This is a genomic window from Bavariicoccus seileri WCC 4188, assembly GCF_000421665.1.
Classification (GTDB): domain Bacteria; phylum Bacillota; class Bacilli; order Lactobacillales; family Aerococcaceae; genus Bavariicoccus; species Bavariicoccus seileri.
In genome coordinates this window covers 1-57,671 of sequence record NZ_ATXL01000008.1, presented here as the reverse complement: position 1 = coordinate 57,671, position 57,671 = coordinate 1, and the positions used below count along the sequence as shown (strand labels likewise).

The following is a 57,671-nucleotide window of genomic DNA, read 5'->3' as shown; positions in this document are numbered from 1 at the left end:
GTTCACTAGAGGATAAATTAGGATGGATTGCAGATAATAATCTTAATTTCACGTCTGAAGCCTCATATTGGGCATGTTTGAGCTACCTTTGTCGTTTTGAGATATCTAGAATGGTTCAAACCATGAAAGCATGGAAATTATCTAATCAATTGATTAGCGATGCCAGTGTCATATTGAAGAATCTCAGATGTTTATCGCAAAGAGATTTAAATGCGATGGAGTTGTTTGAAACGGGAGAACGTTTGATTGTTGAAACGGAATCCATTGCTAAGCAATTAACCTATTCAAATTGTGAGTTGCCAGATAATGGTGTCTCTCTTTTGTCTGGCGAATCTGTTTCAAAGTTACAAAAAAACTATAGCCAATTGCCAATTAAATCCAAAAAAGAGCTTGCTATAAATGGAAAGCAATTAATGGAAATAGTAGGCTTAACACCTGGTCCAAAAGTAGGGGAACTGCTCGACGCTGTTTTAAGTGCTGTTGTCTCTGGGAAAGTAACTAATGAAACATCGAAGTTAATTGACTATTGCATCAATAATGGTCGATTAAACTAGAATCTACCGTAGTATCCAAAGGTTTTGGCTATTATGGTATCGTCTACAGTTAAAGTCGTTTCAGCGTAAGAATATTATATGAGTATTTTGAGGGGTTTGACTAGAAAATGGCAATTGATGCAATAGTGGATTTAGAAACGACCGGGAGCAGTTTTCAAACTGGGGACCGAATCATCCAAATCGGATGTGTTTTAGTTGAGGACAAAGAGATTATAGGTCAATACGATTTTTTGGTGAATCCTGAAAGACCAATACCACAAGTTATCACTGATTTGACGGGGATCAGTAACATGGATGTTAGTGCATCTCCAACATTTTCTGAAATTGCTAATTCAGTGTATGCCTTGTTATCTGGCTGTCGTTTTGTGGCTCATAATGTAATGTTTGATTATTCTTTTCTAGCGGCCAGTTTTAAAGAGTTTACAGATTTGACGTTGGATATGGAGCGTATTGATACTGTTCAATTAGCTCAAATTTGTTTTCCTACTATCAGAAAATATCGCTTAAATATTATTTGTGAAGAGTTAGGGATCGACTTGGCCAAGGCCCATTCTGCAAATGAAGATGCACTAGCTACTGCTAAATTGTATCTTAAGTGCCAGGAAAAACTAACAGAGATTCCATTTCGAACTTTACGACTGCTGTCTTATTTATCTGATGCTCTAGTATATGAAACAAAAGATATCGTGGAGAAAATACATAAAAGTAGGGATAACGGACCAAAAAAACGGTGGAGTGGTACAATTGATTATGAAACAGACTACTATATTGATTCATCTTTAAGAAGCAAGTTGGTTGAGCCACGATCTTCAACTAATGGTGAAAACGAGGGTAAGCCGTTTAATCCAGCCGATTTAAAAGCTAATGCTGAAACAATTCCTGTTCGGAATCCAGACGATTTCAAAGATTTGACTGATCCAAAAAAGCTTTCAGCATTATCGACCAAACTGAGTTACATGATTAGTCAACCAACTCGAGCAACTGTTAGGTTTAATAAAACTGATACTAAACTTGGAATCATTTCTCAGATGGCTAGCCAGTCTACAGTATCGGTTACTTATGTATCAACAGATGCTTTATCTCAAAGGCATTTGCATCATATTTTGCGTGAATCCTTACCAGAAAAGCATATTGCTACATTGAAAACACCTCGTCATTATTTGGAACTTTCAAAGCTCAATCATATATTAGCAATACAAAATACGCTCAGTAAACGTGAAAAATTAGGATTAATGGCTATGTTAGTATGGCTGACTGAAACTAATTCTGGAGACCTTACGGAATGTCCCAGGCTCTGGCGTGAACAAAAATTGGTATCAGATGTAGGATGTGGCTATGAAGATTTCGGTACAAAGGCAAACACTAGAAACAAATCCTGTTTTAGTATACACTTGAACGAAAGCTTAAATGCAGATATTGTTATAGTCACAAATCACTTCCTTCTTGAAGCTAAATCTCATGATACATTGAGGCCTTTACTCGAACGTTTAGTTATTACAAACTATGAATCATTTACGGAATCTTTGAGATTTCATCTCAGCAAGCCATTTTCTATTGTTTATTATGCTCATCGTTTCAACCATTATTTGCAACAAGAAAATTTAAATCAGGACTTGCCTTATAGCATCTCCATAACTCTTGAGAGTTGTACTAATCAACTCATTTACTTGCAACAATTTTTGGCAGAAGATTCATTTATGTTACAAAAAAATTGGCTTTCATCGAAATTGTATAAGTGTCTCAAAGAATTGAAAATCATGTTGAATCATCTTTTGAAGGCTATTAAAACCTTCCAAAATAGCGGTTCAGGTCTCTCTTATTATAAAGTATTACCTCTTCGTCAAACTGTGTTAAAAGTTTTAACCTTATTGGAAGCTATTACGGGTCATTCTCTCGATGCGGTGATACAGGTGAATGAGGAGACAAAAACAATACGGTGTTTGCCTATAAATTTAAAACCCTTTATTAAGTCATATTTGAGTCAGGTAGGGGCTAAATCATTAATTATTTTTGAAACGACTCCTAGTGAAGTAGAGGGGTTCGATCATATAGATTGGTTCACAGAGAATGAAACCGAACTGATGGCCAATCAGCCAGATGTAATTCCTCAAACATCCACTCCCTTACTAATGGTTCCAGTAAAAAGTTCGACCTTAAGTAGTGATGAAAAAGTAAGTGAGATTAAAAATATTATAGTTCTCAACAATCTCAAAACAGTTATCTATGTTCAAACTAAGGAGTTGTTGAATTCCCTTTATTCGAGTCTGCTAAATGAGCGGAAAGATGTCTATGCACAAGACATCAGTGGCCCTGTAAAGGAGTTATTCGACTTTTTCGGAGAAAAGAGTAAAGGAATTCTTATCTTATTGGGTGATACGATGTGGCTCAATCCCCGCATGGAAGTGGCTGTTGAGCAGTTGATTATTAGCAAATTACCTTTTAGTGTTCCTACTTCACCATCGCAAGTTGCCGCAAAAATGTATTATGATGCGCGACATCGCTCGTCATTTTATGATTATTCGTTGCCCCTTATGTTGACTAGTCTTAATAAAATGCTAAATAGTTTTTTGATGAATGATCAAGTGCAGTTAAAAATCTGGTTACTAGACGATCGTATTTTAACTAAACGTTATGGAAGAGAAATAGCCAAAAATATTGATCCAAGACTTTCCATAAAACCATTTCATGGTTTTCAAAAGTAACAGTATATCTTAGACATATGGTTTTGATCTGTGACTACCCAAAATCTCTCTTTTGCGTTATGATATTGGGTAGTTGAATGGATAGCGAGGGAAATGATGAAAAGAAAATTAATCAATGCTGCAGCATTAATTTTGGGATTGCTATTGGTCTTTTGTATTTACATTTTCTATACGAGTCAAAGACCTCTTCAAAGAGCAGAAAAAGAGGCTATTGGGGTAGTTGGGGAAAAATACACTATTCAAAATGTAGAAAATTTCTATTGGTACAATGGCTCAGAAACCTATTTTACGCTAGCAGCAACAGATGAAAACAATGAACTTTATTATGCAATCGTTCAACAAGATGGTGGCCAGATCACGCAACTGTTTGCAAAAGATATTATTACAGAGTCAGAAGCAAAGAGTATTGCGCTTTATGATTTAGAAATTGATGATGATCAACTCAGAGAAGCTCGTTTAGGACTACTTGATGGAGATGCGGTGTGGGAAGTAAACTACCGTCAAGGGCAAAATGAGATGGGTTATTACTATTTAGATGCCACTACTGGGGAATGGGTCAAGAAAATCACAAATATATAATTTTTGGTTAAAGGGAGTTTGGACATGGATTTAACAACAATGAAGAAAGCAAAGGATCATGTTGGTGAGCTAGTAAAAATTGGTGTTTGGGTTACCAATCGACGCTCAAGCGGTAAAATAGCATTTTTACAATTAAGAGATGGCGTCTTTTATTTTCAAGGTGTCTTACTGAAATCTGAGGTTGGAGAAGATCTATTTGAAGAATTAAAGAATATTCCCCAAGAAACGGCTCTGATCGTTGAAGGTACTGTTCAAAAAAATGATCGTTCGCCAATTGGAGTGGAGTTACTCATAAAATCTGCAGAAGTTTTAGGTGGTAGTCATGATTATCCGATTACGCCGAAAGACCATGGTATTGATTTTCTGATGGATCATAGACATTTATGGCTACGTTCACATAAGCAACACGCTGTTTTACAGATTCGTAACGAGATCATCAAAGCTACTTATGATTTCTTTTATGATAATGGATTTATCAAAATTGACCCACCAATTTTAACTGGGAGTGCACCTGAAGGAACTTCTGAATTGTTCCATACTGAGTATTTTGATCAAGATGCCTACTTGTCACAATCTGGTCAGTTGTATATGGAAGCAGCTGCAATGGCTTTTGGAAAAGTTTTCTCATTTGGACCAACATTCCGTGCCGAAAAATCAAAAACGAGACGGCATTTAATAGAATTTTGGATGATTGAACCTGAAATGGCATTTACTAACCAAGACCAATCTATAAAGGTACAAGAAGAGTATATCGCCTATTTAGTTGAAGCTGTTTTAGAGCACTGCCAACCAGCATTGGCTATTTTGGAGCGCGACCAAGAGTTGCTTAAAACGTATACCCAATTACCATACCCTAGAATTTCTTACGATGATGCAATTACCTTATTGAAGGACAATGGCTTTGATGATATTGAATGGGGCGATGATTTTGGTTCACCTCATGAGACTTTCATTGCAAATCATTTTTCTAAACCTGTCTTTATTATGAATTATCCTAAAGCTATCAAGCCTTTTTACATGAAGGCAGCGCCTAATCGTGATGATGTATACTTATGTGCAGACTTAATTGCACCTGAGGGTTATGGAGAAATTATTGGGGGATCTGAAAGAGAAACAGATTTTGATCAACTGCTAGCGAATATAAAAGCTAAAGGTTTAAGTGTTGAGGAGTATGGCTGGTATCTCGATCTTAGAAAATATGGTTCAGTTCCTCACAGTGGTTTTGGCTTAGGGTTAGAAAGAATGGTAACATGGCTCAGCGGGACTGAGCATGTGAGAGAGGCAATTCCGTTTCCTCGTCTATTACACCGCCTATATCCTTAATGAATCAGTTTTTTATAGTGAGAATGAGATATTAGAGAGAGGAGATCATAATGGTGACACAAGAACCATATGAGTGGTTATCGAAGGGACAAATGACAGTTCCTAACTTGTTGCTTGATTGCTATCATGTTTTAAACATCTCCTCTGATGAAATGTTGCTTTATCTTCATCTGTGGCGTTTGAATCAGAAGGGGATTGTTTTCCCGGATACTAATCAACTCGCTCGTTATACCAATCATTCTACTAATGAAATTTATCAAACAATACAACGATTGATTGATAAGCAAATGATTGCTATTAAAACGACACAAGATAGTGATGGCAAGCAATCCGATTATTTTGATTTAACTGGAGCCTTAGAATTAGTTGATAATTACAGACGATCTCAATCCTTAAAGCAAAGGAGCAATAGTGGTAAAGAGGTTGTTGCCCAAATTGAGCAAGAATTTAATCACCCACTTAGTCCGATGGAATTGGAACTAGTGAAAGATTGGTTGAATAAATATCATTATAGTGCAGAGATGCTACAGAAGGCCTTAAGAGAAACGATACTCAATAATGCGACTAGTTTAAGGTATATGGACAAAATTCTGTTAAGTTGGGATCGTTTGGGTTTAAAAGAAGGGTATCAGATCGAAAGATATCTGTCACAACATAATACACAATCAGCTTCAACGAACGCTAGAAGTTCTAATAATGCTAATGTCGCTTATCCTGATATTCCATTGGATAATTGGTTGGATCAAGGAGAATGATGTTATGCTTTCTGACAAAGAAATTTGTTATTGTATTGAAGTAATGGGGGAGATGTACCCGGATGCAAAGTGTGAATTAGAATATGCATCAACCTTTCAGTTGTTGTGCGCTGTTATTTTGAGTGCTCAAACAACTGATAAAGCCGTCAACAAAGTAACTCCTGCACTGTTCAAAGCCTATCCTAATGCACAAAGTATGGCAGAGGGATCTATTGCCTCCATTGAAAATTTTATTAAAAAAATCGGTCTAAATCGTAATAAGGCAAAATTTCTAAAAAAATGTGCCATACATTTAGTTGAACTATATCAAGGTGAAGTGCCATCTAATGAGAAATTACTGAAGAAGCTACCTGGTGTTGGACAGAAAACAGCAAATGTAGTTTTAAGTGTAGGATTTGGAATTCCAGCTATTGCTGTAGACACACACGTCGAGCGTGTCTCTAAGCGATTAGGCTTTGTCCCTAAGGATGCGACTGTTTCTCAGGTCGAAAATAAGCTAAAAGAGGCATTGCCACGATCCTTGTGGAGCATTGCTCACCACCGCTTAATTTTCTTCGGACGATATCATTGTACGGCTCGGAGCCCATATTGTGGATCATGCCCTTTGAAACCATTGTGTCAGTATGACCGCAAAAATAGCTAGAAATTAAAAAGTACCAGACGAATTGTATTTTACAATCGGCTGGTACTTTTTGAGTTGGTCTGTCAGTTATTGACCGTTATTATTTGAATTATCAGAATCATTGTTTCCAGAACCATTGTTAGAGTCATTATTATCATTGTTGTCAGAATTGTTAGAATCATCCCCATTAGAATCATCACTATTAGAATCATCACTATTAGAGTCATCGTCATTAGAGTCGCTATCATTATTACCGCTATCACTTTCATTTTCATCTTGATCAGACTCATTCTCTGATTCAGGAGCGGTAAAGGAGGTAGTAGCAGGACTAGTAGTCTCGCCATCTGCGATAGCTACAACACTAATATTGTAGGTTGTACCAGGTGTAATGTTTGGAATCTCAAAACTTGTAGCAGCGCCAACGTCTTGCGTATTGCCATTGACAGTAATTCTGAAGGTCATGTCTTTTGGTCCACTGCTTGTCCAACTTGCAGTCAATAGGTTGCTAGATTCGTCATAGCTAGTTTGTAAATCAGTTGGTTTTGCTAACGGGTCTTCAGGTTCTTCTGTGTATCCCGTACTATTAGGTAACTGATTTTTTACAAATAACTCACTGATTGTCAGACTTCTCGGTGTATAAGGGCCAGCTAATTGTAGTGGATCAGTTCCAAAAACAGCATTTTCTCTCACAACTGTATTAGGCATCGTCCAATCTTCAGGTGATCCTTTTTGAGTGATATAAGAAATCATCTCAGCGTAGAGATCTCTAGAAATAGCTTGTTCTGTATAATCTAACGAGTGACCATCTTCAAGAGGATTGTCATAGCCGGTCCAAATACTAATTACGTTATTGGTAGTGTAACCGACAAACCAAGAGTCAGGGACATTACCGGTATTTTGAATTCCCAAACTTTTTTCTTGTTCTTCAGTATAGTTGGTTGTACCAGTTTTACCAGCTTGGATAATATTAGGATTTTTGATACTAGAGGCCGTTCCATAAGTAAATACATCTTTTAGCATATCCGTTATCATGTAGGCTGTCTCAGGTTTGATTGCTTGAGTGTCCTCGTGATCTAAGGAAATTTCTTGACCGTCTCGCGTTATAACTTTTTCAACCGTGTAAGCAGGTTTATATTTACCTAGCGTAGCAAAACTGCGGTATGCGCTTGCTAAATCAAGTGGGGTGATATTCCCGGTGATTGCGTTAGATTCAACTAAACCATTTGCACCCTCATTGTTGAGCGTTATACCTAATTTTTTGAGAAATGCAGTAATGTTATCTGTTCCGACTTCTTGGAATACTTTGAGTGCTGGAATGTTTCTTGAGTTAGCTAAGGCTTGCCTAATCGTCATAGTACCCATATATTTTCTATCCCAGTTATAGATTGGATCTCCACTAGAATAATCATACGGTTCATCAACGACTGTTTGTCCGGTTGAATAGTTGAGATATTCGATTGCTGGTCCATAACTGGTTAATGGTTTAATTGTTGAACCTACAGAGCGGTTTAGCTGAGTAGCTCGGTTAAAGCCTAATAAGACATCTTGATGACGGCCCCCTATAACTGCTCTTAACCCACCACTTTCAGTATCTAATATAGTAGCAGCATTTTGTAAATCAGAAGACTGGTAGTTGATATAAGCAGAAGTGTTCACAACATCATATAAGTGTTGTTGCAAGTCACTATCTAACGTTGTGTATACTTGTAAACCATCCTTATAGACATCAAGTCCTGTTTGTTCTTTGACTTCATCTATTACAATTTGTAAAAAGGCATCGTTAACAAGATCATTCTTGGTTTGATCATGTTCAGTTGCTAATCCGTCTGTAATATCAGTTGCGATTGCTTGATCATATTCTTCTTTAGAAATATCTTTCATTTCTAACATTTGACCTAATACAATATTTCGCCGTCTTTGCGACTGTTCTGGCTGATTGATAGGATCATAATCATTTGGGGCCTGCGGCATACCTGCCAAAGTGGCTGTTTGACTTAAAGTCAAATCACTGAGTGTTTTACCAAAATAGTATTGACTAGCTGTTTCGACCCCATAAACATTATTTCCAAAGTAGATTTTGTTGAGGTAAAGAGCGAGTATTTGATCCTTTGAATAAGCTTGTTCAACTTTCAATGCTAAAATGGCTTCTTGCGATTTACGTTTTAGCGTTTGATCAGAAGCTTTAGTCGAAAATACCGATAGCTTAACGAGCTGTTGGGTAATAGTTGAGCCCCCTTGAGCTACTGACCGGCTTCTAAAGTTTGAGAGAGCGGCTCCTACTATTCGGATGGGATCAATACCATTGTGTTTATAGAAGCGTTGATCCTCGATTGCAATGATAGCCTCTTTCATCTGGTCAGGAATCTCATCAGGAGAGATGATTTCACGATTCTCACCACCAAGCTCTGCAAACAAACTATTATCTCGGTCATAAAGTTGAGTTTCGATATTTCCTTCCAATTCAGCGTGTGTGATATTGGGAGTAGAAGAGGCGTAATACAGGAATAATCCAAGGCCAGCTAAGAAAATGAGACCTACGACTATTGCAAAATATTTTGTGATTTTCCAGAGAACACTTTTCCAGGAAAAGTCATGATTTTTTTGTTGTCTTTGTTTCCTATTAGTCATTGGTCGACTCCTTTGAGCTGTATCATCAAGTGATTGACGGCAGCGAGATAATCAACTCGTGGCCTCAACTTGAAGGGTACAGCATAACAATTCTTTTTGATATAGGTATAAGGAATTGATTTTTGACCACTAGCATTGTCACACCAAAAAGCTTTTATATCTGAAAAAGGCATCAAATAGCACTCTTTTAGGGTAGAAAAATAAATCAGCAAAAAAACGATTCCACCTTGTTTTTGACAAGAAATCATATGATCGATTTGATGTTCCTGTAAGTTATTTAGTGGAAAACGTGTTTTGAGTTTAGTTGCTTTGGCTTCAAAATCAATATAGTAGCCTTTATAGACACCGTTATAATCAGTTGTCGAGGCTTCTTTATAGTATGCTTCAGTTATTTTGACCGCACTACGCTTTGGATAATCGACAGTTACTACCTGGATTGGTGTTGGCTTTTTATGAATAACTGCAATATTTTTTGCTAAGTAATATTGGTTAGACTCATTAATCAACTTTTCAAAAGTCATCCCTCTTCTAGCGTAGTTTATGCCGTCAGGTTCATTGACACTATCATTAGATTGTATACCTTTAGGATGTTTTATGGTCATGGTTCTCCCCTTTAAAAACTGATAGTCACATTATACTAGATTATACCCTTAAATGTTAGTTTTTGAAATAAGGTCAGGCTTTTGTAACACTAAGTTAACTTTTGTCATGCCCAATAGTAATGGCGGGAGTGACTATCGTAATAAGCTTATCAAGTATTATAGCAATAAATTCCATACTTAAAGTACGGATTTATTTACATAAAGCCTGTAATAGTGTATTATAAACTAGTATGCAAACAAGAGATTTTAATTAATTCTGGAGGTAAATTTATGACAGCAAATTGGGAAATAACAGAAAACGGGTATGGAGTTTTAACATTTGAAATTTCTGAACCTCAAAAGAAAGTAGCTATCGATAAAGCTTTTAATAAAGTTAAGAAAAATTTAAATGTTCCTGGATTCCGGAAAGGCAAAGTAACAAGATCTGTTTTTAACCGGATGTTTGGCGAGACCTCTTTATATGAAGATGCACTAAACAATGTGTTACCTGTAGCTTATCCTTTAGCGGTAGAAGAAGCTGGAATCGACCCCGTAGCACAACCTGAAATTTCGGTTGAGTCTTTAAATAATGATGAACCTTGGGTAATAAAAGCAAAAGTAGCTGTTAAGCCTGTTGTAAAATTAGGTCAATTCGAAGGTCTAGAGGTTGAAAAGCAAGATCGCTCCGTCACTGATGAAGAAGTAGAGGATCGTTTAAAAGCAGAACAAGAAAAAAATGCTGAGTTGATTGTGAAAGAAGCAGATCAACCTGCAGAATATGGCGATACTGTCGTGATCGATTACAAAGGATTTGTTGATGGAGTTGCCTTTGAAGGCGGCGAAGACAAAAATCATTCATTAGAACTTGGCTCGAATCAGTTTATTCCTGGCTTTGAGGAACAACTAATCGGAACAAAAGAAGGCGATGAGGTAGAAGTAAAAGTTACTTTCCCATCAGAGTACCATAGCGAAGCATTGGCTGGAAAAGAAGCAACGTTTGAAGTAAAAGTTCACGAAGTTAAGACAAAAGAATTGCCTGAACTTGATGATGAATTTGCAAAAGATGTGTCAGAGGATGTTTCTACTCTTGGTGAATTGAAAGAAAAATATCGCAAAGAGCTTGAAGATGAAAAGAAACAATTAGCAGATGAGAAAGTACAAGATGCTGCAATCCGTAAGGCAATTGATAACGCTGAGATCATCGATCTTCCAGAAGTAATGGTAACTGAGGAAGTTGATCGCCAATTAGACCATTACTTGAATAATATGCGTCGTCAAGGTATCGAACCAGACTTGTACTATCAAATCACCGGCTCAACTGAAGATGATTTGAAGCAACAATTCACTCAAGATGCTGATGTTCGTACAAAAACGAATTTAATTTTGGAACAAATCGTTAAAGAAAAGGATATTGAAGTTTCTGAGGGAGAAATCGAAAGCGAAATCAAGTCATTAGCTGACGAATATGATATGGATGAAAAACAAGTTCGTAACACTGTCAGTACTGATATGTTAGCTGAAGATATCAAACTTAAAAAAGCATTAGGTTTGATTACTGAAAGTGTTAAAGAGGTCTAATCGGACTAAATAGATTGTGGTGGTTTACCTTTCAAAGACTTCGGTTATGTTATTGAGAGGTCGAATGAATGGATGACTTTATGTTTATGTCGCAGGCGGGGAATAATCATTCCACGCCTGTTTTATCCATTAGGACGAAAGTTTTAAAAAGTTTGGTAAACCAAAAAATCGGATAAATGTACTCTATTATGTTGTCATAGTGAAGTGATTAGAGTTGTAAATGAAACTTTTATAGAGGTACATCATGTTCGACTTATTATCATCAAACGAGAAAGAGGTGCTTGTATCAAAATGAATGACAATAAAGACGAGACTGTTTACTGCTCTTTTTGTGGTAAATCACAAGATCAGGTCAAGAAAATAATTGCTGGTCCTGACGTCTATATCTGTAATGAATGTGTGGCACTATGCCAACAGATCATTGAAGAAGAGCTAGCAAAAGACCATAACCTTGAACCAATTGTGGTTCCTAAACCAAAAGAGATACTAGAAATCTTAAATGAGTACATTATCGGACAGGATGCAGCAAAGAAAACCTTATCAGTAGCAGTTTATAACCACTTTAAACGTGTTAATAATGTAGATGATGATTCTGATGAAGTGTTACTACAAAAAAGTAATATTTGTTTAGTAGGGCCAACAGGATCTGGGAAAACCTTCTTGGCTCAGACTTTGGCCAATATTTTAGATGTCCCATTTGCAATAGCAGATGCCACAAGCCTAACTGAAGCAGGATATGTTGGGGAAGATGTTGAAAATATTTTGTTGAAGCTCCTTCAAGCGACAAATTTTGATGTGGAAGAAGCTCAAAGAGGTATTATTTATATTGATGAAATTGATAAAATTGCTCGAAAAAGTGAGAATGTTAGTATCACTAGAGATGTCAGTGGCGAGGGTGTCCAACAAGCGTTATTGAAAATTTTAGAAGGTACAACTGCGAGTGTTCCGCCACAAGGTGGTCGTAAACATCCGCAACAAGAAATGATTGAGATAGATACAACTAATATTCTTTTCATTGTTGGTGGCGCGTTTGACGGCATCGAAACCATCATCAAGGAGCGTTTAGGCGAAAAGGTTATAGGTTTTGGCAAATCAGCGACTCAAAAGAATGAAAAAGATAGTTTAATTCAAGAACTAATACCGGAAGACCTATTGAAATTTGGATTGATTCCAGAGTTTATTGGGCGTTTACCAGTTATGGCTGCTCTTGAAAAATTGAGTGAGGAAGATTTAGTTCAAATTTTGACAGAACCTAAAAATGCTCTTGTAAAACAGTACAAGAAATTACTGGCTTTTGAAGGTGTAGAGTTGGACTTTGAACCAGATGCGCTTACAGCTATTGCAAAACTAGCCATCAAACGTAATACAGGTGCAAGAGGCCTTAGATCTATTATAGAGTCAGTGATGCTTGATATCATGTTCGATATACCTAGTCGTAATGATGTCAAGAAAGTTATTATCACAAAAGACTGTGTTGAACCTGAAGTGCTAGCAAAACCCCAAATCTATAACCGTTCGGGAAAACGATTATCTTCTTAAGTGGTAGATTTGATACAGTATTATATTGAAATGAATGAGGGAGGTGTGAGTCTTGAAAGTTAATTTTGCAGAGATTGTTATTTCAGCTGTCACACCTAAACAATATCCCAAAAATTTCTTGCCAGAGATTGCTTTAGCTGGCAGGTCAAATGTTGGTAAATCATCTTTTATCAATCGATTGTTAAAACGTAAAAATTTGGCACGAACGTCTAGCAAACCAGGAAAAACTCAAACGTTAAATTTTTATTTGGTCAATGAGTTATTCTTTTTTGTTGATGTACCCGGTTACGGATATGCAAAGGTATCTAAAACCGAAAGAGAAAAATGGGGCAAAATGATCGAGGATTACTTAACAACTCGTAAGATGGTAAAAGCTGTGGTTCTATTAGTTGACTTTAGACATTTGCCGACTAGCGATGATATTCAAATGGCAAATTTCTTAATCTATTATAACATCCCTTTTCATGTTGTATTCACTAAGGTGGATAAAGTGAGCAAGTCAAAAAGGCAAGGACAGTTACAGCAAGCAATCAACGCCTTAGAAATAAGAGATAATACGGAGTATACCTTATTTTCTGCTACTACAGGTGAAGGCTTTGATAAGGCGTGGCAAGTCATTGAAGAAGCGATAAAGAAGTGAAGGTAGTAACATGGCTAAGCTAATACCGCAGGAAAAAATCGATGAGGTTTTAGAACAGACTGACATTGTTCAAATAATAGAGAATTATGTAGAATTAAAAAAGACTGGTAACAATTATTTTGGCTATTGTCCTTTCCATGATGAAAAAACACCTTCTTTTTCAGTCTCTCCAGATAAACAGATTTATCACTGTTTTAGTTGTGGAAGAGGCGGAAATGTGTTTGGATTTTTGATGGAACGTGACAATTTGTCATTCCCTGAAGCTGTTATTAAAACGGCAGAGCTTGGACATTTAGAGTTATCAAATGAATTACAAAAAGACGGTTATGATTCTTCCAAATCTGATCGTAGAAAAGTAGGAACTGCTGCACTTGCAAAAGCTGGTCAGTTTTATCAACACACACTAAAATATACACCAATAGGAGAAGTTGCTAGGGACTATCTGAACCAACGAAAGTTATCTTCTAAAGCTGTCGATGAGTTTCAAATTGGGTTTGCTCCTGCTGATCGGACACTGGTTGGACAGATTATGTCTCAAAATAATTTTGATACTGAAGAACTAATTCAATCTGGATTATTTCAAGATCCTGATAATCAGAAAGAATTAATTGGACGTTTTCAAAACAGATTGATGATTCCATTAAGAGATGAACAAGGAGAAATTATTGCATTCTCTGGTCGTATCATACCTGCCTTAACTGATGAAGAAGAAGATTCACAGTTCGATCAGGCAAAGTATATAAATTCCCCACAAACTAAATTGTTCAACAAAGGGCACTTTCTATTTAATCTCGATTTGGCTAAAAGAGAAATACGCAAAGTCAATGAAGTGTTTTTGTTAGAAGGATATATGGATGTTATCAGTGTTTACGATGCTGGTATCAAGCAAGTTGTTGCTTCATTAGGAACGAGTTTAACTGAATCACAGATTAATCGTTTAAGATCCCTAACACATCGTATTGTTCTAGGGTATGATGGTGACACTCCGGGTATGAAAGCTACTAAACGTGCCATTGATCTATTACGTCAAACCAACCACTTTGAGATATCGGTAATTCCTTGGCCTAAGGGTTGTGATCCAGATGACTATATCAAAAAACATGGGGCTAAACAGTTCTTGAATTTTTACCAACACAATAGGGAAACACCTTTTGAATTCTCAAAAAGATTTTTGGAAGACCAGTTTAGAAAGACAAATAGCCATGATTTGATGAGTATGATTCCGTTACTCTTGGGCGAACTAAAACATGCAAATCCGATAGAACGTGACCGATACTTTAGTGTTTTATCCGAAGAATTTGATATTTCAGTTGATAGTCTAAAAGAGGAATTTGTCGCTCTTATAAGTCAAGAAAAAAGAGACAACCACAACAAGCGCATATATCAAAACGTTCGTATCGAGCCAATGAAAAGAGATCAGATTGGCAAAGTTGAACGTGCTGAGAGACAGATTCTCTACCGTTTAATGACAAAAGAGATTGCATGGTCTTACTTACCTGATGATCCCATTCCGTTTCCATCTGATAACTATCAAAATTTATTTTGGGCATTAGTAGAATTTCACCAGGACAAACAAGCACCATTTGATGTGAAGTCTGTCCTGTCAAAGCTTAATAGTGAAACTGAAAGAGGATTGTTAACAGAGATTTCATTAGTTGATTTTGATCTTGCTTTTACACGAGAAGAGTTTGATGACTTAATTCGAACCGTGGTTGATTCGGTTACGGTTGCTCAGCAAATTGAAAAACTCAAAAAAGAATTAAATGAGGCCTCTAGGAGTGGGGATAAAGACAAAAGTAAGCAAATTGCTCTAAAAATTATGACCTTAATGAATCAAAAGCAAAAAGGAGACTTTTAAATGGCTCAAAAAGAAAAGCAAATGCCGCAAGTAACTTATGAAAAACGCACAAAACAAATAATTGCGGAAAAAAAATTACTTGGGCAAATTTATTATGATGACCTGATCAAAGAATTAGCAAGCCCTTATCACTTAGATGCTGATAAAACAGAAAAACTCATTCAACGTTTTGAAGATGCAGGTGTAGCTGTCGTTGATGAGGACGGTGGACCAACAAATTTTCAATTAAAACAAACTGATAAAAAGCAAACTGAAGAAACTGAAAATGACTTAGGCAAAACGACAGCAGAGGATGCTGGAGCACCTACCGGGGTCAAAATCAATGATTCCGTTAGAATGTACCTGAAAGAGATTGGACGGGTACCCTTGTTAACTGCTGATGAGGAAGTAGCGCTTGCATTAAGAATCAAGGATGGGGATACAGAAGCTAAGCAAGAATTAGCAGAAGCCAATCTGAGATTAGTGGTGTCGATTGCCAAGAGATATGTCGGTAGGGGCATGCAGTTTCTTGACTTGATTCAAGAAGGAAATATGGGCTTGATGAAGGCGGTTGAAAAATTTGACCATACGAAAGGATTCAAATTCTCTACTTATGCAACTTGGTGGATCAGACAAGCAATTACAAGGGCAATTGCTGACCAAGCACGGACAATCAGAATTCCTGTGCATATGGTTGAAACCATCAATAAACTCGTGAGAATTCAAAGACAATTATTACAAGATCTAGGAAGAGAACCTACACCTGAAGAAATTGGGGCTGAAATGGATCTTCCAACTGAAAAAGTTCGTGATATATTAAAAATTGCTCAAGATCCTGTATCATTAGAAACTCCAATTGGAGAGGAAGATGATTCTCACTTGGGTGATTTCATCGAGGACGAGGGTGTGACTAGTCCATCGGATCATACGACCTATGCTTTATTAAGAGAACAATTGAATGAAGTACTGGAGCAATTAACTGATCGTGAAGAGAATGTTTTGCGCTTACGTTTTGGATTAGATCGTGGTGGCGAAATTAGAACTCTTGAAGAAGTTGGTAAAGTATTCGGAGTGACACGTGAACGCATACGGCAAATTGAAGCTAAGGCATTACGGAAGTTAAAGCATCCTAGTCGTTCAAAACAATTACGTGATTTTTTAGAGTAAGCTTATGACAGAAACTATTCACCTGAAGAAAAGATTACAAGCTGTTGCGGATACTCTCGATAATTGTAAAGGTGTCATAGATATTGGTACTGATCATGCTTTTTTGCCTATTTACTTGATACAACAAGAGCTTGTCTCTTTCGCCATTGCGTGTGATGTTGTAGAAGGACCTTTAGCTAATGCACTTACGAGTGTCAAAGCCTATGGGGTTGAAGAGTTAATAGCCATTAGGTTAGGTAGCGGGTTCGACCCCCTATTGGAGAATGATCCTATCGATTGTGCTACTATTTGTGGTATGGGTGGCGAATTGATCGTCACAATTTTAAACGAAGGATTAAAGAAACACCAATTACAAGGTATTACTCAACTCGTTCTTCAACCTAATGTTGGAGATGAAGGAGTAAGGCGTTGGTTAATGGCTAACAATTATGTGATCACTGATGAAACTATTGTAGAGGAGAGAAGTCATTTTTATCCGATAATAAAGGCCAAAAGGTCTGGAGAAATGTATGACTATTCTTCTTTTGATTGTTTTATTGGCCCAGTTTTAAAAGGCAAAGCAAAAGAGCCTAGTGTTATAGCCAAATGGAAGCATGATTTAAAGCATTATGAGAAGATACTTGATCAAATCCCCATATCTGATAAAGCAGCTTCTCAACGTGAGAGCTTTAAATTACGAATCAGATGGTTAAAGGAAGTGATTCAGAACAATGAATATTAAACAATTTATATCAATTTTCGAAACTGCTTGCCCCGAGATTCTTGCGATGCCTAAGGACCCCATTGGACTCCAAATAGGTGATTTAAATCGTCCAGTGGCGTCAGTATTAGTAACATTAGATGTTCGACCAGAAGTTGTTAAAGAAGCGATTGAAAAAAAAGTAGATGTCATTTTTTCCCATCATCCTTTGATTTTTCATCCAATTAAGCAGTTAGATTTTAGTAATCCAAATGATAAAATGATTGCTGATTTAATTAAACATAATATTACAGTCTATTCTGCTCATACGAACTTGGATATTGTACCTGGTGGGATGAATGATTGGTTTTGCGAAAAATTAGAGTTATCCAATGTAGAAATCCTTCATCCAACAAAGCAACTTAATCGCTATGATATTAGCTTAAAAGTTGCTCCTGCCAGTGTTGAAAGAGTCTACGAAGAGTTGGAAGAGCTAGACTTTCCAGTTCGTTGCTCCTTAAATGAAGAGGCTTTTGAATGGACTAGTTGGGTTGATGAACAGGAGATTCAATGGTTACAAACAACAATTAGTGAAGCCTACTTAGAAGACATGAGCCATTGGGTCCATAAGTTACAACACCATGCTGATCTAGTGTTTAATGTGACCAAAGATTACTTTTCGTCACAGAATTTTGGCTTAGGTCGAGTTGGAGAGTTGCCATTTGATATGGCTATTGATCAGTTTTTGGCATACATGACTGATAAGATGGGGTGGCAGGATTTCAGATTAGTTGAAGGTCAAACTGTACCTAATACCATCAAAAAAATTGCTATTTTAGCTGGTGATGGCGGCAACTTTTATAACGATGTATACAATAAATCGGCCGATCTGTTTATAACTGGGGATCTCTATTATCATACAAGCCATGATATCATGGAATTACCGTTTTATGCGGTAGATCCTGGCCATTATATGGAACATATTATTACAGAAAAATTGGTCGATTGGTTCAAACAACAAACAGAATTACTTGAAATTAACTTTATACCATCACAAATTAATACTGATCCGTTTAAATTTAGAAAGTGAGGTTTGTCATATGAAGCAAGAACTTTTAAACCGTTTTTTATCCTACGTTAAAGAAGATACTCGTTCAGATGAATCGAGTCACTCTATACCATCCACGCCGTCGCAAGTAGAATTTGCTAAAAAGTTAGTTGGTGAATTGCAAAATCTACACTTTTCAGATGTGTCATATAATGCTGATAATGGCTTTGTGACTGCTACTGTTTTGCCTACGACAAAGAAGAAAGTCCCGACTATTGGCTTTATTTCGCATATGGATACAGCAGATTTTGAAAGCCGTAATATCAAACCACAGATTCATAAAAATTATGATGGGAAGACAATCATTCTGAATGAAGAAGACAATATCGTATTAGATCCTTCAGAATTTGTGAACTTATCAAATTATGTGGGAGATACACTAATTACGACTGATGGTAAGACCTTGTTGGGCGCTGATGATAAGGCGGGCATTGCTGAGATAATCACGGCTATGAGTTATTTAATTGACCATCCTGAAATTGAACATGGCCTGATACGAATTGCTTTTGGTCCAGATGAGGAAATTGGTAGAGGGGCAGACCATTTTGATGTTGAATCGTTTGCAAGTGACTATGCCTATACAGTAGATGGTGGACCTGTTGGTGAATTACAGTATGAGTGTTTCAATGCTTGTTCGGCCGTCATCAAGATAAAAGGGAAAAACGTTCATCCCGGTACTGCAAAAGGGAAAATGGTGAACGCTTTAGAGATTGCACGTCAATTTCAAAACGCATTGCCATCCTTAGATGTACCAGAGAAAACGTCTGATCGTGAAGGTTTTTACCATCTAGTATCTGTAGAAGGTACTGTAGAAGAAGCTAAACTTGTTTATATTGTACGAGACCATAGTGCGTCATTATTCGAGTATCGTAAGGACTATTTAATTAAAGTAGCAGAGGACCTTAATTCAGTGTTCGGAGATCGTGTTACTTTGGAATTAGCTGATCAATACTACAATATGATAGATAAAATAAAAGAGGATATGTTGCCCGTAGAAATAGCTCGAAAAGCAATGGAAAAATTATCTATTGAACCAATCATCGAACCAATACGTGGTGGCACTGATGGTTCAAAGATTTCTTTCATGGGTCTTTTAACTCCTAATCTTTTTGCTGGTGGAGAGAATTTTCATGGACGCTATGAATTTGTGTCTTTAGAAGCAATGGAAAAAGCAACAAAACTATTGATACAGATTGCTCAAGAAGCAGTAGTTTCTGACTAAATAGCTAGCTGAAGAACCATGCGATTTCACTCTAAGTGATCGAAAAATATCCGAACTTTTGTATAGATCCTAAATCTATAACGATGGTTCGGTTTTTTTTTGTATAATGGAAGGTGTCAGACAGTTTATGTTATCCAATCCTTTTAACATGCAAAGATAAGCAGTGGTAATATCAGATAACAGTTTCCTAAAGTCCAATGCGAGCCGACTTTCTATAAGGAGTGAAGCTATGAGTTTGATTTTTAGTTTTTATGAAATAGATGATAACCCCCAAAGGTTGATTAAACCGCTAATCAAAAAGGGAAGTGAAACGGCGGAAAAACAATTGATTTTAGTGCCTGAACACATTAAATTTGAGGCTGAGCGCGATTATATTGGTTCTCTAAGTGAACAGGGGTCAGCAAGCTTTAATACCAAAGTATTCTCTATTTCCCGATTTTTGTGGTACTTATTAAGATATGACGATATTTACAATTTTGAAATTCCTTCAGGTATTACCGAGACACTTCTATTGAGCCAAGCTATTAATTCTGTTTCAGAAGAATTGACCATTTATAAAAATGCGAGCCAGTATCCGGATTTTATCACTAAAATATCTGAAGTCATGTCAGAACTAACGAGTGGTAATTTAACGATTGATGAATTGATCAGTTTGGATCAGGACAGTAAAGCATCTCATGAAAATATTTTATTACAGCAAAAACTACAAGATATAAGCAAGATTATAAAGAGCTATAACGCCTTATTACCTAAAAACTATTGTTTACGACAAAGATATCAAGAACGTGCTATAACTTTGATTAAAGAAGTGATGCGAAATACTGATGTTTATATCAGTCACTTTTACCGTTTCAATCCTGAAGAAATAAAATTGATTATGGCAATGGCAAGTCATAATGATGTTACTATTTATTTAACTGGTGATCAAAAAATGGTTAATGATTCAAATGTGTCCTTGTTTGATCCATATGATATTCCTAAACGAACATATCAAACCTTACTAGTTGAAGCTCGAAAGGAAAATATTCCGCTATACCATCACTTTTCTTCTAGAACTAATCGGGAAGAGCTTCAATTAGCGGAAACTTGGCTTAAAATATTTGAAACAACCAAAGAACAAAAGAAACGAGTCAATGTGAGTCAAGATATTCACCTAGTCAATTATTTGAATTTAGAGGAAGAGGCTATTCAAGTACTGAAAGAGATCAAGGGGTTAGTCGAGGAGCAGGGGTATCGTTATAAGGATATACTGATTGCTACACGACAATTATCACGGTATAAACTTGTCCTACCAAAACTATTAAAAGAGGGACAGATACCATTCTTGTGGGATGAACCAGAAAAAATGGCTGATCATCCGTTAGTTACTTTAATTGAAAGTTTAAAAAAAATCACTACCACCAGTTGGACCAGATCAGATTTACTAGTTCTTTTACGGAATCAGTTTTTCTCTATCCCTTGTGATTATCCGGAAATTTCCAGTGAAGTGACACACACGGGTTCGAGTACTTTAAATCAGAGTGAGAATCTAGCACTTAAAACAGACATCATTAAAGCTTTTGAATCCCAGGTAGATTATCTCGATATCCTTTTAGAAGGGTTTGGAGTTGATGAAAGGCATCCATTAATCGTAGAGGATTGGGTATCAGAGCAGGAAATCAGGAAAATGCTTATTGATCTTGATGATGAAGCTATAAAAAGGCTCGAGAATTTTTATAAACAAGTCATGAACCTGATCTCAGACATTCGACAAAGATTCAGTAAACTGATGGATATGTCTCAGTTTGCAACTGTTCTAAAGAAATTCTTGATAGACTATGGTGTTGTAGACCAATTAAACTATTGGCGCGATGTCGCAATAGAGATGAATGAGATAGAACTGTCTAAACACCATGAACAGGTTTTTAAGGTATTGCAGGATTTTATGGTTGAAATGGTGCAATATCACACTACTGAAAAAGAGTTAACTGTTTCTTATTTTGACATTCTCTTAGATCTTTTTTCGCGAACCAATTATAAGTTACCACCTACAAGATTAGACCAATTAGTAGTCACAACTATTGATGCAGTTCAATACCAACCTAGAAAAGCAATATTTATAATTGGATTGACGCAAGATGTGTTACCATTGTCGCCACCAGTGTCAAGTCTGTTCAATGAATCTGAACGTGATGCACTAGCATCTGTTATGCCTAATGATAAGGATTTGAAACCACCTTTTAAACAAAAAATAGCTGCTGAGCCCTATATTCTAGCACTAGTCCTTAAACTAGCAAGTGAGCGGTTACACTTGAGTAGTTTTCAGTTTGGAGAAGAAGGCGAAGAAATCAAAGACTCACCTTATTTAACACAGATTGCCACTGCTTTTGAAGTGGTACCTGTTAAGGCAAGAGCTAATTACGTATCAACTAGTGAGGTAGTAAACCGTTATTTGGGGGATATGCAATTTAGACAAGTCTTTTTAACTTATCTCAATAGAATTGGTGGTTATGACCACTTGATTAGTAGAATTATGTCAGCTTTCTCTTGGTCGAATATTCCCCAAAAGTTGCCAGAACGGATTGCACAAGACTTGTATGGCACAAATTTGCATCTATCTGTTTCACAATTAGAATCTTTTTATAAGGATCCTTATAATTATTTTCTAAAATATGGCTTAAAGCTACAGGAGCGTCCTACTTATGAGCCTACAGTACTAGAAAAGGGCACACTTGCTCATTTCATGCTTGACGAATTCTGGAAAGAAATTATTAGTGGTGACCTTCAACTTGAAACACGAGAACCAAAAGACCTGAAGGCTGCCTTAAGTGATGTCATAAGTCGGTCAATTGACAATAAAGCAGTAAATCCAGCGATTATTCGTCGCTTTAATTATAATAACTATACTGCCTTTATGTTAGAACGATTGAAAGAAACGATTTCTCAGGTCTTATTTGCCCAATTGGAGCTACAACAAGATTTGATCCCCCATGATGTGATGACTGAAACAGTTTTTGGCGACCAACATGATAAGTCCTTTATAGCGCCAAAATACTCCTTGTCAAACGGAGGAGTCGCTACTTTGAGAGGGCGTATTGACCGTTTAGAGCGATTTTTCTTCCAAGATAAGTCCTACATCTATGTGTCGGATTATAAATCTTCTGGTAAAAAAATTGATTTAACTCGTATCTATGATGGCGTAGACTTACAACTACTGATCTACTTAGATGTGGCCTTAAAAAAATTTAATCAGAGTCAAACGTTAGGGATGTCTTATGTGTCTTTAAAGAGTCGCTATATTGAGCATACCTATAGTACTTTAAGCGCTGAGGATCAAGCAAAAGAATTTTTGAAGAAGCGGCTTAATGACTTTAGAGCTGAGAGTATGGTCTTAAACGAGACAGACGTCTTGTGTTCCATTGATCACCGTTTAAATATAGATAACTCTTCTAGAGTTTTCAAGACGAAACTTAAGAAAAATGGAGAACTCACCAAAAACAGCGCTGTTCAATCCAAAGAATCCTTTGACACACTCTTAGCTTATGCTAATAGATTGGTGGTAGAGGCTGCAGAAAGAATTTTAAAAGGAGATATCAGTTTAGCACCTCTGGAGGATACCCTTGTCGACACAGTGAAAGAGGGAATCTATTACCCAATTAGTCTATTTGATCCAAGTCTACCGAAAAATTACTATCGTCCAAAGTCAAAGGATATTACTATTGATCATTTTAAAAAGCTATAACCAATTAGTTAGTAGTTACTAACTAATTACTAACTACTAACTAATTACTATCTTTTAACTTCAGCTCATTAAGGATGTGTTTAAATGGCAAACCAAAATTTTGATATTCCCATAAAGGAGAAAAACTCCCAATACACAGACCATCAATGGCAGGCAATTCATGAATCTGGTAGCAATATTCTCGTTTCTGCATCTGCCGGATCTGGAAAAACCACTGTACTGGCTGAAAGAGTCTTAACAAAAGTTCTATCGGGTGTTCCGATTGATTCACTGTTGATTGTCACATTTACTGAAGCTGCAGCTAGTGAAATGAAAGAAAGGATAGAAAAGAAAATTAAAGAAAGGATCAGTCTAACCGTTGATGAACAGGAGAGACTCCAACTTCAGCAACAATTGCTTTATCTGCCACAAGCTTATATTTCGACATTACATGCTTTTTGTAAGCGAATGATTGACGAGTTTGGTTACTTGTTAACGATCAATCAACAAACCAAAGTCTTGTCAAATGAGGCAGAAAAGAATCTAATATTCCAAAGTATTTGGGCGGAGATTGAAGAAGAATTGTATACGGAAGACGCTTTTACACAACTTGCCCGCCAATATGGAAATGATTCTGGTGACCAAGCATTGTTTGAACTGATCAAAAAAATCTACTATTTTTCAACAGCCAAACCAGATCCAACAGAATGGTTGGACTCGTTAAACCAATGGTATGATGTTGCTAATTCTACAACCTTTACGAATACTCCCATATATCAGCAAATGATCAAACCTGATGCTCGGCAAAAAATTCAATGGATTCTTGAGCGTTTTGATAACATAATGTGCGACCTTAATTCTGCCGGTGAAGACTATCAAAAATGGGTGGATAATGTCGAATTTTCTTATGACACTATAAAAGCAGTAGAAGATAGTTTGGAGCAAGATGATTATAATCATTGCGTTTCTTTGCTGATGAATCAATCGAAAAAGAGTTGGCCAAGAATTCCAAAAAGTAAAAAAGATGACCTTGATAGTGAATTTTTGTCATCTATTTATAGCCTAAGAGAAAACATTACAGCTGATATTAAACAGCTAACAGAGTCCTATTTTTTTGAAGAAGCAAACTATCATCTTGAAATCATGAGAATTAGTCGGCCAATCATTTCAGAACTTGTTAGAGTTACAAAATTATTCAAAATCAAATATGAGGATTATAAAAACCAACGAGCGCTGATAGACTTTAACGATCTCGAGCATAATGCGTTGGAGTTATTAAAAGTCGACCAAGTTGCTCACCATTTTAAGCATAAGTTATCTGAAGTCATGGTCGATGAATATCAAGATATTAACTCTTTGCAAGAAAGCATTTTAGAAGGGGTTAGTCGAACGGGCGATAGTAAAAATAGATTTATGGTTGGCGATATGAAGCAGTCTATATATGGCTTCAGGCTAGCCGAGCCACTTCTATTTTTAAAGAAGTACCAAGAGTATGATAAAGCACCCGTTTCTTCAGAGAAATTGAACAAAAGTAATCAGAAATCTGAGGGAAAAAGCATCATTCTAGCTGAAAACTTTCGATCTCGTTTTGAAGTATTAAATTCTGTCAACCGGGTCTTTTCGCAATTGATGGATGATGACATTGGAGAAATGTCCTATGATGAAAAAGCGCATTTAATTGAAGGCAATCGTTATTATGTGCCTGATGACTCTTACAAAACAGAGCTATCATTAATTGTTTCACCGACATCTTCAAGTAATCAAACGACAAATGACGATCACCCAGAAGATAATTCAGAAGATAATAGTAACGAAGTTTTAGATGCAGATTCTAGAGGGTTGCTGACTAATTTGGAAAAACAACCCGATATTACTTATATGGCCACAAAAATAAAGGAACTCATTGTCACAGAATTTAAGGTTTTAGACAAGAGGGGGGAAAAGAAGGCAATTTCTTATAGAGATATTGCGGTTCTTGTACCTACTCGATCACAAAATGAAGCAATTGAGTCAATATTTGCTAGTTTCGGCATTCCAGTCGACATTGAGCATGGAGACTCGTATTTTAAACGTAGTGAAGTGACGATAATTGTCTCTTTGTTAGAAGTCATCGATAATCCTTATCAAGATATTCCGTTAGTTGCAGTACTAAAGTCTCCCTTATATGGTATAAGTGATCAATTGTTGGCAGAGATTAGAATAAAGAATCCCGATTCGTCTTTCTTTGAGGCCGTTAAAACCTATCAGAGAATTGAGGGTAATCCATTAATTACACAATTTCTTGATGACATATCAAGATGGCGCCTATTAGCGAAACAAGTTTCACTGGTAACCTTTATTGAAAGTATTTACAGGGAAACCTACTTTCCAGAAGTTGTTAGAAACTTTCAAAACGGTGATGAAAGATACCATAATGTTCAAGCTCTAATTAAGCGAGCTGCAAGTTTTGAAGAGCACGGGTTTAAAGGCTTACGTGCCTTTATTACTGTGATATCTTATTTAAGAAAGTTTGACAATGACATGAAGCCAGTTGAAAAGCCCGAACAAGATATCAACTCGGTGAAAGTAATGACGATTCATGGTAGTAAGGGTTTGGAGTTTCCAATCGTATTCTTAGCCGCTATACATAAAAGGTTCAATTTTGAAGACTTCCGTAAACCAATCATTCTAACAAATCATAACGGATTGGGAATAGATTATTTCGATGAGAAAGACTACATAAAGTACCCTTCGATTGTCAAAAAGACCTTAATTAACCAACAGAAAAGAAAAGAATTGTCAGAGGAATTGAGAAAGCTATATGTTTCAATGACAAGAGCACGAGAAAAACTGTTTATGGTTGGAAAAGTCAGTGAAAATGCATTGAACAATTTTGAGGCTTTTCACCAAACTCGGGACTTGTTGCCAACGGCTTTACGTGAATCAGCTCATTCGTTTCTAGATTGGCTTGGTTATATTGTCCCAAATGATGACATCACCTTAACTGTGATTGAAGAAGATGACGTCGTTTCTAACGCCATAAACCAAGCACTAAACTTAATGCATGATGGTGAAGAGCCAGATAGTAGGGAAGAGGCAGAAAACAGGGATACCGAAGAAATGAAGACTGTTGATAATAGGTCTATTCCTAACGATTTCACGATAGAAAAATTCAAAGATCAATTAGATAACTTATATGGGGTCGAATATCCGAATGATGAAGCTACAAAATTAGCGGCATACCAATCTGTCTCAGAAATAAAGCAAATCAATGTTGACCCAGATTATCCTGATCTTGAGATTGCTCCGTTCTTGGAATCAAAAAAACCAAGGGCAATCCAATTTGATAAGCAGTCTGATCTAAATCTTGGCAGTAAGAAATTATCAAGCATTGAGCGAGGGTTGCTGTATCATGAGATTTATCGTCTTTGGGTCGAGGAAACAAAGCAAATGAAAACGATGGATTTCGCCTTAGCTTTTGATAGTTTACGAGACGGTTATCAATCTGTATTTGAGTCACTGACGGAGCCGGAAGTTGGAACGCTATATCGTTTCTTTATTACTAAAATTGTGCCATTAATATCGAATGATTTTAGTGACATAGCAGTGGAGAAGTCATTTTCTATGGTTCTTCCAGTGGAAGCGGCAAGTGAACGGTTAAAAAGTAATCAGACAATTGACACTAGCGATGATAAAATCATGGTGCATGGTACTATAGACTGTTTCATTGAATTTAAAAATCAGATTGTTTTGATAGATTATAAGACAGATCATATCAAGTCGGAAATTCAACTGAAAGAAAGAGTTGACATGTATACTGTTCAACTTAAAAACTATAAAACCGCTCTAGAACTAGCCTATAAAAAGCCAGTGACTGCATCCTATTTAGCCTTTATTAGGGCGAATAAAGTAATTTCAGTTGAATGATTCTATAAAGATTAATGTCGGTAGAGTGATATAGATAGAATGATATAGTTAGAGTGATAAATAGAGGGATATAGATAGAAAAAGCGATATGACAGTTTAAATTGTCATATCGCTTTTTACTGTTGTTTTTAAAAGTAAATTACCATATATCTATTTATTGGGACTATGGTTTAAAAATTGACACCCGTTCTAGTGTAATCATTCGTAGCATTCCACAATAGATATTCGTTGACTCCAGCATCTCGTAGGGCATCTAACTGATCATTTACCTCATCAGCGCCGTATTCCAAGTAGTTACCATATCCTAAATAGGAAGCGGTAAAATCCTGCAACCAAGGTCTTGAGACAGGTTTCTCATCATGTTGACCCAATAGAGCATTTTCGACTTCCATGTAGGCAGAAACTAACTCATACGGGTGCAAGTCTGGTTTGTCAATACCAAAATAAGACGTTCCCCAATGGCTGGGATAGATCATTGACGAAATAATGTCAACATTTGAAGAAATGCTACTAAAATTTTGTCCAATCCCAGAAGCTTCATCGATTGTAGCGGCGTACCCAAATATATCGACACTAACTTTTACACCGTATGGTTTCAATTTTTCATGGGCGTAGGCGACAAAGTCAGTGACTGCATCAACTCTCTGATTAAGATCTTCACTCTCATTCGAGTAGTTTTCTGCATCATAGTTTAAGTTGTGAGAAAATGTTTCAAAGCCTTCAGGGAAGCGAACATAATCAAATTGTATCTCTTTAAATCCTGCTTTTGCAGCTGCTTCTGCTACTTGAACATTATAATCCCAGACTTCTTTTTTAAATGGATTAACGAATTTATCTCCAGCACCACTACTCCAAAGCGATCCATCAGCCTGGGTAAACGACAGGTCTGGTCGTTCTCCAGCTAATATACTATCTTTAAATACAACGATACGAGCTATAGGGTATATCTCGTGATCTTCTAATGTTTTCAGCATATCGTTTGTATCTGGTATGATATTCTCAAAATTATTTTTTCCTTGTTCATGTGTGACACCCTTTAATGGCATAGTGATAAACCCTGTGTCATCTTTAACATCTATGACGATGCTATTTAATTTTGTGTCATCTAAAAATTGAATGAGATCATCACGAGACTCTCCATTGAAATTGTATGCGGAAGCATAAATGCCTCTCACACCATCTTTTGGATAGGGAATATCAATGCCACTATCGTAGAACAATCGTTGTGGTAGATTTTTGGGCGTTTCAAGTAGTTTACCGATCCTATATGGTACATTTTCACCATCATTAGAACTGTCATCAGCCAAAACTGTTTTGCTTTGGAAGATGATGCAAATAAATGCCAGCATTATGACTATTGCTTTGAAAAAAAAGCTAACAGATTTATTTAATATCATAGATATGAGCCCTTTCTGAATTATTTGAATGACAAGAAGCTTATTCTGCGACAACTAGTTTATCATGGACTGATCTGATAACAGTAGATAAGCCATCTAGTTGGGTTGAGAGAGCATCGACTTCTTTCATGTTTTGATCAGCAAGTTTGTTGATATCAGAAAGACCAGCTTGAAACTTTTTATAGTCCATATCCTCGTCCCCAAGAGAGCTATAAAATTTTCTTTCGGCATCAAGCATCAATTGGTAATCCTTGGTGAACTTACCTTTTACTTTTTTGAATGAGTCTAAACTGGACATCAATGACGTAATATCCTCTTTAGTAACTCCTTTTGTTTGAGATGATTCAATAGCCGCTAAACGTTCTCTAGCTTTATCTAATGATTTGTTGAGTTGGATAAGTATTTCAATACTTTCTTGTCTTTTATTGAGGTTATCAAATATCGGTCCTTGTTCGTCACTAAAGGTTTCTAGACTTTCATCCTCACCAATGGTTGCCTCAAAATCATCCTGCAAATTTACTTCACTTTTTTTAATAACATCCAATTCACTAATGCTATCATGTGATTCAGCTTCAAATTCATTTAAAGCTCGGATGGCCTGTTGCTCACGATTAGAACATCCCGTGAGAAGAAAAAGCGAGACTAGTATAAACAAGATGTATCTATATCTAAGCATAGATAACTCCTTCAATCGTAATAGTGAATCTCTACTCATTATAGTGTTTTTTAAACTTTCTGGCAAGAAAGGGTTATTTTTACTGTGTTTACTTCTTTAAGATGATATAATAAAACTAAATTCTACTTTAAGGGGTATATAAATGATAGGTTATATTGTCTTGATAGCAATAGGAGTTCTACTTGATCAATGGACAAAGATGCTAGTTGTTAACCACCTTGCATTAGGTGAGACTAAGCCAGTCTTAGACAAAATATTTTCCTTGTTTTATTTGCAAAATAAAGGTGCTGCATGGGGAATTCTAGAAGGTCAACGGTTGTTTTTTTTGGTCATCACAATCGCGGTTGTTATCGTGCTAGTTTATTTGATTTATCAAAACAGGAATAATGGCATCTTAGTCAACTTATCCTACGCTTTGATCGCTATGGGAGCTATTGGTAATGGGATTGACCGTTATAGGTTGGGGTATGTTGTTGATATGATACAACTGGAATTTATTGATTTTCCAATATTTAACGTTGCTGATATGTGTTTGACTGTTGGGGTCATACTATTAATCAGTTATTTTATTTTAGATGAAGTGAGGGCTCACCTTGGATGAAGGGCAAAAAGAAACATTAGATACTAATGCTTATAATACCCAGCCATTAGACCAAGTCACTTTTGAATTAACAACAGATGAAGAACGATTGGACACTTGGCTTGCTGACACCTTAAAAGAGACTAGTCGGTCTCAGATTCAAAAATGGATTGAAAAAGGATTAGTAACTGTTAATGGGAACAAAGTAGTCAATAAAACTTCACTTAAGAAAGGCGACTTGGTACTAGTTGTTTTTCCGAAGAAAGAGGAACCGTTAAACGCCAATCCTGAAAAGATGGATTTAGATATTATTTATGAGGATCGCGATATCATTGTTCTTAATAAACCGTCTGGGATGGTAGTTCACCCTTCTATCGGCCATAAGTCTCATACTCTCGTCAATGGACTATTAGCTTATTGTGAAAGCTTAAAGGATGTTGGTGAATCCTTTAGACCAGGAATTGTGCATCGTATCGATAAAGACACATCAGGTCTACTTGTAGTTGCAAAGAATAGCAAGAGTCATTCTGTACTGGCTAAAGAGATTGCAAAGCATAATGTTATAAGAGAGTATACGGCTATTGTTGCAGGAATCATCACAGAGTCGAGCGGCACTATCAATGCCCCTATAGGTAGAGATCAGAAAAATAGATTGAAGAGGGCAGTAGTGAAGGGCGGTAAAGAGGCGATCACTCATTTTAAGGTGGTTGAACGCTTTAACACTGCTACAGAAGTGGTGTGTCATCTAGAAACAGGCAGAACACATCAGATACGTGTTCATTTTGATTATATTAAACACCCAATCTTAAATGATCCAATGTACAATAATGATGGGAAACCTAAGACAGAATTTGGGCAATATCTACATGCTGGGAAGTTATCGTTCAATCACCCGATTACTAAAGAAAAGATGACTTTCACAGCACCCTTACCCAAAGAGTTTGCGGTATTGTTAAATAGTTTAAATAAGAGGTGAAAATATGGATTCAGTTTTACTAATGGACGAAGCAGCCATTAAACGCGCATTGACACGTATCAGTTATGAGATATTAGAGAAAAATCGTGGTGTTAAAGATATCGTTTTAGTAGGAATCAAAACAAGAGGTGAGTTTTTAGCAGATCGGATTGCTAAACGCATTGAAAGCATCGAAGATACTACTATAACCAGTTTTGCGATAGATATCACTAATTATCGAGACGATCAAGAAAAAAATGGTGGTATGATACCAGTAAAATCGAATTTAGGGATTGCTAGAGAAGAAAATTACCCGATTGATAACAAGTATGTCGTTCTCGTTGACGATGTATTGTACACAGGAAGAACAATTAGAAGTGCAATGGATGCTTTGATTGATTTGGGTCGCCCAAAAAGAATCGGATTAGCAGTATTAATCGATCGTGGTCATCGTGAACTTCCTATTAGGGCAGATTTTGTTGGGAAAAACATTCCGACTTCTCGTAGTGAAACAGTTGATGTTTCAATCACTGAAATCGACGACAATGATCAAGTGACTCTTATAAAAGAGGACTAATTATATAAGAGGACTAATTCCTAATTATGATTGTTTTAACAAGGAAAGTCTTGATACACAAAAAGAAACACCACTATTTTTTATAGTGGTGTTTTTCGATAAGACTTTCTTTAGGTGTGACATAAACTGTTTTTTGTCCCTCATAGACAACGAAACCAGGTTTTGATCCATTTGGTTTTCGAAGTTTACTGACAGGTACAATGTCAACCGGCACATTAGCTGAATCCTTGAATTTTGAGTAATAAGCAGCTAATTCTGCAGCAAGTGTAATCGTTTCATCAGTAGGGGCTGTACTTTCGATGACAACATGAGATCCGGGTATGTTCTTGGCATGGAGCCACAGATAAGCTTTATTAGCATCTCTAAGAGATAGGCGTTCATTTTGTAGGTTATTTTTCCCAACTTTGATTAAAGTGCCGTCATCTGAAATAAAGCTAAATGGTTTACTTTTTTGAGCATTTCTTCCTTTAGATTTGTGAGAATTGCGCTTTAAATAGTTTCCTTTGACCAGTTCATCTTTTATAGCCTCGATGTTTGAAATATCTGATTGGGCTAATTGTATGTTCAGTATTTCAAAATAATTGATTTCTTGTTTAGCATGCTCGATTTCATGACGTAGATAATGAACAGAACTTTTTAGCTTTTGGTACTGTTTGAAATAGTATTGTGCATTTTGATTCGGCGTTTTCTCGGGGTTTAGACGAATAGTAATGGGTTCCTCATTAGCATAAAAATTTTTTAGGGTGATACTTTCTTGTCCCTTTGTAATCTCATACAGGTAAGCAGTGAGTAACTCTCCTTTAATTCGATAATCATCTGCAGTTTCTGTTTTTTGCAATTGTTTCGAAATCTTTTTAATTTTTTGCTTATTACGGGCAATCTCTCTACGGATTAATTGCTTGATATCACCAGCCATCTGTTTGATACGATTTTTTTGAATACTGCTAGTTACAGAAAAATCAATTGCTTCAGAAAAGCTTTCTGTTCGTTTTATAATATCTTTCGAAGACAGACTAGAGTAGGGAAAAGGAGTTGCTATAAAAGTGCCATTATTTTTATAAACTAATGGCTCAAGATCATGGTGACAAAAATCGTAAAATGCTTGCCCTAAGGAACAATCTCGCTGAATGCTTGATGAAACGATTTCAAAGGCTGTTTTCTTCGCAATTCCTTCAAAATTTGCCGTTATTAAAGTCGCTAAACGATTTGCAAGATCTGATGGGTTTTCGTTTTTTTGGTGTACTAACTCTTTAGTTTGTGAATTAATAGAATTAGAAAGGTTACTTGTGTTATCGGCTGGTTCAGCTAATGATGTTAAGATCGTTTCTAACTCTAAAACATCATATATAAAAGGATTTCTTTTGCCACTTTTTGGTGGTGCAATATAAGAAACACCTGGAAGGATTTCTCTAAAACTATTGAGGTGTTCATCGACGTGCTTAATGGCATCAATGATTTTACCATTATGTTCCACTAATACGAGATTACTATGTCTTCCCATTATTTCTAAGATTAATTGCAACCGTTCGTGATCACCGACCTCATTCAAGTGTGTAAAATTGAGGGTTAAAAAACGATCATTGCCGTGTTGTTCAAAGCTTTCGATTCTTGCACCTTCGAGGTATTTGCGACAGATAAGGCAAAAATTGGGAGCTTTTAAAGGATTATCGTTTGAAGTATTACTTGTATGGATTCTTCCGTTGATTGCATCAACAGATAAAATCAATCGATAGTTTTTCCGATTTGAACGAATCATGAGGTGTAGTTCTTGGGATAGAGGCTGGTAAATTTTTCCTATGCGACCTCCAGAGAGTAAAGGACTGATTTCTGTTAAAATATAATGGAGCGATAAACCATCAAATACCATTGTGGACCTCCTAGTGATTTTCTAATTTATACTCTATCACAAAAGCCAATAGTGTGGAAATGTATGCTTTAGTTGCATGAAATAATGGCTTGGGGGTTCTTTTGGAATCACTCCTTAATAGGAAACTACTTTATAGTGAACTAAAAGTAATGTGGCATTGTATTTAAGCATGTCGATAAGGTCTTTTTAATAGGGTTCCCATACTGCCACAACTGCCTTGTCTAGATGTGGAGGCATACAACATATTGATATAAAATAGGCTATTTCTTCAAATTACCACAATATATGGGTTTACCATTTCCTAAGAATGAGGTAAGATAATAAGCGTAATCATAAATTAAGAGGTGGATTAAATGAGCAAATCAGTAGTCGTCTATTCAAAACCAAATTGTATGCAATGTTTATTTACTAAGAAATTTTTAGATGAGCATCATATTGCGTACACTGAAAAAGATGTAACAGCTTCAAACGAAGCACTTAACGAAGTGAAGGAAATGGGTTTTCAGTCATTACCCGTTATTTCTGTCGAAGGAGAGACCCCTTTTTACGGATTTAACCCCGATCTCCTAGAGTCCATTACTCAGTAAGAAATGGCTTCTTTAGTAGTTAGCAACTCTTTAAAGATGATGGTATTGTTTTTTTTAAGGAGCTAGTCTTAGTTCTATAGGTCCTGTTAGTTCTATAAGTCCTGATAATTCTATAGGAAATTTGTCTAGTGTAAGTTAGCCTTATAATGTGAAGGTAAAGTCTTTGATTTTTTCAAAGGCTTTTTTTGCGAAAGAAAAGTGAAGAGTCTATAGTATGGATTGAGGCAAGTATGGATTAAGGCACTATGATTTAGGCGATAGTCAGTTTAGATGATTGATAGTGACAGCAGAATACCATAAAATAGGTAATGAAACGTTTTGATACAGTCTTTTGATTTTCTGTCATTGATACCACGATAGGTCAACTTATTAGGACATCGCGCAACACTACGAGACGACTCAAGTAATGACGCAGTTAATCAAGTGGTCTTTTGGGAAATGAGTTTTTAGTGAAGGTATGTCGTCATAGTAAAATTTCAGAGGAGAAATTTATGTTAGCAAACCAAAATATTCTGGTCGTTGTGACTGGTGGAATCGCAGCTTATAAAATACCAAATGTCGTGAGACAATTGATAAAAAAAGGGGCAAGTGTTCGTGTTGCAATGACTAAAACAGCTGAGAAATTTATCACAGCAGAAACCTTTCGTGTGTTAACGAAAGAACCGGTCTTGACAGATGATAATTACCAGATTTCTCCAGTAGCGCATATCAACTTAGCAGACTGGAGTGATCTCGTCGTAGTCACTCCAGCGACTGCAAATACAATCGCTAAACTTGATGAGGGAATTGCTGATAATGAAGCACTTAGTACATTGTTAGCAACCACTGCTCCAGTAGTGGTGTTTCCAGCAATGAATCACAATATGTGGCAAAACAAGCGTACTCAGCGTCATATCAAAAATTTGAAGGATGATGGTGTTTGGGTCGTCGAACCAGAAACGGGCTTTTTGGCAGAGGGTTATGAAGGTAAGGGAAGATTGCCAGATATCGATCAGCAAGTCAAAGCAATCGAGTTAGTAACTGAAGCAATTGCCCAATTTCCACCTCTATCTTCTAGTGGGTTGAAGGGATTCAGTTTCTTGATTTCTGCTGGAGGCACGCACGAAGCAATTGATCCAGTGAGATTTCTAACGAATAAATCGTCAGGAAAAATGGGTGTAGCACTTAGCAATGCGGCTCGTTTATTGGGAGCTACTGTAAAGTTGATTGCCACTCCAGAGGCAGCCGTGCTCCCCAAGTTACCAGAGGTGAAGACGACTGTTATCGAGTCGGCCATACAATTAAACGATGCCATACAGAATGAATATAAAAATTATGATGTTGTTATTATGGCTGCTGCAGTTAGTGATTATCGCGTCGCACATTATAGTAACCAAAAAATAAAAAAGCAACACCAAGAGAAAAGTGGTTTTCAGTTAGACCTAATGACTAATCCTGATATTTTAGCCTCGATTGACAATCGTCAGTGTTATAAGGTTGGCTTTGCTGCTGAATCTATTGATATTATAAAATACGCAAAGGACAAGTTGAACAAAAAAAGTGCAGATATGATTGTTGCTAATGATATTAGCAAGAAAGAGAGTGGTTTTAATAGTGATGACAATGAGGTAATCATCATTACTGAGAACGGCGAACACTTTATTGATCGCAACAAAAAAGAAGCCATAGCTATTTCTGTCCTAAAGGTGATTATGGAAGAATACCACAAGAAAGCTAAGTAGATATAATACAATTTGAGGGGGATATAAGAAAGATGAGTAAATGGTTTGAAAAAGTCAAAAATGTATTTGCTGAGCTCTCGCTTACCTCTATCATTCTAGTTATTTTGGGTAGCGCACTGATGTCTATCGTGACAAACACGTTTATTGCGGTCAATGGCTTGGGTGAAGGCGGTGTGACAGGTGTTAATTTGATTTTGTTCTATACATTAAATATTCCGCTATATATTAGTAACCTCGTAATCAATGGGTTTTTGATTGTCATTGGCTACCAGTTTCTTGATCGACGCACAATGATTTACACGATTCTTTCGGTTATCAGTTACTCCTCATTTTTAAAATATATTCCTACCTTTGACATTTTAGTGACTGAGAAACTCTTATTACCCCTTATTGTCGGTGTTTTGAATGGTATTGCAATTGGAACCGTGATATTAGCAGGTGGTACTACGGCAGGGACCGATATTGTTGCAAGAATCATTAATAAATATTTCGGATTCAACACAGGATCTGCTTTGTTGGTGTTAGATTTTTTTGTTGTTTTACCCTTTTTCTTTATTACTGGTTTTGAATTAACCATCATGACTTTGATATCGATTTATATCAGTGGAAAGGTAATTGACTATATCCTGTATGGGTTGAATCCTAGAAAATCTGTCATTATCATCAGTAAAAAAAGTGACGAAATCGCTAAGGAAATCAGTTCAAGCATTGAACGAGGGATTACGATCATAGAAGGAAAGGGATACTATACACAACAGACAAAAGAAATATTATATGTTATAGTAAGTCGCCAGCAGTTGAGACGTGTCACTAAAATTGTTAATTTGATTGATTCTAAGGCATTCTTTATCAGTAGCAATGTTCAATCAGTCATTGGAGAAGGATTTACCTATCGCTTGAATGAGGAACTCCAAAAGGAAAGTGGATTGAGCTTAACGGATACAAAGAAAGAAACCCATCAAATCGTCTCTTAAAGGCTTGGTGATTATTAGAAACACTGCTAGTAACCAGTAAATTGAGTAATATAGAAAGGAATTTTTCAATTGGCAACAGATGAAGAAGAAGTTAAACAACTTGCCAAAGCTATAAAAAGTGCACAATCAATAGTATTTTTTGGAGGTGCTGGCGTTTCCACCGCAAGTGGGATTCCTGATTTTAGATCTTCAAATGGTATCTACCAAAAGGAAACAAAGCAACGAGTTCCCGCTGAAGAAATTTTAAGTCATCATTTCTTTTTAGCTCATCCCAAAGCCTTTTTTGAATTTGAACGCGATAATTTGCTTTTTCCAGCTGCCAAGCCCAACGCTATGCATCTCTTTCTAGCAGCTCTTGAGCGTCTTAAAAAAGTTACAGTTGTAACTCAAAATATTGATGATTTACACCAAAAGGCGGGCAGCAAGAATGTGGTCGAATTACATGGAAGTTTGTATAGAATGTATTGTACAGAATGCGGAACTACATATGATCGATCTGAACTTTCATATGACGCTGATGGCATTCCGAGATGTCCAAAATGTGGTGGCATTGTTCGTGCTGATGTTGTTTTATATGAAGAAATGCTAGACCCAGATACAATTAAAGGAGCAATATCTGCTATTTCTACCGCGGATCTGTTGATTGTTGGTGGGACATCCTTGGTGGTGTATCCGGCTAATTCGTTCATCAATTATTTCAGAGGTAAAACACTTGCCATCATAAATAAAAGTAGAGTTGCTGAAGAGCAAAGAGCCCAAATAGTTATACATCAACCCATTGAAGAGGTTGCAAAAGAATTAGGAAAGCAACTAAATATGGAGTTTTGATAGCTTATAACAACTGATTGAGTGGGTACTAGTAGTGACTATATAATGAATAGACTATATGAGGAAAATTGAAAGGAAGACTATAATATGACCACAGAAACGGAACAATTTGATAAAGATACGCAACAATTTGATGAAATTACAGTCGGAAAAGCTCAAGAAATGATTGATACCTTGGACAGGGTCATCATTTTCGTTGGAAGAAAGACATGTCCATTTTGTCGCTTGTTTGCCAGTAAATTAAGTCCAATAGCTAAAGAATCAGAAGAACCGATTTACTATTTGAATAGTGAAGCCAAAAATGATTTAGAAGCTATAAAAGTATTTCGGGATAAGTATGATATTCCAACAGTTCCAGGCTTTTTAGTAAAGAAAAATGACGAGATAACTGTTAAATGTGATTCTTCATTACCAGTGGCAAAAATCAAAGAATTGATTGCTTGATTTTAATCTGACCTCTCTTGAGGGGTAAAAATGTGCAGCTATCTTTTCTAATGGCTCGAAGCTAACCGCTGATTGGACAACCTCTTTTGTTTGTACTATAGCCATGTCTCCAGTATAATAAAGATATATGTAAGGGCTTTTATCTCTTGTTACCTAGGTTTCAGTTAATGACTTAACTGAGAAAAAAGTAGGAGGCTAATCGAATGGATAATGCTGTGGTTTATGGGATTTATGATTCGATCAATGATGCTTTAAAGGCTGTCAGTGAGTTATCAGATAAGGTGTACACCAAGAATCAAATTAACTTAGTAGCATCTGAGGAAATGATCAAAAAATTTCCTACCGAGACAGAGGTGGGCGTAAAACCATATGATGAGGATGAAACTAATGGACTATGGCATAAGGTGTTAGGAAGTATGCTGATTGTCCCATTTGATGGTCAAACGACGACTGGTGGCTTGGTAGAACCAGCACAAGGGACGTATGTAATTGGTGATCTTGGTACAAAGGATTTGGATCATGAAGACGATAAGGGCTCTACTTTAGAGCATTATAGTGATGATATCGCTGCAGGTAAAATAGTGGTAGTAACTGATGGGGATTATGGTACAACGCTTGCTTGAGCTTTGATGAGCTAAATGAGTTTTCATTTTTAATGGGTTATCGCTAAATGTCCGCGTTTAAATAAATAATGGTTGATTTGTAAATGAAAGTAGCGGTGTTTTAAGAAAATTTAAAAACAATTCAGCTTGATTTTCTTGTAAATGTCCGCTTTATTTAATATAGTTATGTAGGATACATAAATCCCGCCCTTGTGGCGGGTTATTTTATGCCTAAATAAACTTATTAAAGGATGAATCATCTATGGATTTTAATCGTGTATTCGACTACGAAGACATTCAACTTATACCTAATAAATGTATTGTAGAAAGTCGTTCAGAATGTGATACAAGTGTCACATTAGGAGGCCGAACATTTAAAATACCTGTAGTGCCTGCAAATATGCAAACGGTCATTAATCAAGAATTAGCTATTTGGTTAGCTGAAAATGGTTATTTTTATATTATGCATCGTTTTGCAAATGGATCTAGAATCCCATTTATCAAAACGATGGATTCACTTAACTTGTTTAGCTCAATCAGTATCGGAGTGAAAGCAGAAGAGTATGATTTTGTTGACGATTTAGTTAAAGAAGGCTTAACACCTGAGTACATTACTATTGATGTTGCTCATGGTCATTCTGATAGTGTGATAAAGATGATCAAGTATTTAAAAGAAAAGCTTCCTACTACATTTGTTATAGCTGGAAATGTGGGAACTCCTGAAGGGGTCAGAGAATTAGAAAACGCTGGTGCTGATGCTACCAAGGTAGGTATCGGTCCAGGAAAAGTTTGTATTACTAAGCTAAAAACTGGGTTTGGTACTGGTGGATGGCAGTTAGCTGCCGTCAATTGGTGTTCAAAAGCGGCTAGAAAGCCTATTATTGCTGATGGTGGTGTCAGACATAATGGTGATATCGCTAAATCAATCCGTTTTGGGGCTACGATGGTTATGATAGGGTCATTATTTGCTGGTCACGAAGAATCTCCTGGTAATGTTTATGAAGTCAATGGTCAATTATATAAGGAATACTTTGGTTCTGCTTCAGAATTTCAAAAAGGCGAACGAAAAAATGTCGAAGGAAAAAAAGAAATGGTTCCCCAACGTGGTAAGATTAGTGATACACTGGTAGAAATGCAACAGGATTTGCAGTCATCTATCTCATATGCTGGTGGAAAAGATTTAGAGTCCATTCGTACAGTTAACTATGTGATTGTTAAAAATTCAATTCTCAATGGTGATTAGGGTTAGAAATTTACAGGCATATTACTGTATGACAGAGAACTCCTGTCCAATAGTAGTTGTTATTGTTGACACTATTTCCTGGTGTAATGAAAGAACAAACGAAGTGTGGTGCTACAATGAAAATTGAAAAATTATTTATCATCTTAAATGTCCTTTCAGTTGTTATTCTAACAGTCATATTTTTCCCATTTATTAAATCATTGAATATAGCAATGATGTTATTATATGGCATCGTATTATGTGGCCTAGGAGCCAATACCTATTTTTTTGTACGTAAATTAAAGCAAAGCGAGCGTGATAGCAATGAAGAAAATCGATGGTAGACTAGTAGCCAAAGAGCGAAAGCAGAATATGCTATCTCGAATCAAAATTTTGATGGATAGGGGAATCGAACCAAAGGGTCTTATTATTGAGATTGGTGACGATGAGGCAAGCAAAATCTATTTAAGACAAAAAGAAAAGCAAGCACAGTCCCTCGGCATTCTCGTCGAAAGACTATGGTTGCCTTCTAGTGTTAGTCAAAAGGATTTGTCCGATATTATCCAAAAAGCAAATGAAGATGATGGTATTCATGGTATAATTGTGCAGTTTCCAATCCCTAAGCACCTTGATGAAGCTGTGGTTAGTCAAATGATAGATCCTAAAAAAGATATTGATGGTTTTCATCCAGAAGTATTAGGAAGAAGCGTTAAACGGGATGATTCCATGTTAGCTTGCACTCCTAGAGCAGTACTAGACTTATTAGATTATTACCATATTTCTCTTGAGGGAAAAAACGTGGTTGTAATTGGTCAAAGTGAGATTGTGGGTAGACCAATGGCAATTGCGGCTTTAAACAGAAGTGCTACGATTACTATCTGCCATAGATTGACCAAAAACATTAAATATTATACTGAAAATGCAGATGTTATTATTGCGGCAGCAGGGTCACCAGGGTTAGTAAATGCATCAATGGTCAAAGACAACGCCGTTTTAATAGATGTTGGCATCACGCGGCTTGCTAATGGAAAAATTTCAGGGGATATAACGGACGAAGCAAAGGAAAAAGCCAGTTATGCCACTCCCGTTCCTGGAGGCGTTGGACCTATGACTGTTAGTGTTTTGATGGAACACATTATCTTTTCAGCAGAAAATAGCAGTAGCCTAAACTCATAGAATTATAGTACAAAACGGCTTGTTGAGCTTTTTAAAGCGCCAACAAACCGTTTATTTTTTTGATAAATTCTGTTTACTACACCCTAAATGACAGCTTGATTTGTATCGATGGCATCTTTTTGTTTAGGATCATCGGGAGAAAAATAATTTTCGGTGATAAGTTGTATTTTTGCGATTAAGAAACAGCAAACCCAGTAAACAGCGGCAACTGTAATGTACATCGTAATATAATCATGTTCTCTGCCACCGATTATCTTTGCTCGTTGAAAGATATCTTTCAACGTGATCATCGCTACGAGAGAGCTCCCCTTGAATAAGTCAATATAAACGTTAAACAAAGAAGGTGTCACAATTTTAAAAGCCTGTGGTAAGATAACTTTGAGATAGACTTGCCAGTGATTTAACCCAAGAGAATAACCAGCATCCCATTGGTCCACAGGCACCGCTGAAATAGCTGCTCTAAAATACTCAGCTAAAAAAGCTGCGGACATGGTTGAGAATGCTATAATACTGGCACTAAATGGTGAGAGTTGAATCCCCATAAAGGGTAAACCAAAATAGAGTAGAAAAAGCCAAACTAATGATGGAATACCCCTTAATATGGAAATATAAGACCTAGCTAAAAAGGACAGAGTTTTAGACTGAGTAGCCTGCATTTCAGTCAATATTAGACCCAAAAAAGAACCAAAGAAGAAGCTGATTGTAGGCACTAAGAAAGTGATTCCCAACCCTTTTAAAATAAAGGGCAGACTAGTAAATGCTAATTGCCAATCAACAATCATGACTCATCACTCTACTTTCGAAGTGTCAACAGTTGGATAATCCTCAGTAAGTGGTTGAGAAACGTCTGATCCATCGTAAAATTGTTCTGATAGTTTTGTTAAAGTACCATCTTCTATCATTTTATCTAAAGCTTGGTTCACTTTCTCTATGAGCTCACTATTTCCTTTGTCCAATACAAATGAGGTTTGATCTGGGTTATAATAAATATCAAGTTGTTTGACATCAAATTGAGGGTAAAATCCTACTACCTCTCTTTGAATATAGTAGTCATTCATGATGACATCAATATTTTTGTTAACTAGTTCACTGAAATATTCCTCAACAGATGCGTTATCATAAATCACTGGCTCGGCGCCTAATGCTTCAGCTGTTTTTGTATAGCTAGTACTTGCAGCACCACCTGCTTTTTTGCCTTTTACATCCGTAACAGAATGATAGTTGTCTGCATCTTCGGACCTAACGACCATACTCGAGAAAGAGTATTTATACGGCTCAGTGAATGAAAAGTCCTTTTCTGCTTCTTCTGTTTGATCAATTCCGGTCGAGGCAATATCTAATTGACCACTTTTTAAAGAAGTCAACATTCCATCAACACCCATTTCAACGAATTTGATCTCAACATCTAGTCTTTTAGCAACTTCTTTCATGATTTCGACCTCATAACCGGTCAACTCGTCATCATCATTGTAAAAAGAAGTAGGATACAATGTTCCAGAAGTGCCATATGTAATCGTTTTGGCATTTTCCTTATCATCTTCTTTAGTGGCAGGAGATGTGCAAGCAGTAAGAACTAAAAACATCAACAACACTAAGCAAAACCTTAAGGATTTAATTATTTTTTTCAATTATTACACCGCTTTCTTTTATTTTGACATTATCTAATATAACAAATGATGGAAAGCAAGGCAATTATTTTTTGTATGCTGTAACTAATCTAGTTTTTTTTAAAAGAAGTCTTGTAAACTATAATTGATATTATTATTCTAAAGTAGAGTAGCAAGTAACACTAGTAGTGAGTAACTAGAAGTGGGTAACTTGTAGTGGAAACTTGTAGTGAGTAATTTTAAGTAAATCAAAAGGGGGAGACAGAATGAAAGATGCAACCTGGTATGCTGAACGCGTTAAAGAAAGGAAAATCAGTCCTTTTGAATTAGTAGATCAAGCCATAAAAAAAATTGAGCGTGTTAATCCATCCTTAAATGCGGTAATTCATCCACGGTTTGAAAAGGCCTACGCGGAAGCAAGAACATTCCAAAATTTTGATGCCCCTTTTTCGGGGATACCTATCTTGTTGAAGGATATGGGGCAAACATTAGCAGGTGAGCCGTCAACTAGTGGCGCAAAGCTGTTAAAAGATAATATTTCTTCAACAACCAATAATTACGTTAAGAGGTTGATTGATCTCGGATTCATTATAGTGGGTCAAACAAATGTCCCAGAGTTTGGTTTTAAAAATGTGAGTGATAGTAAACTATATGGTCCGGTTCATAATCCTAAAGATCTATCACGGCAGGCGGGCGGATCAAGTGGTGGTGCAGCAGCCTTAGTAGCTAGTGGTGTTGTGCATTTGTCACCAGCGAGTGACGGTGGTGGCTCTATTCGTATTCCAGCGTCTTTTAATGGTTTGATTGGTTTAAAACCTAGTCGTGGGCGAATCGTTACTGGGCCGAATGGTTGGCGTGGTTGGCAGGGGGCTTCTGTCAATTTTGCGCTTACCAAATCAGTGCGTGATACAAAAAAATTATTGATGGGATTGCAAGACTATCAAATGGCATCACCCTTTAATTTGACACCTATCACAAAAGAAGACATGGATAAGCCACTAGATTTGTTCCTCAAAGAGGACTTGAAACGGCCACTCAAAGTCGCCATGTGTACAGATTCTCCTATTGGAATAGTTAGCCAAACAGCAATTAATGGAGTCGAGCAGGTTGCTCACCAGTTGGAAAGCTTTGGCCATGATATTATTAACCTACCAGAATTACCGTTCAACGGTATTGAAGCAATGAACGATTACTATTTAATGAACGGTGCCGAAACAGCGGCCATGATGTCTCAAATTGAACAGGGCATTGGCAGATCTCTAACAAAAGATGATATGGAACCAGTCAGTTGGGCTATTTATCAATATGGTAAGACAATCACAGCAGCACAATATAGCAACTCGTTAGCTAGGTGGGATCAATTAGCAGCTCAATATGATTTATTTTTTGATAATTATGATCTATTATTACAACCAACGACCAATGATGTTGCACCCTTGATCGACTTTCCATTTCAATCTAAACCAATTTTAGAGCGGTGCCAGAATGCTGAAAAACTACACGAAAAACAGTTAGCCAGGTTGGTTTGGAATCTATTTGCTAAATCTCTTGAGTACACCCCTTTTACACAACAGGCAAATATTGCCGGAATACCTTCAATCAGTTTGCCTATCTACAATGATTTTCAAACAAACTTACCGTTAGGGATTCAGTTTTCAACACGTAAGGGTCAAGACCAGTTACTCCTTCAAGTCGCTGAACGATTGATGTTACAAAAATAACTTATCGGAGTGTGTAGTAGTCATGTATAACTCTGTCAGCCATGTACTAACAGACGAAAAATATCACTGTATTTTTTATTGATGAGAGACTTAGTTGCCTCTTTTATAATAAGATTGCTAACAATTAATTCGTGTTTAAATAAAGGGGACAAAAAGATGACTAAAAGACTCAAGTTACTACAACAAACTTTAAAACAAGAAAAAACAGATGCTTTATTGGTGACTAATTTGTTTAATTTAAGGTATTTATCAGGTTTTACAGGGACAACAGCGGTTGGCTTAGTTACACCAAACACTGCTTTTTTGATTACCGATTCAAGGTACACGATTCAAGCAACCAATGAAGCAAAACACTTTGAAGTGATTACACATGGTTCTATTTGGGAAGATGCAGTAAAAGAGCTTATTGATAGATTGGAGATCACTAAGCTGGCAATTGATGGCAACAACATTAGCTACAATCAATATTTGAAAATGTCTAAGATGTTTGATGCCTCGTTAGTTGTTTCGTCACCACTAATTGAAAAACAACGAGAAGTGAAGGATAAAGAAGAAATTGAAACAATTCAAAAAGCTTGTAAAATCGCAGACATAGCTTTTGATTATATTCTGACATATGTCAAACCAGGGATGACTGAGATAGAGGTTGCAAATGAGTTGGATTTCGTGATGCGCCGCTATAAAGCTACTGGTGTTTCATTTGATACCATCGTGGCTAGTGGATTAAGATCCGCATTACCTCATGGTGTTGCAACTCATAAGATAATAGAAGAAAATGATATTATCACGATTGATTTTGGCTGTTACTATAATGGTTATGTTTCAGATATTACCCGAACCATATCTATTGGTTCAGTAATGCCTACTCTGAAAAAAATGCATGCTGCAGTTTTAGAATCAAACCAAAAAACAATCAAAGCTATAAAACCTGGTATAACTTCAAAAGAATTAATTGAAATCTCTAGAAAAGTACTACGAAAATATGATTTAGAGCAGTACTTTACACATGGACTTGGACATGGTATTGGCTTAGAGATACATGAAGGACCTATGTTATCCCTATCAAATGATAAACCATTAGTTCCAGGGAATATTATTACGATTGAACCTGGGTGCTATATTGATGGTATTGGAGGAGTTCGCATCGAAGATGATGTCTTAGTAACGGATCAGGGCTTTAAAGTATTAACCCATAGTAGTCATGACTTACTGGAGTTATAAAAACGCTCTAGTTGATGGCTAAATTTGGCTATTAATGATAAAATGAGAGATATAATTGTATAAAAGGAGCAAAATAATGATTTCAGTAAACAACTTTAAAACTGGCTTGACAATCGAATCAAATGGAGAACTATGGCGCGTAATCGATTTCCAACATGTAAAACCTGGAAAAGGTGGTGCATTTGTACGTTCAAAATTAAAGAATTTAAGAACAGGTGCAGTGCAAGATAAGACTTTCCGTGGTGGGGAAAAAGTGGAACAAGCCCATATTTCTACCAAAAAAATGCAATATCTTTATGAAAGTGATGGCGTCTATTATTTCATGGATCAAGAAACATTTGATCAATTAGAATTACGTGGTGACCAAATAAAAGACGAATTGAACTATTTATTGGAGAATATGGTTGTCAATATCGTAATGTATGGTAATGAAACATTAGGGGTTGAACTACCTAATACTGTCGATTTAGTAGTAGCCGAAACTGAACCAGGTATCAAAGGAGATACAGCCTCTGGTGGCTCAAAGCCTGCAACAATGGAAACAGGTTTAGTTGTTCAAGTACCATTTTTCGTCAATCAAGGTGATAAGTTAACGATAAACACAACTGATGGATCTTACGTCTCAAGAGCTTAAGGGGTGACAATAATGACAAACAAGAATGTAGCAACAGGTAATTTAGAACAACTTAACGGCAATATTATAATGGCTCCTGAAACCATTGAAACTATTGCAGCAATAGCGGTAAAAGACGTGAGTGGTGTTAGACATTTAAACGGAGCAATTATGGATGGTGTAACGGAGTTCTTTTCAAGAAATCAAGCCAAAAGTAATGGCGTTTACTTGTCGGGAACAAGCGATCATTTGGTGATTGATTTATATTGTACTGTGGTTTATGGCTATCCAATTCCTCAAGTAGCACTAGAGATACAAGAAAAAATCAAAGAACAAGTTTTATATAGTTGTGATCTTGTTATTTCGGAAGTCAATGTCCATATCGTTAAGATTGTTTCTGAGGATCAAAAAGAAGAGAATATTTTGAATGAGATAGGGGTAAATTAGTGGAAAGAGCACGTTTATCTAGAAAGAGTATTCGCCAATTAGCTTTTCAAACACTGTTCATGCAGACTTTTTCTCCTGATGTCCCAATTGATGTTTTGTTGTCTGAGGTTCTGACTGAGCATTATCAAGAAGAATTATCACCCCAATTATCATTTGATGACACTGATCTGCGCTACTTAAAAACTTTAGTCGAGACTACTTTAACCAATGAGACTCAAATTGATGCCTTGATCGAAAAATATAGCAAAAATTGGGCGTTCAATCGGATATTAAGGTCTGACTTGACGATTCTTAGACAGGCAATTGGAGAAATGAAATTTATGCCGACTGATGATGATCTCGAAATTGCACCGCCAATCGTCGTTGTAAATGAGGCTGTTGATCTAGCTAAAGAATTTTCAGAAGATAAATCCCCAAGTTTTATTAACGGGATTCTCTCTAACATATTGGATTGATCTTTACCTACCCTACCAGACTGTGCAATTGTGTTGATTGCGTATTCTGGTGTTTTTTTTAGGAGGAATGATATGTCTCAAAACTTTTTGACTGTTACTGCTATAACAAAGTATTTAAAGTATAAATTGGATCAAGATCCCTATCTTCGTACGGTTACCATAAAGGGAGAAGTATCGAATTTTCGATTACGAAAGAACAGTCATCAATATTTCAATCTGAAAGATGATCACGCAAAAATCAATGCTGTCATTTATCGGAGAGATTTTGACCGAATCGGATTTTCCTTAGAAGAAGGGATGAGCGTATTTGCTACTGGTCAAATATCACTCTACCCTCCAAGTGGAAGTTATCAAATTACAATTACTCATATAGAGCCAGATGGCACCGGAGCCTTATATTTAGCATTTGAGCAACTGAAGAAAAAGTTAGATAAAGAAGGACTTTTTTCACGGAAACGTAAGGAAATACCTGCATTTCCTAAGAAAATTGCGGTCGTGACGAGCCCAAGTGGGGCGGTTATTCATGATATTATGACAACTGTTTCAAGAAGGTTCCCAATTTGTGAAATCACCTTATATCCGGCTGTTGTCCAAGGAACAGAAGCAGCGTTAAGTATTATTTCACAATTAGAACGCATCAAAAATAGTAGTGATCATTATGACACACTGATTATTGGAAGAGGCGGCGGGTCTATCGAAGATTTATGGCCGTTCAACGAGGAAGCAGTCGTGCGGGCATTGGTAGATTACCCCATTCCAGTTATCTCATGTGTTGGGCATGAGACTGACACTACTTTGGTTGATTTTGTGTCAGATGTTAGGGCAGCAACTCCCACAGCAGCTGCAGAAGTGGCAACGCCTCGATTATCAGATATTCTGCTAACAATTAAAGATTACGAGCAGAGAACTATTACTGCAATTGATCGTCAACTGACTAATAAAGCAGAAAAACTTGATAGCCTTTTGAATCGTCCAGTTCTGACACGACCAATGCAAATCATCGATGTGAAATCGCAGTTCTTTGATGCGATAGCTGATAAATTGGCCCACTATTTTGATAAAGTAATGAAAGAAAAAATAACTAATTATCGCCTCATACATAATAAAATTCGTGTGGACTATGTTACACAACAAATTCGCTTAGGACGACAAGAATTAAAGTACCTTGAGAATAATCTTAGTCGAGAAGTCATTTCTTTGAATGACAAGAAGTCTGAAAGTATCAATCGAATCATTGATCAATTGATGCTACTTAACCCTCTCAGCATTTTAAAAAAAGGCTATTCGGTTGTCGAAAATCAGCAGGGAGACGTTGTACGGTCTATAAATGATATCCGTAAGGATGACATCATGAGAATCCGGATGACGGATGGAATCGTTAAAACACAAGTATTGCAAATGAATAAAATGGAGGACATTGATAATGACAGAAACTAAGAAACCACAGTCTTTTGAAGATGCTATGGCACAGTTGGAAATCATCGTTAAGAAACTGGAAAACGGCGATATACCTCTTGAGGAAAGCATTAAAACGTATGAAAGAGGCATGTCTCTGAGCCAGTATTGCAAAAAGCAATTAGATGATGCGGAAACGAAAGTCGCAAAGTTAATGAAACAAGATGGCACAACAGAGACACTAGAACCATAGAGGAGGGTCATGAATGGCGGAAGTATCATATAATGATTTATTGATTGAGTTTAATGGTTATTTAGATGAGCTATATCCTAAAACTTCTTTACTAAATGAAGCAGCATATTATGCTCTCTCTAGTGGCGGGAAAAGAGTGAGACCTTTATTGGTATTTGCTACAGCCGGATGGTTAAAACAAGATGTATATGATACTTTTCCGATTGCAGCTGCAGTGGAAAGTATCCATTCCTATTCATTGATACATGATGATCTACCAGAGATGGACAACGATGAATTAAGACGCGGAAAACCAACCGTCCACAAAAAGTATGGTCACGGTTTGGCCTTATTAGTGGGAGACATGTTGTTAAGCGATTGTTATGAAGAGTTACTAAAGAGTGATCTTTTTGATAAAGCAAAACTATTTGCCATTCAAAAAATTTCTTCACACATCGGTGGTAAAGGAATGGTGAAAGGTCAGTACTTAGATTCTTTGTATTCTGGGGAAAATTGTGACATCATTCGTTTAGAAAAGATTCATCAATTAAAGACGGGAGCTTTGATTTCAGCTAGTGGGGAAAGTCCGTTTGGTATGGTTGAAGATGAAATATACATTAAACAATTAATCAGTCGCTTTTGTCGTTTTTTTGGACTTGCTTTCCAAGTTCATAATGATTTAAAGGACGTATTACTTACAAAAGAAGAAACTGGAAAAGAAGTCCATCATGATGCTGATTTGGATAAAGCTACCTATCCAAAAATACTTGGTGTGACTGGTGCCATCGATCGCCTATCACAATTAAATGAAAAGTTAACTGAAATCACTAACGAACTAGCAGAACTTGTTCCTAATGCTCAGATAAGCCGTTCAATATATCAGAAGTGCAATCAGGTGGTTTCCGCAGAAAAATTGAGGGAATATCATGACTAAAGAAAGAGTAGATGTCCTTGTCTTAAAACAAGGTTTATCAAAAAGTAGAGAAGAAGCCAAAAGGATGGTTATGGCAGGTCAGATTTTAAATGAAGCAAATGGCCTCAGATATGATAAACCAGGTGAAAAAATTGATGATGATACCTCTTTGATTATAAAAGGTCAACCACTAAAGTATGTGTCTCGAGGTGGCTTGAAGTTAGAAAAAGCTATTGAGGATTTCCATATTGACTGTACTGGGAAGATCCTATTGGATGTTGGAGCTTCTACCGGTGGCTTTACTGATGCTGCTTTGCAGCATGGAGCATCAATGTCCTATGCACTCGACGTTGGCTATAACCAACTGGCTTGGTCATTAAGACAAGATAAACGTGTTTGCGTCATGGAAAAAGTCAACTTTAGGTATGCCAAACCAGAAATGTTTACACTTGGTCAACCAAATTTAGTATCCATAGATGTATCCTTTATTTCTTTAAAGCTAATGCTTCCACCTCTAAGCCATATTGCAATAAAAGATGCTGATATTTTAGCATTGATCAAGCCTCAATTTGAAGCCGGAAGAGAATTTATTGGAAAAAAAGGCATTGTGAAGGATAAACAAGTCCATAAAGATGTCATCCATAATACGATAACAACCGCTATAGACTTAGGTTTTTGTCCAATTGATCTGACTTACTCTCCTATTACTGGTGGAGAAGGTAATATCGAGTTTCTTGTTCATTTAAAGAATAAGGCTACCAATTCTGAAATCGAGTGGTCGGGTTCGTCTTGGTCAGAAAAAATTGAAAAAGTCGTAACTGAAGCACATACTGTTTTTCTTGATCATTAAAGACAGTCATCAAGTGAGGGATCTTATGTTACAGGAAATCCAAATCAAAAATTTTGCAATAATTGAGACTGTTGCGATTCATTTTCAAAATGGTCTCAATGTTCTTTCTGGTGAAACTGGTGCCGGTAAGTCAATATTGATAGATGCGGTTGGCTTAATTCTTGGAGACCGAGCAACAAGTGAAGCGATCCGTTACGGATGCGAACAAGCAGAAATTGAGGGGTTATTTTATTTTCCTAACCAAGATGATACATTACAAAAAAAGTTGAGTAATGAGCAAATTGAGTTCAGTGATAATCAGTTAATTGTTAGACGTATCATCTCAAAAAGAAAGGGTAGCAATACAATCAGAATTAATGGGACATTAGTCACACTTACTCAACTACGATATATAATGTCCAGTATAATCGATATCCATGGTCAGTCAGAACATCAATTGCTATTAGCAGAACCAAACCAACTTCGCTTATTAGATCAATTTGGTGGTAAAGATCTTAGCGACGCCAAAGAACACTACAGCGCTCTTTATGGACAGTACAAATCACTAAAAAAAGAAATTGAAGAGATTGAACAGTCTTCTCGTGAAAAAGAGCAAAGAATGGACACGTTGAACTTTCAAATTAATGACATTGAAGAGTTACAGTATTCAGCTGGTGAGGAAGAAGAAATCAGTCAAGAATTAGACGTTTTAAGGCATTATGAACAAATTGCTGAAGGACTGACTAGTGCCTCTGAATTAATTGCGCAAGGAGATTTTGATCTATCAGTGAATCTGAAAGAGGCAATCAATCACTTGAAAGAAATAGAAGATTATCAACAAGGATTGTCTGAAATAAATCAAGAACTTAGCGATGCGTATTATAACATAGTTGACGCAACCGAACGCATTCATGATCTTGTAGGGAATCTGGAATTTGATGATAAGCGTCTCAATTTTTTAGAGGAAAGAGCTCATGGGATAGAAGCTTTAAAAAGAAAGTATAGTGACGATCTCCTTGGATATTTGTCAAATTTAAAGAAAGAGCTTGAGAATCTAAGTGACAGCGATAGAAGTATTCCTGAACTATCAGATGCTTTAACCAACGTGAAAAATAATCTTCAAAAATCAGCTCGACAACTGCATGATCTAAGACTTAATACTGCCCATAAATTAAAAGAAAAAATAGAAGAAGAATTGCAAAGTCTCTATATGGATGAGGCTAGATTTCGGGTTGCTTTTGAGCCTTTAGGTCGCTTTGCTTCTCAGGGTAATGAACGTGTTTTCTTTGAGGTAGCTACAAATAGAGGCGAAGTATTTAATCCTTTATCAAAAGTTGCTAGTGGTGGAGAGTTATCACGTTTGATTCTTGCCATCAAAGCTATATTGTCCCACCATCATCAGTTTGATTGTATGATTTTTGATGAGATTGATACTGGAGTATCAGGAAGAGTAGCGCAAGCAATCGCAAACAAAATGGCTGTCATATCAAAAGAAAATCAAGTGTTAGCGATTTCCCACCATCCACAGGTTGCGGCTATGGCTGATCATAATTATCTCATCCAAAAGAAAACAGAACACGGTCGAACAGTGACAACTGTTTCTCAATTAAGTAAAGAGAACAAAGTGACAGAGGTAGCTAGAATGTTAGCTGGAAGTAAAATTACAACACTCTCCCTTGAACACTCAAAAGAGATGATCAAAGAAGCATCTACTAACAAAAAAATAATAAGCACTGAGAATAAGACTGATTAGGAAGTGAACTTGTGGGACCTAAGGTAATTGTGATTGCAGGTCCAACTGCTATCGGAAAAACAGGGCTAGGAATAGAATTAGCACAACAATTCAATGGAGAAATCATTAACGGAGACTCGATGCAAGTGTATCGCGAACTTGCTATCGGGACGGCTAAACCAACTAAATTGGAGCAAGACATAGTGCCCCATAACTTAATCAACACACATTCAGTAGATGAAAATTATGATGCCTCTCAATTTAAAAAACTTGCCCTCAAAGCCATTGACCAAATATGGAGTAAAGGTAAAATACCAATAATTGTTGGAGGGTCTGGTCTTTATTTACAAGGTTTAGTTGAAGATATGACTTTTGGATTTCAGAAACACCAAAAGGGAAAATTCGATGGGTTATCGAATGACGAGCTCTTACAAAAGCTAACTTTAATTGATCCAGAATCGGCCAAAAGTATTCATTTAAACCAAAGAAGGCGTTTAGAAAGAGCTCTTGAGGTTTCACAAAGTAATCAATTATTTTCAAAACAAAAGACTGACCAACCTTCCGAAATTACGTCAGATGAATCGCCATCCTATTTATGTATTGCTCTTTCAACTGAAAGATTAAGATTGTACGAACGGATCAATCGAAGAGTCGATATAATGGTGGAGAACGGTTTGATTGAAGAAACAAAATGGTTGTATGCTCATTTTCGACAGACTAATCAAACTGAAGACAAAACAGCCATTAAAGCTATTGGCTATAAGGAACTGTTTCCTTATATAGAAGGTGAAAAATCATTAGAAGAATGTTTAATGGTATTAAAACAGTCAAGCCGAAGATACGCTAAGAGGCAATTGACTTGGTTCAAAAATCGGATGCCGTATTGTCATTGGTTCGATTTGTTAGATGTAGACAAGAAAGATAATGATCGAGAAAAAATAAATCGACTTGTAACAGATTTTTTAAGGAGGTGAAAATGATAAATGGAGAAAGTTATTCTTATTGCTGTCAATCACGATATGCCAGTCGAAGCGTTTGAGGCAAATGTGGCTGAAATGACAGAACTAGTCAAAACTGCTGGTGGTGAAGTTCAAACTATTTTGACGCAAAACTTATCGCATCAGAAGTTTAAAACATTTATTGGGACTGGAAAGATTGAAGAAGCAAAAAGAGCGGTAGAACAATACGATTGTGATTTAGCCATTACGAATCAAGACCTCTCTCCAAGTCAGTTATTTGAACTGCAAAAGGAAATCGATTTGCCAGTCATAGATCGCTCGCAACTGATTCTTGATATTTTTGCTGGAAAAGCAAATTCCAAAGCTGGTAAGATACAAGTTGCATTAGCGCAAATGGAATACTTATTGCCTAGGCTTTCTGGTCAAGGAGTGTCGCTCTCAAGGCAAGCAGGTGGAATTGGATCAAAAGGTCCAGGAGAAACAAAATTAGAAACTGACAGACGGGTTATCAGAAGAAAAATAACACAACTTAAAAAAGAGATAACTGAACTTGATCTTCATAGAGAAAGGTCAAGGGATAAGAGAAAAAATAGCTTAACTATTGATTTGGGTTTGATTGGATATACAAATGCTGGTAAATCGACACTTATGAATCAATTAACCGATGCAAAAACTTATGAGAAAGATGAGCTATTTGCGACATTAGACCCTTTGACAAGAAAGTGTCACCTCCCAAATGGCTTAGTGGTCACACTAACGGATACGGTTGGGTTCTTACACGATTTACCACATAACTTGATTGCAGCTTTTCAATCTACTTTAAAAGAGAGTAGTGACGTTGATTTATTGCTTCACGTTGTCGACGCATCAAGCCCTTTTCAACAATTGCAAGAGGATACGGTAATCAATCTCATCAAAGAATTAGATATGGACCGCATTGAGAGATTAACTATTTATAATAAAAAAGATTTAATATCTACTACTTTTATGCCTTCACTTTACCCAAATATAGTGATTTCAGCTAAAAGTGACGAAGATATCAAAGCCTTAAAAAAAGTGATTTCAGATAAGGTGAAAGGTCTTTTGACCCCTTTCAGTTTACATCTTGATCCTGAGGAATATGCTAAATTAAGAGGATATGATTCTGTCTTTATCCAACAGTCGTTGGAATTTGACGAGGATACTGAGACCTATATATTAACTGGCTTTGCACCAGCCAGATTTATTGAACAGTTTGGTTTAGGGAGGAAGAAATAGTGACTAGTTGGCAAGCAGATTATCCACAGGAATACCAAGAAATTATCGCAAAAACGGATGACAAGGTAAGACCAATATTTTCTAAATTAGACAGTATTGCATTGAATAATCAAAGCAAGGTGCTAAAATCATTCCAAAAACACCACGTCAGTGATTTTCATTTTCAAGCTTCAACAGGATATGGCTATCATGATGAAGGAAGAGAAACACTAGAATCCATTTACGCAGATGTTTTTAATACCGAAGATGCATTAGTACGGCCGCAAATCATTAGCGGAACACATGCGATAACGGTTGCTCTATTTGGTAATTTACTACCTGGAGATGAATTACTTTATGTGTCTGGCGAACCCTACGATACCTTGCAAGAAGTCATTGGATTTGCTGGGGATCATGTAGGGTCTATGATGTCCTATGGTATAACCGTTAATTATGTGCCGTTAACAGAAGACGGAAAATTCGACGGACCCGCAATCAAAGACGCTCTAAAACGTCACCCTAAAATTGTGGCCATTCAACGTTCAAAGGGATATGCTAGTCGAGATTCCTTCACAATAAGGGAAATTAAAGATCTAGTGACTATCATCAAGGAAGGCAGTCCTTCCTCAATCGTTTTTGTCGACAACTGTTATGGTGAATTTATAGAAGAAAAAGAACCAACTGATATTGGAGTTGATCTGATAGCAGGGTCATTGATTAAAAATGCGGGTGGAGGTTTAGCTAAAATTGGTGGCTATATCGCAGGTAAAAGTGAGTATATTAAAGCGAGTGCTACCCGATTATATGCACCAGGAATCGGAAAAAATGCTGGAGCAACTGTGATTGGTCTCAGGGATTTTTATCAAGGTTTTTTTATGGCACCACATGTTGCTATCCAGGCCCTTAAGTCAAGTATTTTTGCAGCGGCATTGTTAGATCATTTCGACATCGAGACTCATCCAAAGTGGGATGCACCTCGAACTGATATCATTCAAACGGTTTATTTATCGTCCCGTGAAGCCATGATCACATTTGCAAAGACCATTCAAAAATATTCACCCGTTGATTCCAATGTTATTCCTGAACCTGCTGATATGGCTGGATATGAGAATCAAATTATTATGGCTGGAGGTTCATTTGTTGAAGGAGCTACAATAGAATTGTCGACTGATGGGCCAATACGTCCACCGTTTTCAATGTACTTACAAGGCGGATTAACGTTTGAACATGCTAAACTAGCATATACAGCTGCTGTTTATGATTTGTTTTACAACAAATAAGAAAAAGTAGGTTTAAATCATTTAAATCTAGCAATTTTTCATTGTTTGTTGTTTTGTTGTTTGTTGTTTTATTATTTGTTTTACTGACATATTAAATTCAGATGACTTCCAGCTGTTTTAAAATTTACTCCGGTAATTTAAGAATCGCGTCCGTGATGAGATGAAATAAAAAGCTAAAATACATTGACAATTTATGTAATTCTATACTATAATATGTCTTGTTGTTCCAGTAGCTCAGCCGGATAGAGCATTCGCCTTCTAAGCGAACGGTCGGGGGTTCGAATCCCTCCTGGAACGTTTTAGTGACTTTCTTAGGCGCTCAATTAGTTTTTGAATTTAAGGAATCTAGTGCAGACTAGATTCCTTTTTTAGGTTAAACTTAAATCCACCAAGGTTAAACTTAAACCCAGGAAAAAAGGGTTAACGAATAGCATGAAGGTAAGCGGGAAGTAAACGGGTATATGGCAAATAGGCAATCGTTGAGCTACACTTGATGTAGCCGACGGTTGCCTTTTTTATTTGCAGATAAGTTGAACATGATCTGACCAAGGTAAATAACCCTCAAGTACTACAGAATCTGACAGGTTGTCGAGATTCGGAAGTTTCTCAAAGAGAAATTCAAAATATTTGGTTGGATTTATGCCGTTTGCCTTGGCTGTCTCGACCAAACTATACACAATGCCATTCGCAATCGCACCGCGCTGACTTACCGAAAAGTGCCAGTTCTTTCTGCCGATGGTTGTGGGACGAATACTGCGTTCGGCAAGATTATTCGAAATGGCACAACGACCATCGAGTAAGAAGATCATGAAACCGGTCCGATGGTTGAGAGCATAGCCGATGGCTTCTCCTAACTTAGAGCCACTAAGAACATGAAAAGAACTGATCCATTGCCTAAAACTATCTAAAATTGGTTTTGATTTCTCATTTCTCACCTGATACTTCTTTTCTGGTGGAAGATCCTGAATTTCTCGTTCAATTCTAAACAGAGCATCGCAGAATTCTATTCCTTCTTCTGCCTTAGCGGACTTACTAAGGGTGCCTTTTGCCTCAATGAACTTTCTTCTCAGATGTGCCCAACAGTTCACCAAAGTTACCTTCTCTAATGTTCCATAAGCACTATAGGCGTCACAATGAAGAAAACCCTCATAATCGCCCAGAAATGTTTCTGGGACAGTACTACTACGGGTTAAATTGTGTTGAAAAAGGACAATCAGTTGTTTGGCTTGTTGAATGGTTCTAAATAACCAATAATAGGTTTTTTGTTTATCGCTTGATAGAAGTCTGTAGTAGGTTTCATCTGCATGAAGAATTTTTTCTTTTAAAAGATGCTCTCTTAGTTGTTGCCAAATGGGCATCAACCATTTTTCAGTGCCTGTAATAAACCAATTGGCTAGTGTTCTCCTTGGAACCTTTAAACCATAAGTTAACCATTCTTTTTCCTGACGATAAAAAGGAAGACTCATCTCAATTTTTTGATGAAGCAATTGTGCCAGCACCGATGGTGATGCCGGACTATGTGTGATGGGCTGTTTCGGAACTGGTGCTTTCTTAATAACATCTTCGCCATCCCGTTTACAAGATGGACACTCACAAGCGTGTTGATAATAGACTTTTTTATACATAGTCGCAGGAACGAAAACAACTTCTTCGTGTTTATAGGATTTTCCAATAGGACGTCATTTTTGGTTACACCTATCACAGGTACAATCATCTCCCTTTAATTCACAGTGAATTTCTTTTATGGGTAACTGTTCTGTGAGTTCGGCTTTGTATCCCACACGTTTCTTTCGTTTATAGTTAATTTCCTCGATTACGGTTTTTTCTTCAGTTGTCTCTGCTGCCCTAAAAGAATCATCATCATCGAATAAATCTAATTGACCATCAGTATTAACACTCTTTTCTGAGGAACGACCAAAAAACTTCTTTTTAAAAAAATCAACTTGTTCACGAAGTAGGCGAAGTTCATTGGTATAGGCTTCGGCTTGTTTGTTAAGTGCGTCAATTTGAGCTAACAAAACTTCATTTTGTTTCATCAATTGCTTTTCTGTTTCCGTCACAAGATCCACCTCTTTTCACTTTGTTGATGAAGTTATTATTATACCATTTGTGCACATATAAAAACAGTCAAAACCTAATAATATCAAGGATATTGACTGCTTTTTTTATCAGAAAAAACCAGGTTTTGCGGTCTCTATTTTTCGCTTTTGTTCAATGGATAAACCTTCCAACAACCATCTCATTTGTTGTTCAGTTAGTTTTTTTACTTCAGAATGTTTTCTAGGCCAGCGTAGTTTCCCGTTTT

50 protein-coding genes and 1 tRNA gene (1 of these 51 running past the window's edge) are annotated in these 57,671 nt (G+C 36.7%); 42 read left to right on the top strand and 9 right to left on the bottom strand.

Features of this window, described 5'->3' with window-relative positions:
• From H541_RS0103110 to nth, 6 genes are all read left to right on the top strand, one after another.
• Positions 1-554, top strand: partial view of a CCA tRNA nucleotidyltransferase gene (locus H541_RS0103110; RefSeq protein ID WP_022795889.1) — the 3' portion only. It extends 700 nt beyond the left edge of the window; 554 of the gene's 1,254 nt are visible here — the last part of the coding sequence; its start codon lies off the left edge, out of view; the stop codon is at positions 552-554.
• A 107-nt stretch (positions 555-661) separates the two neighbouring features.
• The gene (locus H541_RS12730) at positions 662-3,256 is read left to right on the top strand and encodes an exonuclease domain-containing protein (protein WP_022795888.1); all 2,595 of its coding nucleotides are present in this window, start codon (positions 662-664) and stop codon (positions 3,254-3,256) included.
• Positions 3,257-3,352: 96 nt separating this feature from the next.
• A complete protein-coding gene (locus H541_RS0103100; RefSeq protein ID WP_026501576.1) occupies positions 3,353-3,835 on the top strand; it encodes a cell wall elongation regulator TseB-like domain-containing protein in 483 nt (160 codons plus the stop codon).
• A 24-nt stretch (positions 3,836-3,859) separates the two neighbouring features.
• Positions 3,860-5,158, top strand: coding sequence for an asparagine--tRNA ligase (asnS, locus tag H541_RS0103095; protein ID WP_022795886.1), 1,299 nt, complete (start codon positions 3,860-3,862; stop codon positions 5,156-5,158).
• Between the two features lie 50 nt (positions 5,159-5,208).
• On the top strand, positions 5,209-5,913 hold the full coding sequence (locus tag H541_RS0103090) for a DnaD domain protein (protein ID WP_022795885.1): 705 nt from the start codon (positions 5,209-5,211) through the stop codon (positions 5,911-5,913).
• 4 nt (positions 5,914-5,917) lie between these two features.
• A complete protein-coding gene (gene nth / locus H541_RS0103085; RefSeq protein WP_022795884.1) occupies positions 5,918-6,556 on the top strand; it encodes an endonuclease III in 639 nt (212 codons plus the stop codon).
• 66 nt (positions 6,557-6,622) lie between these two features.
• Here the strand turns inward: nth and H541_RS11410 are convergent, their stop codons facing one another.
• Both H541_RS11410 and recU read right to left on the bottom strand, forming a co-directional pair.
• Positions 6,623-9,163 (bottom strand): PBP1A family penicillin-binding protein, encoded by a 2,541-nt coding sequence (locus H541_RS11410; protein WP_022795883.1) that lies wholly within the window; start codon positions 9,161-9,163, stop codon positions 6,623-6,625.
• A complete protein-coding gene (gene recU, locus H541_RS0103075) occupies positions 9,160-9,765 on the bottom strand; it encodes a Holliday junction resolvase RecU (protein ID WP_022795882.1) in 606 nt (201 codons plus the stop codon). The genes H541_RS11410 and recU overlap by 4 nt, the downstream gene beginning before the upstream one ends.
• 270 nt (positions 9,766-10,035) lie before the next feature.
• Here recU and tig point away from each other — a divergent pair, with 270 nt between their 5' ends.
• From tig to addA, 10 genes are all read left to right on the top strand, one after another.
• Positions 10,036-11,322 (top strand): trigger factor, encoded by a 1,287-nt coding sequence (gene tig / locus H541_RS0103070; RefSeq protein WP_022795881.1) that lies wholly within the window; start codon positions 10,036-10,038, stop codon positions 11,320-11,322.
• A 291-nt stretch (positions 11,323-11,613) separates the two neighbouring features.
• Positions 11,614-12,861 carry an ATP-dependent Clp protease ATP-binding subunit ClpX gene (clpX, locus tag H541_RS0103065; RefSeq protein ID WP_022795880.1) on the top strand — a complete coding sequence of 416 codons (1,248 nt, stop codon included), beginning with the start codon at positions 11,614-11,616 and terminating at the stop codon, positions 12,859-12,861.
• Between the two features lie 52 nt (positions 12,862-12,913).
• Positions 12,914-13,501, top strand: coding sequence for a ribosome biogenesis GTP-binding protein YihA/YsxC (gene yihA / locus H541_RS0103060; RefSeq protein WP_022795879.1), 588 nt, complete (start codon positions 12,914-12,916; stop codon positions 13,499-13,501).
• Positions 13,502-13,511: 10 nt separating this feature from the next.
• On the top strand, positions 13,512-15,359 hold the full coding sequence (gene dnaG, locus H541_RS11405) for a DNA primase (protein ID WP_022795878.1): 1,848 nt from the start codon (positions 13,512-13,514) through the stop codon (positions 15,357-15,359).
• 21 nt (positions 15,360-15,380) lie between these two features.
• Positions 15,381-16,505, top strand: a complete 1,125-nt coding sequence (rpoD, locus tag H541_RS0103050) for an RNA polymerase sigma factor RpoD (protein WP_240470890.1) — start codon at positions 15,381-15,383, stop codon at positions 16,503-16,505.
• Positions 16,506-16,509: 4 nt separating this feature from the next.
• The gene (locus H541_RS0103045; RefSeq protein ID WP_022795876.1) at positions 16,510-17,226 is read left to right on the top strand and encodes a tRNA (adenine(22)-N(1))-methyltransferase; all 717 of its coding nucleotides are present in this window, start codon (positions 16,510-16,512) and stop codon (positions 17,224-17,226) included.
• On the top strand, positions 17,216-18,274 hold the full coding sequence (locus H541_RS0103040) for a Nif3-like dinuclear metal center hexameric protein (protein ID WP_022795875.1): 1,059 nt from the start codon (positions 17,216-17,218) through the stop codon (positions 18,272-18,274). Before H541_RS0103045 ends, H541_RS0103040 begins: the two co-directional genes overlap by 11 nt.
• 10 nt (positions 18,275-18,284) lie before the next feature.
• Positions 18,285-19,514 (top strand): peptidase T, encoded by a 1,230-nt coding sequence (gene pepT, locus H541_RS0103035; RefSeq protein ID WP_022795874.1) that lies wholly within the window; start codon positions 18,285-18,287, stop codon positions 19,512-19,514.
• A 229-nt stretch (positions 19,515-19,743) separates the two neighbouring features.
• Positions 19,744-23,235, top strand: a complete 3,492-nt coding sequence (locus H541_RS0103030) for a PD-(D/E)XK nuclease family protein (protein WP_022795873.1) — start codon at positions 19,744-19,746, stop codon at positions 23,233-23,235.
• A gap of 84 nt (positions 23,236-23,319) precedes the next feature.
• A complete protein-coding gene (addA, locus tag H541_RS0103025; RefSeq protein ID WP_022795872.1) occupies positions 23,320-27,120 on the top strand; it encodes a helicase-exonuclease AddAB subunit AddA in 3,801 nt (1,266 codons plus the stop codon).
• A 170-nt stretch (positions 27,121-27,290) separates the two neighbouring features.
• Here addA and H541_RS0103020 read toward each other — a convergent pair whose 3' ends face one another.
• Together H541_RS0103020 and H541_RS0103015 are read right to left on the bottom strand one after the other, a co-directional pair.
• The gene (locus tag H541_RS0103020; protein WP_022795871.1) at positions 27,291-28,517 is read right to left on the bottom strand and encodes a putative glycoside hydrolase; all 1,227 of its coding nucleotides are present in this window, start codon (positions 28,515-28,517) and stop codon (positions 27,291-27,293) included.
• Positions 28,518-28,557: 40 nt separating this feature from the next.
• Entirely contained in the window at positions 28,558-29,193 is a 636-nt protein-coding gene (locus H541_RS0103015) for a YkyA family protein (RefSeq protein WP_022795870.1), read from the bottom strand.
• 142 nt (positions 29,194-29,335) lie between these two features.
• Between H541_RS0103015 and lspA the strand changes: the two genes are divergently transcribed.
• The 3 genes from lspA to pyrR are packed head-to-tail and all read left to right on the top strand — an operon-like array spanning position 29,336 to position 31,305.
• A complete protein-coding gene (gene lspA, locus H541_RS0103010; RefSeq protein WP_022795869.1) occupies positions 29,336-29,794 on the top strand; it encodes a signal peptidase II in 459 nt (152 codons plus the stop codon).
• Complete coding sequence (locus H541_RS11400; RefSeq protein ID WP_022795868.1) at positions 29,787-30,749, top strand: RluA family pseudouridine synthase; 963 nt, start codon at positions 29,787-29,789, stop codon at positions 30,747-30,749. Before lspA ends, H541_RS11400 begins: the two co-directional genes overlap by 8 nt.
• Positions 30,750-30,753: 4 nt before the next feature.
• Positions 30,754-31,305: a bifunctional pyr operon transcriptional regulator/uracil phosphoribosyltransferase PyrR gene (gene pyrR / locus H541_RS0103000; protein WP_022795867.1), complete on the top strand. Its 552-nt coding sequence runs from the start codon at positions 30,754-30,756 to the stop codon at positions 31,303-31,305.
• A 73-nt stretch (positions 31,306-31,378) separates the two neighbouring features.
• Here pyrR and H541_RS0102995 read toward each other — a convergent pair whose 3' ends face one another.
• Complete coding sequence (locus H541_RS0102995) at positions 31,379-33,172, bottom strand: Rqc2 family fibronectin-binding protein (RefSeq protein ID WP_022795866.1); 1,794 nt, start codon at positions 33,170-33,172, stop codon at positions 31,379-31,381.
• A gap of 353 nt (positions 33,173-33,525) precedes the next feature.
• Here H541_RS0102995 and nrdH point away from each other — a divergent pair, with 353 nt between their 5' ends.
• The 9 genes from nrdH (at position 33,526) to H541_RS0102950 (ending at position 40,726) form a co-directional block, all read left to right on the top strand.
• A complete protein-coding gene (gene nrdH / locus H541_RS0102990; RefSeq protein ID WP_022795865.1) occupies positions 33,526-33,759 on the top strand; it encodes a glutaredoxin-like protein NrdH in 234 nt (77 codons plus the stop codon).
• Between the two features lie 491 nt (positions 33,760-34,250).
• Complete coding sequence (gene coaBC / locus H541_RS0102985) at positions 34,251-35,480, top strand: bifunctional phosphopantothenoylcysteine decarboxylase/phosphopantothenate--cysteine ligase CoaBC (protein ID WP_022795864.1); 1,230 nt, start codon at positions 34,251-34,253, stop codon at positions 35,478-35,480.
• Between the two features lie 32 nt (positions 35,481-35,512).
• Positions 35,513-36,454, top strand: a complete 942-nt coding sequence (locus H541_RS11395; protein WP_022795863.1) for a YitT family protein — start codon at positions 35,513-35,515, stop codon at positions 36,452-36,454.
• Positions 36,455-36,523: 69 nt separating this feature from the next.
• Positions 36,524-37,282 carry an NAD-dependent protein deacylase gene (locus H541_RS0102975; protein ID WP_022795862.1) on the top strand — a complete coding sequence of 253 codons (759 nt, stop codon included), beginning with the start codon at positions 36,524-36,526 and terminating at the stop codon, positions 37,280-37,282.
• Positions 37,283-37,369: 87 nt separating this feature from the next.
• Positions 37,370-37,726, top strand: coding sequence for a DUF6568 family protein (locus H541_RS0102970; protein ID WP_022795861.1), 357 nt, complete (start codon positions 37,370-37,372; stop codon positions 37,724-37,726).
• Positions 37,727-37,929: 203 nt separating this feature from the next.
• Positions 37,930-38,349 (top strand): hypothetical protein, encoded by a 420-nt coding sequence (locus H541_RS0102965; RefSeq protein WP_022795860.1) that lies wholly within the window; start codon positions 37,930-37,932, stop codon positions 38,347-38,349.
• Between the two features lie 241 nt (positions 38,350-38,590).
• Positions 38,591-39,571, top strand: a complete 981-nt coding sequence (gene guaC / locus H541_RS0102960) for a GMP reductase (RefSeq protein ID WP_022795859.1) — start codon at positions 38,591-38,593, stop codon at positions 39,569-39,571.
• Between the two features lie 65 nt (positions 39,572-39,636).
• Positions 39,637-39,894 (top strand): hypothetical protein, encoded by a 258-nt coding sequence (locus tag H541_RS0102955; protein WP_033420743.1) that lies wholly within the window; start codon positions 39,637-39,639, stop codon positions 39,892-39,894.
• A complete protein-coding gene (locus H541_RS0102950) occupies positions 39,875-40,726 on the top strand; it encodes a bifunctional 5,10-methylenetetrahydrofolate dehydrogenase/5,10-methenyltetrahydrofolate cyclohydrolase (RefSeq protein WP_022795857.1) in 852 nt (283 codons plus the stop codon). Before H541_RS0102955 ends, H541_RS0102950 begins: the two co-directional genes overlap by 20 nt.
• An 83-nt stretch (positions 40,727-40,809) precedes the next feature.
• Here H541_RS0102950 and H541_RS11390 read toward each other — a convergent pair whose 3' ends face one another.
• Both H541_RS11390 and H541_RS0102940 read right to left on the bottom strand, forming a co-directional pair.
• Positions 40,810-41,508: an amino acid ABC transporter permease gene (locus H541_RS11390; protein ID WP_022795856.1), complete on the bottom strand. Its 699-nt coding sequence runs from the start codon at positions 41,506-41,508 to the stop codon at positions 40,810-40,812.
• A 6-nt stretch (positions 41,509-41,514) separates the two neighbouring features.
• Positions 41,515-42,309 (bottom strand): transporter substrate-binding domain-containing protein, encoded by a 795-nt coding sequence (locus tag H541_RS0102940; RefSeq protein WP_084684509.1) that lies wholly within the window; start codon positions 42,307-42,309, stop codon positions 41,515-41,517.
• A 290-nt stretch (positions 42,310-42,599) separates the two neighbouring features.
• Here H541_RS0102940 and H541_RS0102935 point away from each other — a divergent pair, with 290 nt between their 5' ends.
• The 14 genes from H541_RS0102935 (at position 42,600) to H541_RS0102870 (ending at position 55,663) form a co-directional block, all read left to right on the top strand.
• Complete coding sequence (locus H541_RS0102935) at positions 42,600-44,054, top strand: amidase (RefSeq protein ID WP_022795854.1); 1,455 nt, start codon at positions 42,600-42,602, stop codon at positions 44,052-44,054.
• 156 nt (positions 44,055-44,210) lie between these two features.
• A complete protein-coding gene (locus H541_RS0102930) occupies positions 44,211-45,275 on the top strand; it encodes a M24 family metallopeptidase (RefSeq protein ID WP_022795853.1) in 1,065 nt (354 codons plus the stop codon).
• Between the two features lie 76 nt (positions 45,276-45,351).
• On the top strand, positions 45,352-45,909 hold the full coding sequence (gene efp, locus H541_RS0102925; RefSeq protein ID WP_022795852.1) for an elongation factor P: 558 nt from the start codon (positions 45,352-45,354) through the stop codon (positions 45,907-45,909).
• Between the two features lie 12 nt (positions 45,910-45,921).
• Positions 45,922-46,335, top strand: a complete 414-nt coding sequence (locus tag H541_RS0102920) for an Asp23/Gls24 family envelope stress response protein (protein ID WP_022795851.1) — start codon at positions 45,922-45,924, stop codon at positions 46,333-46,335.
• Positions 46,335-46,790: a transcription antitermination factor NusB gene (nusB, locus tag H541_RS0102915; protein WP_022795850.1), complete on the top strand. Its 456-nt coding sequence runs from the start codon at positions 46,335-46,337 to the stop codon at positions 46,788-46,790. The genes H541_RS0102920 and nusB overlap by 1 nt, the downstream gene beginning before the upstream one ends.
• Before the next feature lie 72 nt (positions 46,791-46,862).
• On the top strand, positions 46,863-48,227 hold the full coding sequence (xseA, locus tag H541_RS0102910; RefSeq protein WP_022795849.1) for an exodeoxyribonuclease VII large subunit: 1,365 nt from the start codon (positions 46,863-46,865) through the stop codon (positions 48,225-48,227).
• Positions 48,214-48,438, top strand: a complete 225-nt coding sequence (gene xseB / locus H541_RS0102905; protein WP_022795848.1) for an exodeoxyribonuclease VII small subunit — start codon at positions 48,214-48,216, stop codon at positions 48,436-48,438. The genes xseA and xseB overlap by 14 nt, the downstream gene beginning before the upstream one ends.
• Positions 48,439-48,451: 13 nt before the next feature.
• Positions 48,452-49,351 (top strand): polyprenyl synthetase family protein, encoded by a 900-nt coding sequence (locus H541_RS11385; protein WP_022795847.1) that lies wholly within the window; start codon positions 48,452-48,454, stop codon positions 49,349-49,351.
• Complete coding sequence (locus H541_RS0102895; protein ID WP_022795846.1) at positions 49,344-50,180, top strand: TlyA family RNA methyltransferase; 837 nt, start codon at positions 49,344-49,346, stop codon at positions 50,178-50,180. Before H541_RS11385 ends, H541_RS0102895 begins: the two co-directional genes overlap by 8 nt.
• A gap of 25 nt (positions 50,181-50,205) precedes the next feature.
• Positions 50,206-51,912: a DNA repair protein RecN gene (gene recN, locus H541_RS0102890; RefSeq protein WP_022795845.1), complete on the top strand. Its 1,707-nt coding sequence runs from the start codon at positions 50,206-50,208 to the stop codon at positions 51,910-51,912.
• 11 nt (positions 51,913-51,923) lie between these two features.
• Positions 51,924-52,865: a tRNA (adenosine(37)-N6)-dimethylallyltransferase MiaA gene (gene miaA / locus H541_RS0102885; protein WP_022795844.1), complete on the top strand. Its 942-nt coding sequence runs from the start codon at positions 51,924-51,926 to the stop codon at positions 52,863-52,865.
• Between the two features lie 9 nt (positions 52,866-52,874).
• A complete protein-coding gene (gene hflX, locus H541_RS0102880) occupies positions 52,875-54,107 on the top strand; it encodes a GTPase HflX (protein WP_022795843.1) in 1,233 nt (410 codons plus the stop codon).
• Positions 54,104-55,366 carry a methionine gamma-lyase family protein gene (locus H541_RS0102875; RefSeq protein ID WP_026501571.1) on the top strand — a complete coding sequence of 421 codons (1,263 nt, stop codon included), beginning with the start codon at positions 54,104-54,106 and terminating at the stop codon, positions 55,364-55,366. The genes hflX and H541_RS0102875 overlap by 4 nt, the downstream gene beginning before the upstream one ends.
• 223 nt (positions 55,367-55,589) lie before the next feature.
• Positions 55,590-55,663 (top strand) — tRNA-Arg (locus H541_RS0102870).
• A 218-nt stretch (positions 55,664-55,881) separates the two neighbouring features.
• Here the strand turns inward: H541_RS0102870 and tnpC are convergent.
• On the bottom strand, positions 55,882-57,039 hold the full coding sequence (tnpC, locus tag H541_RS12480; RefSeq protein ID WP_276202755.1) for an IS66 family transposase: 1,158 nt from the start codon (positions 57,037-57,039) through the stop codon (positions 55,882-55,884).
• Positions 57,040-57,045: 6 nt separating this feature from the next.
• The gene (locus H541_RS12725) at positions 57,046-57,426 is read right to left on the bottom strand and encodes an IS66 family transposase (protein WP_052168249.1); all 381 of its coding nucleotides are present in this window, start codon (positions 57,424-57,426) and stop codon (positions 57,046-57,048) included.
• Positions 57,427-57,671: the final 245 nt, after the last annotated feature.

What these genes read in the sequence shown, in the direction of transcription:
- H541_RS12730 (WP_022795888.1), top strand. Translation starts at nt 662, where the DNA reads ATGGCAATTGATGCAATAGTGGATTTAGAAACGACCGGGAGCAGTTTT.
- H541_RS0103100 (WP_026501576.1), top strand. Translation starts at nt 3,353, where the DNA reads ATGAAAAGAAAATTAATCAATGCTGCAGCATTAATTTTGGGATTGCTA.
- asnS (WP_022795886.1), top strand. Translation starts at nt 3,860, where the DNA reads ATGGATTTAACAACAATGAAGAAAGCAAAGGATCATGTTGGTGAGCTA.
- H541_RS0103090 (WP_022795885.1), top strand. Translation starts at nt 5,209, where the DNA reads ATGGTGACACAAGAACCATATGAGTGGTTATCGAAGGGACAAATGACA.
- nth (WP_022795884.1), top strand. Translation starts at nt 5,918, where the DNA reads ATGCTTTCTGACAAAGAAATTTGTTATTGTATTGAAGTAATGGGGGAG.
- H541_RS11410 (WP_022795883.1), bottom strand. Translation starts at nt 9,163, where the DNA reads ATGACTAATAGGAAACAAAGACAACAAAAAAATCATGACTTTTCCTGG.
- recU (WP_022795882.1), bottom strand. Translation starts at nt 9,765, where the DNA reads ATGACCATAAAACATCCTAAAGGTATACAATCTAATGATAGTGTCAAT.
- tig (WP_022795881.1), top strand. Translation starts at nt 10,036, where the DNA reads ATGACAGCAAATTGGGAAATAACAGAAAACGGGTATGGAGTTTTAACA.
- clpX (WP_022795880.1), top strand. Translation starts at nt 11,614, where the DNA reads ATGAATGACAATAAAGACGAGACTGTTTACTGCTCTTTTTGTGGTAAA.
- dnaG (WP_022795878.1), top strand. Translation starts at nt 13,512, where the DNA reads ATGGCTAAGCTAATACCGCAGGAAAAAATCGATGAGGTTTTAGAACAG.
- rpoD (WP_240470890.1), top strand. Translation starts at nt 15,381, where the DNA reads ATGCCGCAAGTAACTTATGAAAAACGCACAAAACAAATAATTGCGGAA.
- H541_RS0103045 (WP_022795876.1), top strand. Translation starts at nt 16,510, where the DNA reads ATGACAGAAACTATTCACCTGAAGAAAAGATTACAAGCTGTTGCGGAT.
- H541_RS0103040 (WP_022795875.1), top strand. Translation starts at nt 17,216, where the DNA reads ATGAATATTAAACAATTTATATCAATTTTCGAAACTGCTTGCCCCGAG.
- pepT (WP_022795874.1), top strand. Translation starts at nt 18,285, where the DNA reads ATGAAGCAAGAACTTTTAAACCGTTTTTTATCCTACGTTAAAGAAGAT.
- H541_RS0103030 (WP_022795873.1), top strand. Translation starts at nt 19,744, where the DNA reads ATGAGTTTGATTTTTAGTTTTTATGAAATAGATGATAACCCCCAAAGG.
- addA (WP_022795872.1), top strand. Translation starts at nt 23,320, where the DNA reads ATGGCAAACCAAAATTTTGATATTCCCATAAAGGAGAAAAACTCCCAA.
- H541_RS0103020 (WP_022795871.1), bottom strand. Translation starts at nt 28,517, where the DNA reads ATGATATTAAATAAATCTGTTAGCTTTTTTTTCAAAGCAATAGTCATA.
- H541_RS0103015 (WP_022795870.1), bottom strand. Translation starts at nt 29,193, where the DNA reads ATGCTTAGATATAGATACATCTTGTTTATACTAGTCTCGCTTTTTCTT.
- lspA (WP_022795869.1), top strand. Translation starts at nt 29,336, where the DNA reads ATGATAGGTTATATTGTCTTGATAGCAATAGGAGTTCTACTTGATCAA.
- pyrR (WP_022795867.1), top strand. Translation starts at nt 30,754, where the DNA reads ATGGATTCAGTTTTACTAATGGACGAAGCAGCCATTAAACGCGCATTG.
- H541_RS0102995 (WP_022795866.1), bottom strand. Translation starts at nt 33,172, where the DNA reads ATGGTATTTGATGGTTTATCGCTCCATTATATTTTAACAGAAATCAGT.
- nrdH (WP_022795865.1), top strand. Translation starts at nt 33,526, where the DNA reads ATGAGCAAATCAGTAGTCGTCTATTCAAAACCAAATTGTATGCAATGT.
- coaBC (WP_022795864.1), top strand. Translation starts at nt 34,251, where the DNA reads ATGTTAGCAAACCAAAATATTCTGGTCGTTGTGACTGGTGGAATCGCA.
- H541_RS11395 (WP_022795863.1), top strand. Translation starts at nt 35,513, where the DNA reads ATGAGTAAATGGTTTGAAAAAGTCAAAAATGTATTTGCTGAGCTCTCG.
- H541_RS0102970 (WP_022795861.1), top strand. Translation starts at nt 37,370, where the DNA reads ATGACCACAGAAACGGAACAATTTGATAAAGATACGCAACAATTTGAT.
- H541_RS0102965 (WP_022795860.1), top strand. Translation starts at nt 37,930, where the DNA reads ATGGATAATGCTGTGGTTTATGGGATTTATGATTCGATCAATGATGCT.
- guaC (WP_022795859.1), top strand. Translation starts at nt 38,591, where the DNA reads ATGGATTTTAATCGTGTATTCGACTACGAAGACATTCAACTTATACCT.
- H541_RS0102950 (WP_022795857.1), top strand. Translation starts at nt 39,875, where the DNA reads ATGAAGAAAATCGATGGTAGACTAGTAGCCAAAGAGCGAAAGCAGAAT.
- H541_RS11390 (WP_022795856.1), bottom strand. Translation starts at nt 41,508, where the DNA reads ATGATTGTTGATTGGCAATTAGCATTTACTAGTCTGCCCTTTATTTTA.
- H541_RS0102940 (WP_084684509.1), bottom strand. Translation starts at nt 42,309, where the DNA reads ATGTTTTTAGTTCTTACTGCTTGCACATCTCCTGCCACTAAAGAAGAT.
- H541_RS0102935 (WP_022795854.1), top strand. Translation starts at nt 42,600, where the DNA reads ATGAAAGATGCAACCTGGTATGCTGAACGCGTTAAAGAAAGGAAAATC.
- H541_RS0102930 (WP_022795853.1), top strand. Translation starts at nt 44,211, where the DNA reads ATGACTAAAAGACTCAAGTTACTACAACAAACTTTAAAACAAGAAAAA.
- efp (WP_022795852.1), top strand. Translation starts at nt 45,352, where the DNA reads ATGATTTCAGTAAACAACTTTAAAACTGGCTTGACAATCGAATCAAAT.
- H541_RS0102920 (WP_022795851.1), top strand. Translation starts at nt 45,922, where the DNA reads ATGACAAACAAGAATGTAGCAACAGGTAATTTAGAACAACTTAACGGC.
- xseA (WP_022795849.1), top strand. Translation starts at nt 46,863, where the DNA reads ATGTCTCAAAACTTTTTGACTGTTACTGCTATAACAAAGTATTTAAAG.
- xseB (WP_022795848.1), top strand. Translation starts at nt 48,214, where the DNA reads ATGACAGAAACTAAGAAACCACAGTCTTTTGAAGATGCTATGGCACAG.
- H541_RS11385 (WP_022795847.1), top strand. Translation starts at nt 48,452, where the DNA reads ATGGCGGAAGTATCATATAATGATTTATTGATTGAGTTTAATGGTTAT.
- H541_RS0102895 (WP_022795846.1), top strand. Translation starts at nt 49,344, where the DNA reads ATGACTAAAGAAAGAGTAGATGTCCTTGTCTTAAAACAAGGTTTATCA.
- recN (WP_022795845.1), top strand. Translation starts at nt 50,206, where the DNA reads ATGTTACAGGAAATCCAAATCAAAAATTTTGCAATAATTGAGACTGTT.
- hflX (WP_022795843.1), top strand. Translation starts at nt 52,875, where the DNA reads ATGGAGAAAGTTATTCTTATTGCTGTCAATCACGATATGCCAGTCGAA.